At 70.5% G+C, this 57,671-nt stretch carries 47 protein-coding genes (2 of these 47 cut by a window edge); 16 read left to right on the top strand and 31 right to left on the bottom strand.

What is annotated here, in order from left to right; genetic code table 11:
• Together AQJ67_RS14000 and AQJ67_RS13995 are read right to left on the bottom strand one after the other, a co-directional pair.
• A protein-coding gene (locus AQJ67_RS14000) for an ABC transporter ATP-binding protein (RefSeq protein ID WP_062719029.1) crosses the window boundary here: on the bottom strand, positions 1-134 show its beginning. The gene continues 841 nt to the left of window position 1, outside the view; the window shows 134 of its 975 coding nt (coding positions 1-134); its start codon is at positions 132-134; its stop codon lies off the left edge, out of view.
• A 220-nt stretch (positions 135-354) separates the two neighbouring features.
• A complete protein-coding gene (locus AQJ67_RS13995) occupies positions 355-1,569 on the bottom strand; it encodes an NYN domain-containing protein (protein WP_062719028.1) in 1,215 nt (404 codons plus the stop codon).
• A gap of 244 nt (positions 1,570-1,813) precedes the next feature.
• On the opposite strand from AQJ67_RS13995, the gene AQJ67_RS48215 reads away from it, so the two are divergent.
• The gene (locus tag AQJ67_RS48215) at positions 1,814-1,978 is read left to right on the top strand and encodes a hypothetical protein (RefSeq protein WP_167366204.1); all 165 of its coding nucleotides are present in this window, start codon (positions 1,814-1,816) and stop codon (positions 1,976-1,978) included.
• 88 nt (positions 1,979-2,066) lie between these two features.
• Here the strand turns inward: AQJ67_RS48215 and dnaE are convergent, their stop codons facing one another.
• Positions 2,067-5,606, bottom strand: a complete 3,540-nt coding sequence (gene dnaE, locus AQJ67_RS13990; protein ID WP_062719027.1) for a DNA polymerase III subunit alpha — start codon at positions 5,604-5,606, stop codon at positions 2,067-2,069.
• A gap of 391 nt (positions 5,607-5,997) precedes the next feature.
• On the opposite strand from dnaE, the gene AQJ67_RS13985 reads away from it, so the two are divergent.
• The 4 genes from AQJ67_RS13985 to AQJ67_RS13970 all read left to right on the top strand — a co-directional run bounded on the left by AQJ67_RS13985 (position 5,998) and on the right by AQJ67_RS13970 (position 10,856).
• A complete protein-coding gene (locus AQJ67_RS13985) occupies positions 5,998-7,323 on the top strand; it encodes a DUF2252 domain-containing protein (RefSeq protein WP_062719026.1) in 1,326 nt (441 codons plus the stop codon).
• An 89-nt stretch (positions 7,324-7,412) separates the two neighbouring features.
• Positions 7,413-8,105 carry a hypothetical protein gene (locus AQJ67_RS13980; RefSeq protein ID WP_062719025.1) on the top strand — a complete coding sequence of 231 codons (693 nt, stop codon included), beginning with the start codon at positions 7,413-7,415 and terminating at the stop codon, positions 8,103-8,105.
• Positions 8,106-8,230: 125 nt separating this feature from the next.
• Positions 8,231-9,070, top strand: a complete 840-nt coding sequence (locus tag AQJ67_RS13975) for a thioredoxin domain-containing protein (protein ID WP_062719353.1) — start codon at positions 8,231-8,233, stop codon at positions 9,068-9,070.
• Between the two features lie 112 nt (positions 9,071-9,182).
• Positions 9,183-10,856 (top strand): alkaline phosphatase D family protein, encoded by a 1,674-nt coding sequence (locus tag AQJ67_RS13970; protein WP_062719024.1) that lies wholly within the window; start codon positions 9,183-9,185, stop codon positions 10,854-10,856.
• A 357-nt stretch (positions 10,857-11,213) separates the two neighbouring features.
• Here the strand turns inward: AQJ67_RS13970 and AQJ67_RS13965 are convergent, their stop codons facing one another.
• Positions 11,214-11,783: a dienelactone hydrolase family protein gene (locus AQJ67_RS13965; RefSeq protein ID WP_062719023.1), complete on the bottom strand. Its 570-nt coding sequence runs from the start codon at positions 11,781-11,783 to the stop codon at positions 11,214-11,216.
• Positions 11,784-11,878: 95 nt separating this feature from the next.
• On the opposite strand from AQJ67_RS13965, the gene AQJ67_RS13960 reads away from it, so the two are divergent.
• A complete protein-coding gene (locus AQJ67_RS13960; protein WP_062719352.1) occupies positions 11,879-13,009 on the top strand; it encodes a mechanosensitive ion channel family protein in 1,131 nt (376 codons plus the stop codon).
• Between the two features lie 94 nt (positions 13,010-13,103).
• Here the strand turns inward: AQJ67_RS13960 and AQJ67_RS13955 are convergent, their stop codons facing one another.
• The 6 genes from AQJ67_RS13955 to AQJ67_RS45035 all read right to left on the bottom strand — a co-directional run bounded on the left by AQJ67_RS13955 (position 13,104) and on the right by AQJ67_RS45035 (position 18,796).
• Positions 13,104-13,844, bottom strand: coding sequence for an SDR family NAD(P)-dependent oxidoreductase (locus tag AQJ67_RS13955; protein ID WP_062719351.1), 741 nt, complete (start codon positions 13,842-13,844; stop codon positions 13,104-13,106).
• A gap of 38 nt (positions 13,845-13,882) precedes the next feature.
• Positions 13,883-15,469 carry a Na+/H+ antiporter gene (locus AQJ67_RS13950; RefSeq protein ID WP_062719350.1) on the bottom strand — a complete coding sequence of 529 codons (1,587 nt, stop codon included), beginning with the start codon at positions 15,467-15,469 and terminating at the stop codon, positions 13,883-13,885.
• Between the two features lie 87 nt (positions 15,470-15,556).
• Positions 15,557-16,057, bottom strand: coding sequence for a GNAT family N-acetyltransferase (locus AQJ67_RS13945; protein WP_062719022.1), 501 nt, complete (start codon positions 16,055-16,057; stop codon positions 15,557-15,559).
• Positions 16,054-16,998: an RluA family pseudouridine synthase gene (locus AQJ67_RS13940; protein ID WP_062719021.1), complete on the bottom strand. Its 945-nt coding sequence runs from the start codon at positions 16,996-16,998 to the stop codon at positions 16,054-16,056. Before AQJ67_RS13940 ends, AQJ67_RS13945 begins: the two co-directional genes overlap by 4 nt.
• Before the next feature lie 66 nt (positions 16,999-17,064).
• Complete coding sequence (lspA, locus tag AQJ67_RS13935; RefSeq protein WP_062719020.1) at positions 17,065-17,661, bottom strand: signal peptidase II; 597 nt, start codon at positions 17,659-17,661, stop codon at positions 17,065-17,067.
• Between the two features lie 70 nt (positions 17,662-17,731).
• On the bottom strand, positions 17,732-18,796 hold the full coding sequence (locus tag AQJ67_RS45035; protein ID WP_244190466.1) for a TraR/DksA C4-type zinc finger protein: 1,065 nt from the start codon (positions 18,794-18,796) through the stop codon (positions 17,732-17,734).
• Between the two features lie 1,547 nt (positions 18,797-20,343).
• Here AQJ67_RS45035 and ileS point away from each other — a divergent pair.
• Positions 20,344-23,487, top strand: coding sequence for an isoleucine--tRNA ligase (gene ileS, locus AQJ67_RS13915; protein ID WP_062719017.1), 3,144 nt, complete (start codon positions 20,344-20,346; stop codon positions 23,485-23,487).
• 208 nt (positions 23,488-23,695) lie between these two features.
• Here ileS and AQJ67_RS13910 read toward each other — a convergent pair whose 3' ends face one another.
• The 16 genes from AQJ67_RS13910 to rsmH form a co-directional block, all read right to left on the bottom strand.
• Positions 23,696-24,853, bottom strand: coding sequence for a DivIVA domain-containing protein (locus AQJ67_RS13910; RefSeq protein ID WP_062719016.1), 1,158 nt, complete (start codon positions 24,851-24,853; stop codon positions 23,696-23,698).
• 55 nt (positions 24,854-24,908) lie between these two features.
• A complete protein-coding gene (locus AQJ67_RS13905; RefSeq protein ID WP_004001943.1) occupies positions 24,909-25,196 on the bottom strand; it encodes a YggT family protein in 288 nt (95 codons plus the stop codon).
• A gap of 59 nt (positions 25,197-25,255) precedes the next feature.
• A complete protein-coding gene (locus AQJ67_RS13900; protein ID WP_030049252.1) occupies positions 25,256-25,897 on the bottom strand; it encodes a cell division protein SepF in 642 nt (213 codons plus the stop codon).
• Positions 25,898-26,019: 122 nt separating this feature from the next.
• On the bottom strand, positions 26,020-26,739 hold the full coding sequence (locus tag AQJ67_RS13895; RefSeq protein WP_062719348.1) for a YggS family pyridoxal phosphate-dependent enzyme: 720 nt from the start codon (positions 26,737-26,739) through the stop codon (positions 26,020-26,022).
• 6 nt (positions 26,740-26,745) lie between these two features.
• Entirely contained in the window at positions 26,746-27,474 is a 729-nt protein-coding gene (gene pgeF / locus AQJ67_RS13890; protein ID WP_062719015.1) for a peptidoglycan editing factor PgeF, read from the bottom strand.
• Between the two features lie 10 nt (positions 27,475-27,484).
• Positions 27,485-28,708: a cell division protein FtsZ gene (ftsZ, locus tag AQJ67_RS13885; protein ID WP_062719014.1), complete on the bottom strand. Its 1,224-nt coding sequence runs from the start codon at positions 28,706-28,708 to the stop codon at positions 27,485-27,487.
• Between the two features lie 284 nt (positions 28,709-28,992).
• Complete coding sequence (locus AQJ67_RS13880) at positions 28,993-29,790, bottom strand: cell division protein FtsQ/DivIB (RefSeq protein ID WP_062719013.1); 798 nt, start codon at positions 29,788-29,790, stop codon at positions 28,993-28,995.
• Positions 29,791-29,815: 25 nt separating this feature from the next.
• Positions 29,816-30,907, bottom strand: a complete 1,092-nt coding sequence (gene murG / locus AQJ67_RS13875; RefSeq protein WP_062719012.1) for an undecaprenyldiphospho-muramoylpentapeptide beta-N-acetylglucosaminyltransferase — start codon at positions 30,905-30,907, stop codon at positions 29,816-29,818.
• Between the two features lie 6 nt (positions 30,908-30,913).
• Positions 30,914-32,278 (bottom strand): putative lipid II flippase FtsW, encoded by a 1,365-nt coding sequence (gene ftsW, locus AQJ67_RS13870; protein WP_062719011.1) that lies wholly within the window; start codon positions 32,276-32,278, stop codon positions 30,914-30,916.
• Between the two features lie 103 nt (positions 32,279-32,381).
• A complete protein-coding gene (gene murD, locus AQJ67_RS13865) occupies positions 32,382-33,806 on the bottom strand; it encodes a UDP-N-acetylmuramoyl-L-alanine--D-glutamate ligase (RefSeq protein WP_062719010.1) in 1,425 nt (474 codons plus the stop codon).
• Positions 33,788-34,861 carry a phospho-N-acetylmuramoyl-pentapeptide-transferase gene (mraY, locus tag AQJ67_RS13860; protein WP_062719009.1) on the bottom strand — a complete coding sequence of 358 codons (1,074 nt, stop codon included), beginning with the start codon at positions 34,859-34,861 and terminating at the stop codon, positions 33,788-33,790. The genes murD and mraY overlap by 19 nt, the downstream gene beginning before the upstream one ends.
• On the bottom strand, positions 34,858-36,264 hold the full coding sequence (locus tag AQJ67_RS13855; protein ID WP_062719008.1) for a UDP-N-acetylmuramoyl-tripeptide--D-alanyl-D-alanine ligase: 1,407 nt from the start codon (positions 36,262-36,264) through the stop codon (positions 34,858-34,860). The genes mraY and AQJ67_RS13855 overlap by 4 nt, the downstream gene beginning before the upstream one ends.
• Positions 36,265-36,268: 4 nt before the next feature.
• On the bottom strand, positions 36,269-37,798 hold the full coding sequence (locus tag AQJ67_RS13850) for a UDP-N-acetylmuramoyl-L-alanyl-D-glutamate--2,6-diaminopimelate ligase (protein WP_062719007.1): 1,530 nt from the start codon (positions 37,796-37,798) through the stop codon (positions 36,269-36,271).
• 186 nt (positions 37,799-37,984) lie between these two features.
• Positions 37,985-39,943, bottom strand: a complete 1,959-nt coding sequence (locus AQJ67_RS13845) for a peptidoglycan D,D-transpeptidase FtsI family protein (protein ID WP_279616886.1) — start codon at positions 39,941-39,943, stop codon at positions 37,985-37,987.
• Positions 39,944-39,948: 5 nt separating this feature from the next.
• Positions 39,949-40,548, bottom strand: coding sequence for a cell division protein FtsL (ftsL, locus tag AQJ67_RS13840; RefSeq protein ID WP_062719005.1), 600 nt, complete (start codon positions 40,546-40,548; stop codon positions 39,949-39,951).
• Between the two features lie 78 nt (positions 40,549-40,626).
• Positions 40,627-41,583, bottom strand: a complete 957-nt coding sequence (gene rsmH, locus AQJ67_RS13835) for a 16S rRNA (cytosine(1402)-N(4))-methyltransferase RsmH (RefSeq protein ID WP_079055953.1) — start codon at positions 41,581-41,583, stop codon at positions 40,627-40,629.
• Between the two features lie 439 nt (positions 41,584-42,022).
• On the opposite strand from rsmH, the gene AQJ67_RS13830 reads away from it, so the two are divergent.
• The 4 genes from AQJ67_RS13830 (at position 42,023) to AQJ67_RS13815 (ending at position 47,595) form a co-directional block, all read left to right on the top strand.
• On the top strand, positions 42,023-42,568 hold the full coding sequence (locus tag AQJ67_RS13830; protein WP_062719003.1) for a beta-class carbonic anhydrase: 546 nt from the start codon (positions 42,023-42,025) through the stop codon (positions 42,566-42,568).
• A 232-nt stretch (positions 42,569-42,800) separates the two neighbouring features.
• Positions 42,801-43,844 (top strand): AAA family ATPase, encoded by a 1,044-nt coding sequence (locus AQJ67_RS13825; protein WP_062719002.1) that lies wholly within the window; start codon positions 42,801-42,803, stop codon positions 43,842-43,844.
• Positions 43,841-45,214, top strand: coding sequence for a DUF58 domain-containing protein (locus tag AQJ67_RS13820; protein ID WP_062719001.1), 1,374 nt, complete (start codon positions 43,841-43,843; stop codon positions 45,212-45,214). Before AQJ67_RS13825 ends, AQJ67_RS13820 begins: the two co-directional genes overlap by 4 nt.
• The gene (locus AQJ67_RS13815; protein ID WP_062719000.1) at positions 45,211-47,595 is read left to right on the top strand and encodes a transglutaminase TgpA family protein; all 2,385 of its coding nucleotides are present in this window, start codon (positions 45,211-45,213) and stop codon (positions 47,593-47,595) included. Before AQJ67_RS13820 ends, AQJ67_RS13815 begins: the two co-directional genes overlap by 4 nt.
• 220 nt (positions 47,596-47,815) lie before the next feature.
• Here the strand turns inward: AQJ67_RS13815 and AQJ67_RS13810 are convergent, their stop codons facing one another.
• The 3 genes from AQJ67_RS13810 to AQJ67_RS13800 form a co-directional block, all read right to left on the bottom strand.
• Positions 47,816-48,208 (bottom strand): DUF3040 domain-containing protein, encoded by a 393-nt coding sequence (locus tag AQJ67_RS13810; RefSeq protein ID WP_062718999.1) that lies wholly within the window; start codon positions 48,206-48,208, stop codon positions 47,816-47,818.
• Between the two features lie 301 nt (positions 48,209-48,509).
• Positions 48,510-49,280: a class I SAM-dependent methyltransferase gene (locus AQJ67_RS13805; RefSeq protein ID WP_062718998.1), complete on the bottom strand. Its 771-nt coding sequence runs from the start codon at positions 49,278-49,280 to the stop codon at positions 48,510-48,512.
• Between the two features lie 199 nt (positions 49,281-49,479).
• Positions 49,480-50,052 carry an SAV_6107 family HEPN domain-containing protein gene (locus AQJ67_RS13800; protein WP_062718997.1) on the bottom strand — a complete coding sequence of 191 codons (573 nt, stop codon included), beginning with the start codon at positions 50,050-50,052 and terminating at the stop codon, positions 49,480-49,482.
• Positions 50,053-50,217: 165 nt separating this feature from the next.
• Between AQJ67_RS13800 and AQJ67_RS13795 the strand changes: the two genes are divergently transcribed.
• The 5 genes from AQJ67_RS13795 to AQJ67_RS13775 all read left to right on the top strand — a co-directional run bounded on the left by AQJ67_RS13795 (position 50,218) and on the right by AQJ67_RS13775 (position 56,260).
• The gene (locus tag AQJ67_RS13795; RefSeq protein ID WP_062718996.1) at positions 50,218-50,982 is read left to right on the top strand and encodes an ATP-binding cassette domain-containing protein; all 765 of its coding nucleotides are present in this window, start codon (positions 50,218-50,220) and stop codon (positions 50,980-50,982) included.
• Entirely contained in the window at positions 50,954-53,038 is a 2,085-nt protein-coding gene (locus AQJ67_RS13790) for a YhgE/Pip domain-containing protein (RefSeq protein WP_062718995.1), read from the top strand. The genes AQJ67_RS13795 and AQJ67_RS13790 overlap by 29 nt, the downstream gene beginning before the upstream one ends.
• 23 nt (positions 53,039-53,061) lie before the next feature.
• Positions 53,062-53,691 (top strand): TetR/AcrR family transcriptional regulator, encoded by a 630-nt coding sequence (locus AQJ67_RS13785; RefSeq protein ID WP_062718994.1) that lies wholly within the window; start codon positions 53,062-53,064, stop codon positions 53,689-53,691.
• Positions 53,692-54,075: 384 nt separating this feature from the next.
• On the top strand, positions 54,076-54,690 hold the full coding sequence (locus tag AQJ67_RS13780) for a DUF4126 domain-containing protein (protein WP_062718993.1): 615 nt from the start codon (positions 54,076-54,078) through the stop codon (positions 54,688-54,690).
• A gap of 55 nt (positions 54,691-54,745) precedes the next feature.
• On the top strand, positions 54,746-56,260 hold the full coding sequence (locus AQJ67_RS13775) for a phytoene desaturase family protein (RefSeq protein WP_062718992.1): 1,515 nt from the start codon (positions 54,746-54,748) through the stop codon (positions 56,258-56,260).
• A gap of 85 nt (positions 56,261-56,345) precedes the next feature.
• On the opposite strand, the gene AQJ67_RS13770 is transcribed toward AQJ67_RS13775, so the two are convergent.
• Together AQJ67_RS13770 and metF are read right to left on the bottom strand one after the other, a co-directional pair.
• On the bottom strand, positions 56,346-57,323 hold the full coding sequence (locus tag AQJ67_RS13770; RefSeq protein WP_062718991.1) for an SCO2102 family sporulation regulator: 978 nt from the start codon (positions 57,321-57,323) through the stop codon (positions 56,346-56,348).
• Between the two features lie 57 nt (positions 57,324-57,380).
• Positions 57,381-57,671: the end of a methylenetetrahydrofolate reductase [NAD(P)H] gene (gene metF / locus AQJ67_RS13765; protein WP_062718990.1), read on the bottom strand. It continues 633 nt past the right edge of the window; the window shows 291 of its 924 coding nt (coding positions 634-924); its start codon lies off the right edge, out of view — the gene reads right to left on this strand; the stop codon is at positions 57,381-57,383.

Raw genomic sequence — 57,671 nt, 5'->3', positions numbered from 1 at the left:
AGCAGCCCGAAGATCTCGCCGCGCCGGATGTCCAGCCGTACGTCGTCGGTGGCCCGTACCTCGGGTGTGCCGGGTGTGCCGCGGCGCCCGCGGACGGCCGGGTAGGTCTTGGTCAGCCCGCGCACCGCGCACACGACATCGCCGCTGTGCCGAAGTGCCTGTGCCGCGCGCGTACTCACAAGGGACGAGCCTAAGGGGTCCGTGAGCCTGATCTACCCTCGGGTCGGCCAGTCGCCACAAACCGCCAGCTCGCCGCCCGAAATCCACCGGGCCCCACAAATCAGCCGCAACGGCGCTCAACGCCGGCGGCGATGCGGGGCCCGACGGTGCCGGCCCCGCCGTCACCCGTCCGGCTCACTCCCCGGCGGGCGCGTGCTCCGCGGCCGTCCGGACGTCGATCTCGCGCCAGAACCCGGCCCGGATCGCGTACCGGTCGTGCTCGTCGATCTGGTCGTCCTTGTGCGCGAGCAGCCCGAAGCGGGCCGCGTACCTGAGCAGCTCCCCGTCGATGCGGTGCGGGATCCGCGGATACATCCCGGACAGCTTCTGCAGCTGCCCCTGCTCCCCGAGCCGGGCCATCCAGCGCCGTGCGAAGACCTGCCCGACCTCGTACGGGTCGCCGCCGACCGTGGTGATGTCCTCCTCCCGGTCGGCCCAGCGCTGCTCCGCCGTGGTCAGCTGCGCGAGGGTCGGCATCGAGGCGACGTCGGGCGACTCGGCCGCGACGCCGGGCCGGTCGACCCACCCCTTGTCGGAGGACCAGCGCAGCGTCGCGCTCGTCGGGTGCTGGGCGGGCGGCACACCGGGTGCGCGCAGGGCGGCGAGGTCCTTCGGCGTGGGCACGCCCTTGGGGGCCGGCACCCGCTCCTGGGTGCCGTTCTCCGAGGCGGCCGGGGCGTGCTCGCTCTCCTCGACGGTCCGCTCGGCCCGCGCGCCGAGCGCGGAGTCGGGCAGCGGCGCGGACAGGATCGCGGCGATCTCGGGCCGGGGCGCGGGCTGTGGGGCGCACACCCCGGTGAGCTCCTTGGCGCGTACGGCCTTGGTGATCCACGTACGGTCGAGGACGCGCCGCTCGTCGGCCTCGGCGACCAGGTCCTCGGACTGGTTGTAGTCGCCGTCGGCGGCCTGGACGGCCCACAGGTGTACGGCGACCCCGTGCTCCTTGGCGGCCATCATGCCCGGCAGCAGATCGCCGTCACCGGTCACCAGCACGACGTCGGAACAGGCGCGGTTGCGGGCCAGTTCGGTCAGTTCGGCGTGCATCGCGGCGTCGACGCCCTTCTGTGCCCAGCGGCCGTCGCTGCGGGTCAGGGCGCCGAGCCGGACGGTGACCCGGGGCATCACGCGCAGCCTGCGGTGCTCGGGTTGGGGGACGCGGTCGGGGGCGCCGTCGAACCAGTAGATGCGCAGCAGGGGCTGTTGGGTGTCGGACTCCGCGCGTTCGCGCAACCCCTGGATGAGGGCCGCGTGGTCGACGGTGATCCGGGACCGGGAGGGTTCCCCGGCGAGGAGGCTCGCGGCGGCCCCCAGCAGATACCCGGCGTCCACCAGGACGATGCAGCGGTCCACGCGTCTCACCCTCTTCCCGGGAGGTTTGCTTTGGGCTTCCTTCGAGTCTGCCCGACCACGCGGGGGTTAACGGGGCGAACTCGATCTTCGGCGTGGCGTTTCGGGGCATCGCCTCCTCGACGCGCCATGCCTCACGCCCCGACAACCGCTGTTACACACGGTAATTATCCGAAATGCGTTCTTTATAAGCCTATGTGAATCTGGTCCCGGCCCTGGCCCCTAGATCCCCACAGGAGGCATCACCATGGCCAAGAACAAGAAGCAGGACCGTAAGCAGCCGCAGTCCGAGCGTGGTCAGCAGCAGGTTGAGCAGCCGTCGATGGAGACGCAGACCGAGCAGCGCATCGCGCAGGTGACGCCGGGCGACATGGCCCGCAAGGGGCGGCAGAAGCGCTTCGGTCACAACTGACATCCGCATAACGGGTTGTTGAGACCCAGGCACATGGAAGAGGGGCGCACCCCGCACGGGGTGCGCCCCTCTCGCGCGTACGGCGCGGTCAGCCCGCGAGACAGGACGGTCCGAGCAGCACCTTCAGGTCGCCGAAGAGCGCCGGGTCGGGCTTCACGCGGTGCCGGTCCAGCCGGAGCACCGTCGTCTTGGTCGGTCCCTGGAGCTTGATGCGGACCTCGCTGTCGCCCTTGTGATGGGTGAGGATCTCGCCGAGGCGGTTGATCATCGGCGGGGTGACCCTGGTGGCCGGAATGGTGAGGATCACCGGCGCGTTGGTGCCCGCGTTCGACAGGTCGGGGACCTGGAGCTCCATCGCGACCAGCCGCGGCACGTCCTCGCGCTTGTCGAGACGGCCCTTGACGAACACGACCGCGTCCTCGACGAGTTGGGTCGAGACGAGCTGGTACGTCGCCGGGAAGAACATGCACTCGATGGAACCGGCGAGGTCCTCGACGGTGGCGATGGCCCAGGCGTTGCCCTGCTTGGTCATCTTGCGCTGGAGGCCCGAGATGATGCCGCCGATGGTCACCACGGCACCGTCGGCGTGCTCGCCGCCCGTCAGCTGGGCGATGCCCGCGTCGGCCTTGTCGGACAGCACGTGCTCCAGGCCGAAGAGCGGGTGGTCGGAGACGTACAGACCGAGCATCTCCCGCTCCTGGGCGAGCAGATAGGTCTTGTCCCACTCCTCGTCGGTGAAGACGACGTCGAGTCCGAAGCCGGGCTCGTCGCTCTGCTCCTCGCCCATGCCGCCGAAGAGGTCGAACTGGCCCTCGGCCTCCTTGCGCTTGACCGCGACCACGTTGTCGATCATCGGCTCGAAGTGCGCGGTGAGGCCCTTGCGGGTGTGTCCCATGGTGTCGAACGCGCCCGCCTTGATCAGCGACTCCGTGGTGCGCTTGTTGCAGGCGGTCGCGTCGACCTTGTCGAGGTAGTCAGGGAAGGAGGCGTACTTGCCCTTGGCCTTGCGGCTCTTGATGATCGACTCGACCACGTTCGTGCCGACGTTGCGCACGGCTTCGAGGCCGAAGAGGATCACGTCGTCGCCCTGGGCGGCGAAGTTGTGCACCGACTCGTTGACGTTCGGCGGGAGCACCTTGATGCCCATGCGGCGGCACTCGTTGAGGTAGACCGCGGACTTGTCCTTGTCGTCCTTGACGGACGTCAGCAGCGCGGCCATGTACTCGGCGGGGTGGTTCGCCTTGAGGTAGGCGGTCCAGTACGACACCAGGCCGTACGCGGCCGAGTGTGCCTTGTTGAACGCGTAGCCGGCGAACGGGACCAGCACATCCCACAGGGCCTGGATGGCCTCGTCGCTGTAGCCCTTCTTGCGGGCGCCGTCCTGGAAGAGGACGAAGTTCTTCGCCAGTTCCTCGGGCTTCTTCTTGCCCATCACGCGGCGGAGGATGTCGGCCTCGCCGAGCGAGTAGCCGGCGATGATCTGGGCGGCCTTCTGCACCTGCTCCTGGTAGACGATCAGGCCGTAGGTGACGGCCAGGACCTCTTCGAGGGGCTCCTCCAGCTCCTTGTGGATCGGGGTGATCTCCTGGAGCTTGTTCTTGCGCAGCGCGTAGTTGGTGTGCGAGTCCATGCCCATCGGGCCCGGACGGTACAGGGCCGAGACGGCGGAGATGTCTTCGAAGTTGTCGGGCTTCATCAGGCGCAGCAGCGAGCGCATGGGGCCGCCGTCGAACTGGAAGACACCGAGGGTCTCACCGCGCTGGAGCAGTTCGAAGGTCGTCGGGTCGTCCAGCGGGAGGCTCAGCAGCTCCAGGTCGATGCCCTTGTTGGACTTCACCATCTTGACGGCGTCGTCCATGATCGTCAGGTTGCGCAGGCCGAGGAAGTCCATCTTCAGCAGGCCGAGCGACTCACAGCTCGGGTAGTCCCACTGCGTGATGGTCACGCCGTCGGTGTGCCGCACCCAGACGGGCACGTGCTCGGTGATGGTCTCGCTGGACATGATCACGCCGGCGGCGTGCACGCCCATCTGCCGGACCAGGCCCTCGACGCCCTTCGCGGTGTCGATGACCTTCTTCACGTCCGGCTCGTTCTCGTACATCGCCCGGATCTCGCCCGCCTCCGAGTAACGGGGGTGCGAGGGGTCGGTGATGCCGTTGAGGTCGATGCCCTTGCCCAGGACGTCGGCGGGCATGGCCTTGGTGAGTCGGTCGCCCATGGCGTACGGGTAGCCCAGCACGCGCGCGGAGTCCTTGATCGCGTTCTTCGCCTTGATCTTGCCGTAGGTGCCGATCATGGCGACCTTGTCGGCGCCGTACTTCTCCGTCACGTACCTGATCACCTCGACGCGCCGGCGCTCGTCGAAGTCGATGTCGACATCGGGCATCGAGATGCGCTCGGGGTTGAGGAACCGCTCGAAGATCAGGCCGTGCGGGATCGGGTCGAGGTCGGTGATGCCCATGGCGTAGGCGACGATCGAGCCGGCCGCGGAGCCTCGGCCGGGGCCGACCGCGATGCCGTTGTTCTTGGCCCACATGATGAAGTCGGCGACGACGAGGAAGTAGCCGGGAAAGCCCATCGAGATGATGACGTCCATCTCGTAGTCGGCCTGCTTCTGGCGGTCCTCGGGGATGCCGCCGGGGAAGCGGCGCTCCATGCCCCGGCGGACCTCCTCCTTGAACCAGGTGACCTCGGTGTAGCCCTCGGGGATGTCGAACTTCGGCATCAGGTTCCGCGACTCGAACATGCCGGTGGTGTCGACCATCTCGGCCACGAGGAGGGTGTTGGCGCAGCCCTCCTGCCAGGCGTCCGAGGAGTCGATGGCGTACATCTCGTCCGTGGACTTCAGGTAGTAGCCCGTGCCGTCGAACTTGAAGCGGTCCGGGTCGGAGAGGTTCTTGCCGGTCTGGATGCACAGCAGGGCGTCGTGGGCGCCCGCCTCGTGCGCGTACGTGTAGTGCGAGTCGTTGGTGACCAGCGGGGGGATGCCGAGCTTCCTGCCGATCTCCAGCAGGCCGTCGCGGACCCGGTGCTCGATGTCGATGCCGTGGTCCATCAGCTCCAGGAAGTAACGGTCCTTGCCGAAGATGTCCTGGTAGTCGGCGGCGGCCTTCAGGGCCTCCTCCTCCTGCCCGAGCCGCAGCCGGGTCTGGACCTCGCCGGAGGGGCAGCCGGTGGAGGCGACGATCCCCTCGGACCACTGGGAGATCGTCTCCTTGTCCATCCGGGGCCACTTCTGGAGCCAGCCCTCGGCGTAGGCGTCGGAGGAGAGCCGGAAGATGTTGTGCAGGCCCGTCTTGTTCACGGCCCACATCGTCTTGTGGGTGTAACCACCCGAACCGGAGACGTCGTCCCGCTTCTGATGCGGCTGGCCCCACTGGATCTTGCGCTTGTTGCGCCGGGACTCGGGGGCGACATACGCCTCGATCCCGATGATCGGGGTGATTCCGGCCTTCTTCGCGGTGTGGAAGAAGTCGTACGCCCCGTGGAGGTTGCCGTGGTCGGACATGGCGATGTGCGTCATGCCCATCTCGTTGCAGGCGTTGAACATGTCCTTCAGCCGCGCGGCACCGTCCAGCAGCGAGTACTGGGTGTGGACGTGCAGGTGCGTGAACGGCGGCTTTGACACGGCTTGGCCTCCATGGAAAACACTCGGTGACAGGCGGACGGACACTTCCGGGGACAGCGTCGAAGTCTATGCCTCGGGACTGACACTGGCGGGGCTCCCCCGCGTACCTTCACAGCGAGGGCCTGTCGTTCGGATCAGGCCGGCTGTGAGGTGCGGTGCCTCGTGGCCGACCCGAGCGGGATCTGGTGCGTGCAGCTGCAAGGCGGAGGAGGGAGTCGACGCGGAGCGTCGGCGACCGACGACAACGCGGCAGATGCGCGTGCCAGATCCCGCGACGCCGGGATGATCCGAACGACAGGCCCTCGGGCCGCGGGCACTTTCCCGGCGGCCCGTCCGTTGGAGACGACAGAAACGCTGTCGTACACATGCACCAACCAGGAGGCACCCAGCGATGTCGGTCCCCCAGCTCAACGACGAGCAGCGCGGCGACGAGATCCTCGCCGTCTTCGAGACCGCCTTCGGCGAGCTCCTGGCCGCCGATCCGGCCGCGTTCCGCGTGAAGTTCCGGAAGATGGCGGCCTCGGCCTTCGCGTTCTACCGCGGCACGGCGTGCCTCTTCTACCACGATCTTGACGCCGAGAAGCGGGGCGGCCCGTTCCTCGACGAGCGCACCTCGCGCGTGTGGATCCACGGCGACCTGCACGCGGAGAACTTCGGCACGTACATGGACGCCAACGGCCGGCTGATCTTCAACGTCAACGACTTCGACGAGGCCTACGTCGGCCCCTTCACCTGGGACCTCAAGCGCTTCGCCGCCTCCATCGCCCTCATCGGGTACGCGAAGGCCCTCGGCGACGAGCAGATCACCGAGCTGGTGCGGATCTACGCGGCCGCCTACCGCGAGCGCGTGCACGCCCTGGCGACCGGCGCCAAGAGCGACGAGGTGCCGCCGTTCACGCTGGACACCGCGCAGGGCCCGCTGCTGGACGCGCTGCGTGACGCCCGCGCGCTGACCCGTTTCGGGCTGCTGGAGTCGATGACCGAGATCCGGGACTTCGAGCGCCGCTTCGCCGGGGGCGGCGGCGCCATCGAGCTGGACGCGGCCACGCGCTACAAGGTGCTCGCCGCCTTCGACGGCTACCTGGAGACCCTGCCGGACGCCTCGCTGGCCCGCCCGGACTCGTACCGGGTGAAGGACGTGGTCGGCCGCCGCGGCATCGGCATCGGCTCGGCCGGCCTGCCGTCGTACAACATCCTGCTGGAGGGCCACACCGACGCCCTCGAGAACGACGTGGTGATCTACATCAAGCAGGCCCAGACCCCGGCCGTCTCCCGGCACATCACGGACCAGGCGCTGCACGACTACTTCCAGCACGAGGGCCACCGCACGGTGATCTCGCAGCGCGCCCTCCAGGCCAACGCCGACCCGTGGCTCGGCTGGACCGAGCTCGACGGCGCGGGCCAGCTGGTCGCCGAGGTCTCGCCGTACGCGGTGGACCTGGACTGGGGCGACATCGACGACCCGGAGGAGATCGCGGCGGTCGTCGCCGACCTCGGCCGGGCCACGGCCACCATGCACGCGGCCGCGGACGACACCTCCGGCGAGTCGCTGGTGCCCTTCTCCACCGAGCGGGCCATCGACGCGGCCATCGCGGCCGACGAGGACGGCTTCGCGGAACTCCTGGTCTCCTTCGCCCACGACTACGGCGCACGCGCGCGTACCGACCACCAGATCTTCGTGGACCTGTTCCGCAACGGCCGGATTCCGGGTCTGTGACGGAAAGGTCGCTCACCGCCGTTCCCCAGCCGCTCACAGGCATCCTTTAGGGGTCTCTTACAGGACCACGTGACACACTCTCCTCCGCTATGGACATATCCGGGACCCAGCTACGAGCCGTACGCGCGGCGCTGTTCACGTCACTCGTCGTGACGCTCAGCACCGCGTCGCACGTGCTGCTGTCGCGGGCACCCCTGCCGTTGAACACGGTGGCCCTGCTCGCGGCCGCCGTGTTCGTCCTGGCGTACGCCCTGGCCGGCCGCGAGCGGAGCTTCGGGCGGATCGCCGCCCTGCTGATCCCGCTGGAGCTGGCCGCCGACACGATCCTCACCACCGGCCAGCACGTCTGTTACGGCAAAGTGGGCGGACCGGTCGCCGGCCCGCTGGCCTCGGTCGGCTGGGACGTGCTGTGCGGCGACGGCACCCGGGTCGGCACCCCGCTGGCCCAGGTCACCGGCACCGACCCCGACAAACTCGGCGGTCTCCTCGCGCACGCCGCCCCGGCCACCGCCTGGCTGCTGCTCGGCGCGCACATCGGCGTCGGCCTCGTCGCCGCCGCCTGGCTGCGGCGCGGCGAGCGGGCCCTGGAGCAGTTGGTGCGGGCCGTGGCCGCGACGACGTTCCGCCCGCTGCTGTTGGCGGTCGCCGCGGTGACGGTCCGCCGGACCGCGCCGGCCCGCCGGCTGCCGCGCCTCGCCCGCCGTACGGCCGGCGCCCGCGGCCTGCTCCTCGCGCACTCCCTGGGACGGCGTGGCCCCCCGTGCTCACCCGCCCTCGTGTGAACCGACTGCACCGTTGAACCGACTGCACCGTCACTGATCACACGCGCACGGCATTTCGAGCACCACCACGTCCCGATACGTATCCCGCACACACAGGTGTGCGTGTCCCCATGGAGATCACCAAGATGAGCAAGCGGAACAGCCAGGCGGCGAAGTCGGCGGCCCGGGAGCGGCTGCGCGCCGAGCGTGAGCGCGAGGCCAAGCGGGCCAAGGTCAGGCGGCAGATCATCGTCGCCTGCTCGGTCGTCGGCGTCCTGGCGGCGGCCGGTGGCATCGGCTACGCGGTCGTCCAGGCCAACAAGCCCAGCCACTGGGAGTCGATGACGGACGCCAAGGTCGTCGCGCCGGCCAACACCTCCGGCACCAACGGCACGACCGTCGTCATCGGCAAGGACAGCGCCAAGAAGACCCTCAAGATCTACGAGGACCCGCGCTGTCCCGTCTGCGCCTCGTTCGAGCAGGCCGCCGGCTCGGTCGTCGACAAGGACGTCGAGGCCGGCAAGTACAAGATCCAGTTCGTCGGCGGCACGTTCCTCGACGGCGACCAGATGAAGGACAACGAGATCGGAGCCCGCGGCGAGGGCTCCAAGAACGCGATGAGCGCCATGGGTGCCGCGCTGAACGTGAGCCCGGAGGCGTTCCTCGAGTACAAGACCGCGCTGTACTCGGCGAAGTACCACCCGGAGGAGTCCGACGACAAGTTCAAGGACGACGACTACCTGATCGAGGTCGCGGACTCCGTCCCCGCCCTGAAGAACAACACCAAGTTCCAGAACGCGGTGAAGAAGGGCACGTACGACGCCTGGGCGCTGGCCATGTCGAAGACGTTCGACACCAACAAGGACAGCGTGACGGGCACTCCGAGCTTCGTCATGGACGGCAAGAAGCTCGAGACCTCCAACCCCAACACGGGCTGGACGGCGGAGGAGTTCACCAAGGCGGTGGACGCGGCCCTCAAGGGCTGACGCCGGCCGTAGGTCAGCCGGAGGGCCCGGAAGGCGGCCTTCGCGCGAAGAGCGGGCGAATTTTCACCGGTTCGCCCGCTCTCGTTCATACCGATCAGTAACCTGATCGCTCGTGACCAATCGACGCAGATCTTCCGAGCGACTCAACGAGCGCCTCAACTCCCTTGCCCCGCGCCGCCGTACGGTCGTCAAGGCCGCGGCGGCGACGGCTGTCCTGGCCGGCCCGCTCGCGGCCGCGCTGCCCGCCGGCGCCGCCGACGCGGCCCCCGCCTTCCTGCACGGCGTCGCCTCCGGCGACCCGCTGCCCGACGGCGTCCTGCTGTGGACCCGGGTGACGCCGACGCCCGAGGCGACTCCCGGCTCCGGGCTCGGTCCGGACACCGAGGTCAGCTGGATCGTCGCCAAGGACAAGGCGCTGACGAACATCGTCACCAAAGGCTCGACCACCGCGACCGCCGCCTCCGACCACACCGTCAAGGCGGACATACGCGGCCTGGAACCGGCCACCGACTACTGGTTCCGCTTCTCGGCCGGCGCCGCGGACTCCCCGGCGGCGCGTACCCGCACCGCGCCGGCGGCGACCGCGTCCGTCACGGGCCTGCGCTTCGGTGTCGTCTCCTGCGCCAACTGGGAGGGCGGCTACTTCTCCTCGTACCGCCATCTCGCGGCTCGCGGCGACCTGGACGCCTGGCTGCATCTCGGTGACTACATCTACGAGTACGGCAGCGGCGAGTACGGCACCCGCGGCACCGTCGTACGGCAGACCGAGCCCACCCACGAGATCCTCACCCTGGCCGACTACCGCGTCCGGCACGGCAAGTACAAGACGGACCCGGACCTTCAGGCCCTGCACACCAAGGCTCCCGTCATCGCGATCTGGGACGACCACGAGATCGCCAACGACGCCTGGTCGGGCGGCGCCGAGAACCACACCGAGGGCGCCGAGGGCAGCTGGGCCGCGCGCCGGGCCGCCGCCAAGCAGGCCTACTTCGAGTGGATGCCGGTGCGCCCGGCCATCGCCGGCACCACCTATCGCCGGCTGCGTTTCGGCAAGCTCGCCGACCTCTCCCTGCTGGACCTGCGCTCCTTCCGCTCTCAGCAGGTCTCGGTCGGCAACGGCGACGTCGACGACCCGGACCGTACGCTCACCGGGCGGGCCCAACTGGACTGGCTGAAGGCGGGGCTGAAGTCCTCCGACACCACCTGGCGGCTGGTCGGCAACTCGGTGATGATCTCCCCGTTCGCGATCGGCTCCCTCACCGCGGACCTGCTCAAGCCCCTCGCCAAGCTGATGGGCCTGCCGCAGGAGGGCCTCGCCCTCAACCCCGACCAGTGGGACGGCTACACGGACGACCGCCGCGAACTCCTCGCCCACCTGCGTTCGAACGCGATCCGCAACACCGTGTTCCTGACCGGCGACATCCACATGGCGTGGGCCAACGACGTGCCCGTGGACGCCGGCACCTACCCGCTGTCCGCCTCCGCCGCCACGGAGTTCGTCGTCACCTCGGTGACCTCCGACAACCTCGACGACATCGTGAAGGTTCCCGAGGGCACCGTCTCCGCCATCGCCTCGCCGATCATCCGGGCCGCCAACCGGCACGTCCACTGGGTCGACACCGACCGCCACGGCTACGGCATCCTCGACATCACGGCCGAGCGCGCGCAGATGGACTACTACGTCCTGTCCGACAAGGCGAAGCAGAACGCGACCGCCTCCTGGGCCCGTTCGTACCGCACGCGCAGCGGCACGCAGAAGGTCGAGCGGACGTACGACCCGGTGTAACAGGGGCCGGTGCGGAGGCCGTTACCAAGAACGGTGTAAAGACCACGCTCCGAGGCAACCGCGAAGATCAATCCGACCTCGAACGTGTTGTCGGGCCGCTGTCCTGGCGGCCCGACAGTCGTGTTCACGACTGGAGTCACATGGCCACCCCCTAGCCCACCTCCTCGTCGACGAGGTACCGCTCGGAGCCGCGGGGCACGACCCTGCGGATCGCCTGCTCGACCACCGCCACCCCGTCGGGGAACCTCTGGTACCGGATCTACGACTCCCAGCCGGTGGCCTGGGTGTGGTCCGGGCACTTCCCCTCGCTGGTGCACCCGCCGAAGAAGTGCTGACGACCTGCTCCGGGGACCTGAGCTAGAGGGTCTCGAGGAAGCCGAGCGCCACCCGCCAGGTGGCCTCGGCGGCCTCCTCGTCGTAGTCCGGCAGGTCGGGGTCGGTGTAGAGGTGGCCGGCTCCTGCGTATCTGTACACCTCGACGTCGGCGCCCGCTCTGCCCATCTGGAGATACCAGGCGCTCAGCCAGTCGTCCGTCTCGAACGGGTCCGGCTCGGCGACATGCAGCTGCACCGGCAGCTCGTCCACCGTGGCGGTCGCCGCGATGTCCGACGTGCCGTGCAGAAGCAGTAGCCCGCGTGCCTTCTCGTCGCCGAGGGCGAGGGTCTGGGCGATGGAGGCGCCGAGCGAGAACCCGGCGTACACAAGCCCTCGCTCCGAGTAGGGCGCCGCGGCCAGCACGGCCCGCTTCAGCAGCTCGTCCTTGCCGATTCCGTCGTTGAACTCCATGCCCTCCTCGACCGTCTCGAACGTACGTCCCTCGAAGAGGTCCGGCGTCCACACCTCGTGTCCGGCGGCGCGCAGCCGGTCCGCGGCCCGGCGCACGGCGGGCCTGAGGCCATAGGTCGAGTGAAAGAGCACGATGTTCATGAGGCCATGGTGCCAGCCGGGTACGACAACGCCGTGACCACCGCCTCACCGGCGCACATGTTCATGACCGCCCTCGGGTGGTTACCTTCGACGGCATGGAGAACATACTCCGCCCGCTGATCGTGGTCGGCGGCTCGGTTCTGCTCACCCTGGTCATCGGGTGGGCAACCGACCGTCTGATGCGCAAGGCCGACGAACGGCACAGTGAGACCCCGCTGTGGGGTCAGCTGCGCCGCGCCCGCGTCCCGTACCAGCTCGTCCTGTGCGCCGCCCTGCTCAGAGGGTCGTACGACGAGTCGAAGCTGCTGGAGGAGCACAAGGTCGCCGTCGGCCGGGTGCTGACGCTGGTGCTGATCGGGGCGGCGGCCTGGCTGGCGATCCGGATCGCGGCGGCGGTCGTGGAGACCACGTACAGCCGCTACGCCCGGGCGCACCGCGATCCGGCCCGGGTCCGGCGGGTGCGCACCCAGGTGACGTTGATCATGCGCGTGGTCTCGGCGATCGTAGGTGTGGTGGCCGTCGCGGCGATGCTGCTGACGTTCCCCGCGATGCGCGCGGCCGGTGCCTCGCTGCTGGCCTCGGCCGGCATCCTCGGCATCGTCGCCGGTGTCGCCGCCCAGTCCACGCTGAGCAACATGTTCGCCGGGTTCCAGATCGCCTTCGGCGACATGGTGCGCCTCGGGGACACGGTGGTCGTGGACGGTGAGTGGGGCACCGTCGAGGAGATCACGCTGACCTTCCTGACGGTGCGGACCTGGGACGAGCGCCGGATCACGATGCCGGTGTCGTACTTCACCTCGAAGGCCTTCGAGAACTGGTCGCGCGGCGGCGCCCAGATGACCGGCACCGTCTTCCTGCACGTCGACCACTCCGCGCCGATGGAGAAGATGCGCGAGAAACTGCGTGACGTCCTGCGCGCGTGCCCGGCGTGGGACGGCCGTGACTACGGCCTGGTCGTCACGGACTCGACGCCGAGCACCATGGAGGTGCGGGCCCTGGTGACGGCCAAGGACGCGGACGACCTGTGGACGGTACGGGTCGCCGTGCGCGAACAGCTGATCCGCTGGCTGGCCGACGAGCACCCGTACGCGCTGCCCCGCGTCAACGCCACGGACGCGGCCCTGCCGCCCGGCTACCCCGTACCCGGCGGCCCGCCCGGCCGCATCCCGGCCCGCCGCGCCCACCAACACGACCACCTACCACCACAACGCCCCGACCGCCTCTGACGGGGGCGCGGGGAACTGCGCGCCCAGCCACAACGGCGCAGCAGACGCACGACGACAAACCACGGCACAACCCCCCGGCACAACCGCAGAGCGCTCAGTGGCCGCGCTCCGCCCCGCCGTTGACCTGGATGATCTGCGAGGTGACGTGCCCGGCGGCGTGGGACGCCAGCCAGTGCAGGGTGGCGGCCACGTCCCCGGGCGTACCGGCCCGGCCGGTCGAGGTCTCCGCGACCAGCCGGGCGCGCCGCTCCTCGTCCATGCCGTCGCCGAAGAACTCGGTGTCCTCGATGTACCCGGGCGCAACCACGTTCACGGTGATCCCGCGCGGCCCCAACTGCCGGGCCAGATCATGGGCGTACGGATGCAGCGCGGCCTTGGAGGCGGCATACGCCCCGCTGCCGGAGCCGCGGAAGCCGGCGATGGAGCCGATGAACAGCACCCGCCCGCCGGGGTCGGCGAGCCGGTCCTTCAGGGCCTCGGTGAGCAGGGCCGCGGTCAGGGTGTTGAGGCCGAAGTTGAGGGTCCAGTTGTGCAGGACCACGTCGAGCGGCTCGTCGCTGTCCACCTTGGGCTCCAGGTATCCGGAACCGCCGGCGCCGTGGATCAGCACGTCCACGGTGCCGAACTCCCGCGCCACGAACCGCTCCACGCCGCGCACGCCGCTCGGCCTGCTCAGGTCCGCCGCGTAGGTGAGGGCGCCGGGCACACCCGCCTGCTCCAGCACCTCGGGGCGTCTGCCGAGCAGCAGCACCCGGTCCCCGTCCGCCGCGAACAGCTGTGCCGCCGCGAGCCCGATCCCCGTACCGCCTCCACTGATGACAACGTTGCGAGCCATGATCAGATCATACGAAAGGACGTCCGCCGGCGACCGAATCACCGCAGACTGCGCACGTCCAAATGCCGCAGCACCCGGTCCACCACCTCCGGATCGGCCCCCGGCTCGCTGCGGGCCGCCAGCACCTCGTGCCGCGCCGCGCTCAGCAGCTCGTTCTGGATCCGCCGCACCCGCTTCAGCCGGCGCACCCGCTGCTGATGCGCCTCCCGGCGCTCCTCCTCGCCCATGTCCGGGCTGATCCGCACCCCGATCTCGAACGCCCGCCGCAGCATCTGCTCGGACAGTTCCTCGGGCAGGTCCTCGACGGCCTCGATCTCCTTCAGCCGCCGCTTCGCCGCCCGCGCCGCGCGCACCGCCAGCTGCTTCTCGAACTCCTTCTCACGCGCGCTGTCGGCCCGCACCCCGAGCCGCTTCACCAGCCATGGCAGCGTCAGCCCCTGAAGCACCAGCGTCGCCATGATCACGCCGAACGCGATGAAGATGATCTCGTCCCGGTCGGGGAACGGGCCCCCCGACTCGGTCTCCAGCGGAACCGCCAGCGCCAGCGCCACCGAGGCCACGCCGCGCATCCCCGACCACCACATCACGACCGTCTCGCGCCAGCTCATCGGGATCTCCTCGTCGATGTCCCGCTTGGCGTGCATCCGCTTGGTCAGCCAGGTCGCCGGCAGCAGGTACAGCAGCCTCACGAGGACGACGACGCAGACGATCGCGGCCGCCCAGCCGAGCATCTCGTTCCACCGCCCGGACGCCGTGCGCACCGCGTTGTGCAGTTCGAGCCCGATCAGGCCGAAGGCGACCCCGGTGACCAGCGTGTCGACGATGTCCCAGAAGGTGTGCCCGGCCAGCCGCGTCATCACGTCGTCGGCGTCGGTGGCGTACTCGGCGAGGAACAGGGCGGTGATGAGGACGGCGAGCACGCCGGAGCCGTGGAGTTCCTCGGCCATCACGTACGAGGCGTACGGCACCAGCAGCGAGAGCCCGATCTGAAGGGTCGGGTCCCCGAGCAGATCCATCAGTTTGTTGGCGCCCCAGCCGAGCGCGAGCCCGACGGCCAGCGCCACCACGGCGGAGAGCACCAGGTCGAGTCCGGCCTCCCAGGGGGAGAAGGTGCCGCTCACGGCGGCGGCGATGGCCACGTGGTAGAGCACGATGGCCGTCACGTCGTTGAAGAGCCCCTCGCCCTCCAGGATGGACACCAGGCGCCGCGGCAGTCCGAGTTGGCCGGCCACGGCGGTCGCCGCGACCGGATCGGGCGGCGCGACGAGCGCGCCGAGAGCCACGGCGGCGGCGATCGGCAGCCCCGGCACGATCGCGTGGGCGGTCGCGGCCACGCACAGCGTCGTGACGAAGACCAGCGCCACGGCCAGCAGGAAGATGGGCCGCACGTTCGCCGCGAACTGCCGCCAGGAGGTCCGTCGTACGGCGGCATAGAGCAGGGGCGGCAGCAGCAGCGGAAGGATCAGGTCCGGCGGAACCTCGACGTTCGGCACGAACTCGAGCAGCGCGAGCACGATCCCGAGCAGCGTCATCAGCACCGGCGCCGGCAGCCCCAGCCGGTCCCCCACCGGGACACTCACCACGGCCCCGAGCAACAGCACGAACAACAGGGCCAACTGATCCACGGTCAGCGCTCCGGGAAGGTCGACATCCACACAACAGGTCTCCAGCCTGCCACGCCGACTTTCCCACCAGCGCTTACGGGCCCTCGGCTACAGAGCGCGCCGCATCGCCCGGTGCGGTATCCCCGCGTCGGGGAACTCCGGACCGTACGCCACGTATCCCAGCCGCTCGTAGAACCCGAGGGCGTGGGTCTGCGCGTGCAGGTCCACGGCCGCGAGGCCACGCGCGCGGGCCGCGTCCTCGACGGCCCGCACGAGGGCCGCGCCGACGCCGAGGCCACGCGCCGCCTGCGTCACGGCGAGCCGCCCCAGCGAGCCCACCGACGCATCGCCGTCGACCTTCGCCGCGGCCGCCTCGCCGTACAGCAGGCGCCCGGTCCCGAGCGGCAGCCCGTCCTCCCGGACGGCCAGCACATGCACGGCACCGGCGTCGTAGGCGTCGTACTCGATCTCCTGCGGGACGCCCTGCTCGACGACGAAGACCTCCTTGCGCACCGCGAAGCAGGCCTCGCGGTCGGCGGGGTCCTCGGCGACGCGCACCGCGTACGACGTGGACGGCGACGGCGACGGCGACGGCGACGGCGAACTCACGCGTACGTCTCCTCGCGGACCTGGTCCAGGGCCTTCTGGAGGTCGGCCGGGTAGTCGCTCTCGAACTCGGCCCACTGCCCGTCCCCCGGGTGCTCGAAGCCGAGCCGCACGGCGTGCAGCCACTGGCGGGTCAGCCGGAGCCGCTTGGCGAGCGTCGGGTCGGCGCCGTAGGTCAGGTCGCCGACGCAGGGGTGCCGGTGGGCGGACATGTGGACGCGGATCTGGTGGGTACGGCCGGTCTCCAGCTTCACATCGAGCAGCGAGGCCGCGCGGAACGCCTCGATCAGGTCGTAGTGCGTGATCGAGGGCTTGCCCTCGGCGGTGACCGCCCACTTGTAGTCGTGGTTCGGGTGGCGGCCGATGGGGGCGTCGATGGTGCCGCTGGTCGGGTCGGGGTGGCCCTGGACGAGGGTGTGGTACCGCTTGTCGACCGTGCGCTCCTTGAACTGGCGCTTGAGCGACGTGTACGCGTACTCGGACTTGGCGACGACCATCAGACCGGACGTGCCCACGTCGAGCCGGTGGACGATGCCCTGGCGCTCGGCGGCACCGGAGGTCGAGATCCGGTACCCGGCGGCGGCGAGCCCGCCGATGACGGTCGGCCCGGACCAGCCCGGAGACGGATGGGCGGCGACCCCGACAGGCTTGACGATCACGACCACGTCGTCGTCGTCGTGCACGATCTCCATGCCCTCGACCGGTTCGGCGACGATCTGCACCGGCGCGGGCGCGCCAGGCATCTCCACTTCCAGCCAGGCCCCGCCGCGGACCCGCTCGGACTTGCCGACCACGGCGCCGTCGACCTGCACCTTGCCCGCCCCGGCCAGCTCGGCCGCCTTGGTCCTGGAGAAGCCGAACATGCGGGAGATGGCGGCGTCGACGCGCTCGCCCTCCAGGCCGTCGGGCACGGGCAGGGTACGGATCTCGGGAATCGTGCTCACCCGTCGAGTATGCCGGACGGGTCGGACAGCCCCGTACGGAGCCTGTGGACAACCCTCTCCGGGGCCTCAGTCCTTGTGGACGGTCCCGTCGGGGTCCAGCCCCTTGAACGACAGCAGCACGATCAGGATGCCGCCGCACACGATCGCCGAGTCGGCCAGGTTGAACACGGCGAAGTGCTTGGGCGCGATGAAGTCCACGACCGCGCCCTCGAAGACGCCCGGCGAACGGAAGATCCGGTCGGTGAGGTTGCCGAGGGCGCCGCCGAGCAGCAGACCGAGCGCGATGGCCCAGGGCAGGCTGTAGAGCTTGCGGGCGAGCCGGGCGATCACCACGATCACGGCCGCCGCGATCACCGTGAAGATCACGGTGAAGGCCTCGCCGAAGCCGAAGGCCGCGCCCGCGTTACGGATGGCCTCGAACTGCAGCCAGTCACCGATGATCTCGATCGGCGGTTGGTGCTCCAGCTTGGCGACCACGAGCATCTTGCTGATCAGGTCGAGGGCGTACGCGAACACGGCGACGCCGAACAGCACGGCGATCCGGCGCCTGCCCCGGGGCCGCTCGGCCGCGGTGTCGTTCGCGTGCCCGGCGGCCTGCTCCGGCTCGGCTCCCGCCGCCTCTGGGGTATCCGGCGTACCGATGATGCGCTCCGCCTCTGCCACGTGAGTCCCTCAACCTAGGTACCTGACTGAGGACGAGAGTACGACACGTCCGGGGGCACCCGCCTACCGGTCAGTACCGGCGTTCTTGCTTCTGTTTGCACTCGACGCACAGGGTCGCGCGCGGGAAGGCCTGCATCCGTGCCTTGCCGATCGGGTTGCCGCAGTTCTCGCAGAGGCCGTAGGTCCCCGCGTCGAGCCGCTCCAGGGCGCGTTCGGTCTGGATGAGCATCTCGCGCGCGTTGGCGGCGAGCGCCAGTTCGTGCTCGCGCGTGATGTTCTTGGCACCGGTGTCCGCCTGGTCGTCGCCGGCGCCGTCCCCTGAGTCCCGCATCAGGCCGACGAGGGACTGCTCGGACGAGGTGATCTCCTCGCGCAGCCGCGTCTCCTCGGCCTGCAGCTCGGCGCGCGCCTCCTCGACCTCCTCCGGGGTCCAGGGGTCCTCACCGGGGCGCACCGCGAGTTCGCCGGGCTCCACCGCGACGAGGCGTGCCTTGGGAACGGCGGTCTTGGCCGCCGTGGCCGTGCCAGGAGTCTTCTTCGCAACCACCGTCGTGGCTCCCGTCTGCTCCGCGGCCTGCGCCGCGCCCACCTTCTTGGCCCTGCCCTCGGCGACCCCACGCACTCCAGCCGCCCGCACCCCGCGCCCCGCCGCGCCCTTCACTGCCCCTTCCGCAGCGGAGCTCTTCTTGGCCGCCCCCTTCCCCACGGCACCCTTCTTCGCCGAGCCCTTCCCCACACCGCTCACCTCGGCCCCGCTCATCTCAGCCAAGCCCTTGTCCACGGCGCTCACCTCGGCCGCGTCCTTCCCAGCCGAGCCCTTCTCCACGCCCCTCACCTCGGCCGCACTCTCCGCCACGGAACCCTTCCCGGCGGCGCTCACCTTGGCCGCGCTCCCCGTTGCCGAACCCCTCCCCGTGCCGCTCAGTCCGGCCCCGCTCTCCCCCGCTGAGCCGCTCTCCACACCGCTCACCTCAGCCGCCCCCTTCGCCACCGAGCCCTTCCCCGCAGCGCTCACCTTGGCCGCGCTCACCTTGGCCGAACCCTTCCCCGCCGCGCTCCCCTTTGCCGAACCCTTCCCCGCCGAGCTCTCCTCGACCGCGCCCTTCCCTTGACGGCCCTTCTCCGAGCCACTCACCGCGGCCACGTTCTGCGTTGTCGCGCCCTTCCCGGTCGCGCTCACCTTGGCGGAGCTCTGCCCCGCCGAGCCGTGCTTCGCCGCGCTCACCTTGGCGGAGCCCTTGCCGGCCGCCCCGTTCTCGACCGCACCCTCCTCGACCGCCGCCGCCCGACCATCGGCCCCCTTCTTCCGAGAAGCCTTCCGACCTGCGACTTCCTTCCCCGCAACCGCCTTCGCGGTCGCCTTCTTGGCAGCACTCCCCTTGGATGTGCCCTTCTTGGCGGCACCGTCCTCGGCCGCTGCCTTCTTTGCCGTCGCCGCTTCCTTTGCCGTGGCCCTCTTGGCCGCTGCCTCCACGCCCTTCTCGTCGGTGCCCTTCCCAACGACAGCCGTGTCCGCACTTCCCTTGGCCGCCGCCCTCCTCGCCGGAGTCTTCTCGTCGCCGCCCTTCTTGGTGGCGGCCCTCGATACGGCCGCTCTCCCACCGCCCGCCTCGTGAGCGGTCGCCGTCCCGCCCGCCGTGGAAGCGCCCGTCTCGCCACCCGCCGCCTTGTCAGCCCCCCGCACCGCCTTCACCGACTTCCCGTCCCGCGCCCCCGTCGCACCCCCCTGCGCGCTCGTCTTCCCGCCCACACCCTTGGCCGCGCCACCGGAAGCCCCCGCACCACCCGAGGCCCCCGCACCTCCACCACCAGAGACCCCGGCACCCACCGGCACACCCGCACCACCTGAAACTCTGGCCCCCACCGACACACCGCCACCCCGGGAACCACGGGATCCACGGGATCCACGGGCACCACCAGCCACACCCGCGCCGCCAGAAGTCACAGCACCGCCCGACGCCCCCACTCCCACCCCGCCGGAGGCCCCCGCCCCCGCCCCCACTCCCACCCCGCCGGCGGCCTCCGCATGGATGGATCTGCCCGACGCCGACTGCTGTACGGCGGTCTTCTTCGCCACCATGCCGCGGCCCCTTCACATATTGTGATCTTGCTCGCGAATCGTGCTGGGACGATAAATCGACTTGAGTCCCGCGGCAACGGGGCACACCGCCCGATTCGCCCGCCTCGCGCATGCAGCGCGGGAGACCTGCAACCGTTGTGCCCAGCTCCCCGCCGGGTATGCAATCGAGCCGGACGTCCCAGAATCCGAACACGCGTACCGCTCCATTCGGGTCACCACCGGCCGGCCCGACACGGCCACCGAGGCCGCCGGAAAACCGGTCGGCCGCTGTCCCCGGGGCGCCGTACACTGGGCGGAGCGAAAAGCGTGGATGGGGACGAGTAGCGACGTACGCAGCCCAGAGCGACCCGGGGACGGTGGAAGCCCGGGGGCGAGCGCGACGTGAAGATCACCCCGGAGCCGCCGGAAGAAAGCCGCAGCCGAACAGCAGCGGCCAGTAGAACCGGCTCGCGACCCCAATGAGGGGGCTCGCCGACGCACACCCCGCGTCGGAGGGCCAAGGAGGGTGGTACCGCGGGAGCGCGCCGACACCGGCGTACGGAAAGACACGGCTCTCGTCCCTCCGGACGGAAGGCAGCAAGTCCGCCGGAGGAAGCCCGCTGATGACAACGCCGACGTACCGCCAGGTACCCGCCCAGGTCGACCTGCCCGCCCTCGAGCACGCCGTGCTCGACTTCTGGCGCGAGCAGAAGATCTTCGCCAAGAGCCTGGAGCAGTCCGAGGGCCGCCCCGAGTGGGTGTTCTACGAGGGCCCGCCCACCGCCAACGGCATGCCCGGCGCCCACCACATCGAGGCCCGCGTCTTCAAGGACGTCTTCCCCCGCTTCCGCACCATGCGCGGCTACCACGTGGCCCGCAAGGCCGGCTGGGACTGCCACGGCCTCCCGGTCGAGCTGACCGTCGAGAAGGAGCTCGGCTTCAGCGGCAAGAAGGACATCGAGGCGTTCGGCATCGCCGAGTTCAACGCCAGGTGCCGCGAGTCCGTACTGCGCCACACCGACGCCTTCGAAGAGCTCACGACCCGCATGGGCTACTGGGTCGACCTCAACGACGCCTACGTCACGATGGACCCCGAGTACATCGAGTCGGTCTGGTGGTCGCTCAAGGAGATCTTCAACAAGGGCCTGCTGGTCCAGGACCACCGCGTCGCCCCCTGGTGCCCCCGCTGCGGCACCGGCCTGTCCGACCACGAGCTGGCCCAGGGCTACGAGACGGTCGTGGACCCGTCCGTGTACGTCCGCTTCCCGCTCACCTCCGGGCCGCTCGCCGGCGAGGCCGCGCTCCTGGTGTGGACGACCACGCCCTGGACCCTGGTGTCCAACACGGCCGTGGCCGCCCACCCCGACGTCACCTACGTCGTCGCGACGAACGGCGAGGAGCAGCTCGTCGTCGCCGAGCCGCTGGTCGCCAAGGCCCTCGGCGAGGGCTGGGAGACCACCGGCCGGTCCTTCACCGGCGCCGAGATGGAGCGCTGGACGTATGAGCGCCCGTTCGAGCTGGTCGAGTTCCCGGCACCCGCCCACTACGTGGTGAACGCCGAGTACGTCACGACCGAGGACGGCACGGGTCTGGTCCACCAGTCCCCCGCCTTCGGTGAGGACGACCTCAAGGTCTGCCGCGCGTACGACCTGCCCGTCGTGAACCCGGTCCGCCCCGACGGCACCTTCGAGGAGGACGTCCCGCTGGTCGGCGGCGTCTTCTTCAAGAAGGCCGACGAAAAGCTCACCGAGGACCTCCAGCAGCGCGGCCGGCTCTTCAAGCACATCGCGTACGAGCACAGCTACCCGCACTGCTGGCGCTGCCACACCGCGCTGCTCTACTACGCGCAGCCGTCCTGGTACATCCGCACCACGGCAGTCAAGGACCGCCTCCTTGAGGAGAACGAGAACACCAACTGGTTCCCGGGCTCGGTCAAGCACGGCCGCTTCGGCGACTGGCTGAACAACAACATCGACTGGGCGCTGTCCCGCAACCGCTACTGGGGCACCCCGCTGCCGATCTGGCGCTGCGAGGACGACCACCTCACGGTCGTCGGCTCCCGCGCGGAGCTCACCGAGCTGACCGGCACCGACCAGACGAACCTCGACCCGCACCGCCCGTACATCGACGACGTCACCTTCGCCTGCCCGAAGGACGGCTGCGGCAAGACGGCCACGCGCGTACCGGAGGTCATCGACGCCTGGTACGACTCGGGCTCGATGCCGTTCGCGCAGTGGGGCTACCCGTACAAGAACAAGGAGCTCTTCGAGAGCCGCTACCCGGCGCAGTTCATCAGTGAGGCGATCGACCAGACGCGCGGCTGGTTCTACACGCTGATGGCCGTCGGCACCCTGGTCTTCGACAAGTCGTCGTACGAGAACGTCGTCTGCCTCGGCCACATCCTCGCCGAGGACGGCCGCAAGATGTCCAAGCACCTGGGCAACATCCTCCAGCCGATCCCGCTGATGGACCAGCACGGCGCCGACGCGGTGCGCTGGTTCATGGCGGCCGGCGGCTCCCCGTGGGCGGCACGCCGCGTGGGCCACGGCACGATCCAGGAGGTGGTGCGCAAGACCCTCCTGACGTACTGGAACACGGTCGCCTTCCAGGCCCTGTACGCCCGTACGTCGAACTGGGCGCCCTCCGCCGCCGACCCGGCCCCGGCCGACCGCCCGGTCCTGGACCGCTGGCTGCTGTCCGAGCTGCACGCGCTGACCGACCAGGTGACCCAGTCCCTGGAGGCGTACGACACCCAGCGCGCCGGCAAGCTGCTCTCGGCGTTCGTCGACGACCTGTCCAACTGGTACGTCCGCCGCTCGCGCCGCCGCTTCTGGCAGGGCGACAAGGCGGCCCTGCGCACCCTGCACGAGGTCGTCGAGACGGTCACCAAGCTGATGGCCCCGCTGACCCCGTTCATCACCGAGCGGGTCTGGCAGGACCTGATCGTCCCGGTGTCCCCGGACGCGCCGGAGTCGGTGCACCTGGCGTCCTGGCCGGAGGCGGACCTGTCGGCGATCGACCCGGAGCTGTCCAGGCAGATGGTCCTGGTCCGCCGACTGGTCGAGCTGGGCCGTGCCACGCGCGCGGAGTCGGGCGTGAAGACGCGTCAGCCGCTGTGCCGTGCCCTGGTGGCGGCGACGGGCTTCGAGTCCCTCGACCGCGAACTGCACACGCAGATCACGGAAGAGCTGAACGTCTCCTCCCTGGCGTCCCTCTCCGAGGTCGGCGGCAGCCTGGTGGACACCACCGCCAAGGCCAACTTCCGCGCCCTGGGCAAGCGCTTCGGCAAGCGCGTCCAGGATGTGGCGAAGGCCGTCGCGGGCGCGGACGCCGCTGCCCTGTCCCTGGCCCTGCGCGAGGGCACGGCGTCGGTGGAGGTCGACGGTGAGACGGTCACCCTCGCTCCGGACGAGGTGATCATCACGGAGACCCCGCGCGAGGGCTGGTCGGTGGCGTCCGACTCGGGCGCGACGGTCGCTCTGGACCTGGAGATCACGGAGGAGCTGCGCCGCGCGGGCCTGGCCCGTGACGCGATCCGTCTGATCCAGGAGGCCCGCAAGAACAGCGGCCTCGACGTGGCCGACCGCATCGCCCTGCGCTGGACGGCGACCGACCCGGAGACCGTCGCGGCGCTGGCCGAGCACGCCGAGCTCATCGCCGACGAGGTCCTCGCCACGGACTTCGCCCAGGGCGAGGCGGACGACAGCTACGGCTCCCCGTTCGAGGACGAGGGTCTGACCCTGACGTTCCGCCTGCGCAAGGCGTAGTCACACACCCCGCGCACATCGAAGGCCCGGGCCGCCAAAAATCTTGGTCGGCCCGGGCCTTCGGCGTTGCGTACGTCGGACACCGCATCCGATCCCCGAACAAACAGCGCAAACTCCATGAACACGCGTAGCACAAGGGCGGGGCCCCGGATCGAAATCCGGGGCCCCGCCCTGAACGCTGCCGACGCCTACGGCGTACTACCAACCGTCAGTTGTCGTCCTCGTCGATGAGGAACCCGCGCATCGGCGACGGAGCCTGGCCCATCGGGCCCGGACCCTGCGGCCGGACCGGCGCCATGGGCTGGGTCATCGCCGGGGACATCTGCTGCTGACCCCCGTAGGACGGAGCAGCCGGAGACGGGGCGCCGCCCATCGTCTGGTTGCCACCGTACGACGGGGCACTCGCGCCGGCCGGTGCCATGGAAGGCGCCGGGGACGGCGGGAGGGACGCCGTGGCCGGGGTCCGCGGCGGGGCGAGCGAGTCGTCCGCCTGGGTCTCCAGCTGGCGCAGCTGCGACTCGAGGTAGGACTTCAGCCGCGTGCGGTACTCGCGCTCGAAGCCGCGCAGGTCCTCGACCTTGCGCTCCAGCGTGGCGCGGGCGGACTCCAGGGAGCCCATTGCGACACGGTGCTTCTCCTGCGCGTCCCGCTCCAGGGCGTCAGCCTTGGCACGGGCGTCACGCTCAAGACCCTCGGCACGCGAACGCGCCTCGCCGACGATCTTGTTGGCCTCGGAACGAGCCTCGGCGATGGCCTGGTCAGCGGTCTGCTGGGCCAGCGAGAGGACACGGGCGGCGCTGTCGCCACCGGGGCCACCCTGACCGGGGCCGCCCATGGGGCCACCCTGACCAGGACCGCCCATGGGGCCACCCATCGGACCGCCCATGGGGCCGCCCATCTGCTGCTGCATCGGGGACTGGCCCATCGGCCCCGGACCCTGGCCCATCGGACCGGGGCCCTGCGGGCCACCCTGACCGCCGGGACCGGCGGGCAGCTGCGGAGCACCGCTGGGCAGCTGGGGCGGGCCTCCCATGGGGCCACCCATCTGCTGCTGCGGCGGGCCCGATATGCCGGCGGGTACCGGAGCGCCGGGACCGCGCATGCCCTGCTGAGGCATGCCGCCCTGCTGCTGGTCCTGCGGGCCGCCGGGACCCTCCGGGGGCTTGCGCATGTTCTGTTGGTTCTGCGCGGCGGCACGGGTGGCCGCGGCCAGTTTGGCGCGCAGGTCCTCGTTCTCGCGGAGCAGTCGCGTCAGTTCGGCTTCGACCTCATCGAGGAAGGCATCGACCTCGTCCTCGTCATAGCCTTCTCGGAGGCGGACGGTCGTGAACTGCTTGTTCCGCACGTCCTCGGGGGTCAACGGCATCTCTTCACCTCAACGTTGTCGTCGGCAGTCGGCAAGACCGTATCTGTCACATCGCTCACATCGCGCTCCGCACGAGCGTGATCAGGATGTAGACGATGATCATCAGTACGAAGAAGGACAGGTCGAGCGCCACGCCCCCGAGACGCAGCGGCGGGATGACCCGCCGCAGAAGCTTGAGCGGTGGATCAGTGACAGTGTAGGTGGCCTCCAGAACGACCACCATCGCCTTGCCGGGTTGCCACGAGCGGGCGAACTGGAAGACGTAGTCCATGACCAACCGGAAGATAAGCACGATGAGGAAGACCATCAGCGCGATGTAGAGAACCTGCAAGACCACGCTCATGACTGGTGCTTCCCTCTCCCCTGTTCCCTGATCCGTGCGGTTGTTTCCGGTGGTGCGTCTCAGCTCTGGTTGAAGAACCCGCCCTCTGCGATACGGGCCTTGTCCTCCGCCGTGACATCGACGTTAGCAGGCGACAACAGGAACACCTTCTGCGTCACCCGCTCGATGCTGCCGTGAAGACCAAACACCAAACCAGCCGCAAAGTCGACAAGTCGCTTCGCGTCTGTGTCATCCATCTCAGTCAGATTCATGATCACCGGGGTGCCTTCACGGAAGTGTTCCCCGATGGTACGGGCCTCGTTGTAGGTCCGCGGGTGAAGTGTGGTGATCCGGTACGGCTCTCGTTCCGACACGACCTTGGGCATGATCACCGGTGCGTTCTTCTCCAGGCTTGCGCGTTCTTGTGTGATGGACGCCACGGGCGCGATGCGCGCCGGGCGGCCGGATTCCGCGGGTAGCGAAGTCGATCGGGCCACGGGTTCACGCGGCGCGGGCGGCTGTACGATTCGTACCTCTTCGTCCCTTTGGGACTGGTGTGCACTGTGCGACTGATGTGACGGCTCGTGCCGTCGATGGTCCCGCTCGGGCTCCGGGTCCAGTTCGGGCTCGAAGTCGTCATCGGGGTCGAACCCCCGGCCGTCGTACCCATCGTCCTCCACGAGGCCGAGGTAGACCGCCATCTTGCGCATCGCGCCGGCCATTCTCTGAGTCCTCCGCTCTGTGGTGGATCGACTGCCAAGTGCCCGCGATCCACGCGGTCGTTACGCCCGCCTTCCGGCGATATTGACCATATTTTCTACTGTGGTCCGACTTCCTGGCGACGTTACCCGAGCCTGGGGCGGACTCCGAGTACCGCAGTGCCGACGCGCACATGTGTCGCACCGGCCGCCACGGCCTCTTCGAGGTCTGCACTCATCCCTGCCGAGACCATGTTCGCAGCCGGATGAGCTCGGCGCAGGTCCGTCGACAAATCCATCAACCGCTCGAACGCCGCCTGTTGGCGCCCCGCGTACTCCCCGCTGAGCGGGGCGACGGTCATGAGCCCGGCGAGCCGGAGCCCGGGGGCCTTCGCGACCAGGTCGGCCAACTCCTCGATCCCGCCCGGCGCCACACCACCCCTCTCACCCCTCTCACTGTCGCCCGCGTCCAGCGCCACCTGGATCAGGCAGCCGACCTCACGCTCCTGCCGTACGGCCTCCTTCGACAGGGCCGTCACCAGCTTGGAACGATCGACGGACTGCACGAGATCCGCGTAACCGACCACAGATCGCACTTTGTTGGTCTGCAACTGCCCGACAAAATGCCACATAAGGGGCAGATCAGAGCATTCGGCAGCCTTCGGTGCCGCGTCCTGATCGCGGTTCTCGGCGACATGGCGCACACCGAGTTCCGACAGCATCCGCACATCGCTCGCGGGATAGGTCTTGGTGACCACGATCAGGGTCACCTCCTCGCGGGCGCGCCCGGCCGCCGCGCACGCCGCGGCGATGCGGTCCTCCACCTTCGCCAGGTTCGCGGCGAGTTCGTCCTTACGGTCCGTCATGTCCATTCAGTCCAGCCATACATAGCTCGCGAGCCGACCGGTGGTGCGGTCGCGGCGGTACGAGAAGTGGTCGCGCGACTCCAGCGTGCAGACCGGCGACTGCTCCCGATCGCGCACCCCGAGGCGCCCGAGCTGGGCGTGCACTCCGGCGGCCACGTCCACCGCGGGCGTGCGCCAACTCGTCTCGGCGTACGCCGCCGGCTCCACGGCGGCCACTTCGGCGCGCATCGCCTCGGGCACCTCGTAGCACCGTCCGCAGACGGCGGGGCCGGTGCGGGCGACGATCCGGGCGGGGTCGGCGCCCAGTTCCGTCATCGCGCGTAGCGTGGCCGGGACGACCCCGGCGATCATGCCGGGCCGCCCCGCGTGCGCCGCGCCGACGATCCCGGCGACCGGGTCGGCCAGCAGGACCGGCACGCAGTCGGCGGTGAGCACGGCGAGGGCGAGACCCCGCTGCGCGGTGACGATCGCGTCGACGTCGGGCACCGGGCGATCACGCCATGGCCCGTCGACCACGACGACGTCCGCCCCGTGCACCTGGTTCATCCAGACGACCTCGCCCGGGCCGAGCCCCAGGGACTTGGCGGCGAGTTCGCGGTTGGTCAGTACGGCCTCGCTGTCGTCGCCGACCGCTCCGCCGAGGTTGAGCTCCTCATACGGAGCGGCGCTCACCCCGCCCCACCGGTCGGTGAAGGCGAAGTGCGCGCCGCTCACGTTGTCGCGCTGTCCTATCACGTCTGAAGGATCACTTAAGGAAGTCCGGAACGTCCAGCTCCTCCGCCGCGCTGTCGGCGTAGGTCCGCGACGGCGGGACCGGCGGGGCGATCGGGATGTCGTTCACCGGCTCCGGGGCGGACTCGGGCTCCTCCTTCGGCGTGACGCTGCCGAGCGAGCCGAAGGACGGCCGGCTCTCGGCCGGCCGTGCCGGAGTGGGCTCCTCACGGCGGGCCGGGGTCGAGGAAGGAGAAGAGGAGGAGGACGACGAGGTCGAACCGAGGACGTTGTCCCGGCGGGCCGGCGGCTGGCCCCCGTCGAAGCCGGCCGCGATCACGGTGACCCGGACCTCGTCGCCGAGGGCGTCGTCGATGACCGCGCCGAAGATGATGTTGGCCTCGGGGTGGGCGGCCTCGCTGACCAGCTGGGCGGCCTCGTTGATCTCGAACAGGCCGAGGTCGGAGCCGCCGGAGATGGAGAGCAGCACGCCGCGGGCGCCGTCGATGGAGGCTTCCAGCAGCGGCGAGGAGATCGCCATCTCGGCCGCGGCCACGGCGCGGTCGTCGCCGCGGGCCGAGCCGATGCCCATCAGGGCCGAACCGGCCTCGGACATGACCGACTTGACGTCGGCGAAGTCGAGGTTGATGAGGCCGGGGGTGGTGATGAGGTCGGTGATGCCCTGGACACCGGAGAGCAGGACCTGGTCGGCCGACTTGAAGGCGTCGAGCACCGAGACCTGGCGGTCCGAGATGGACAGCAGCCGGTCGTTCGGGATGACGATGAGGGTGTCGACCTCTTCGCGGAGCTCGGCGATGCCGTCCTCGGCCTGGTTGGCACGGCGCCGTCCCTCGAAGGTGAACGGGCGCGTGACCACACCGATGGTGAGGGCACCCAGGGAACGGGCGATATTGGCCACGACGGGCGCGCCGCCGGTCCCGGTGCCGCCGCCTTCACCGGCCGTCACGAAGACCATGTCGGCCCCCTTGAGGACCTCTTCGATCTCCTCGCGGTGGTCCTCGGCGGCCTTGCGGCCGACGGCCGGGTTGGCTCCGGCGCCGAGTCCGCGGGTGAGTTCACGGCCGACGTCGAGCTTGACGTCGGCGTCGCTCATCAACAGAGCTTGCGCGTCGGTGTTGATGGCGATGAACTCGACGCCCTTGAGACCGACCTCGATCATCCGGTTGATGGCATTGACACCACCGCCGCCGACACCGATGACTTTGATGACTGCGAGGTAGTTCTGCGGTGCTGCCACGTCGAAGGCCTCTCGCCTCGAGTTACGGGTCGTCGGATCACGAGAGGCTGTGCTTCGTGAACCGCGACTGATGCCGAATGGGACGGTCCGTAGCGCCGACCCGAACCCTAACCCTGAAGTTTAGGGTTACCAGTGTGTCTGTTCCTTGAAGTCTTCTGAACAGGACACTAAGTCGACAAGTGGCGCACGTTCAACGAACACGCCGAACCTCCCGTTTTTCTTTTCACCCTATGTGATCAGCCGTGTCGCTGCCCAACCAGGGTGCTGGCCTGCGCGGATGTGCGTCAACTCCCGGCTGACGCAGGCGCGGTGGGAACGCTGACGTCGAAGTACCGCGCATCCGGCGAGGCTTTCATGAGAGCGGTGAGTGCGCGGGCCTTCGCGGCCCCCTTCTCGCCACTCCCCCAGGCGACGGTCGTCCCGCCGGTCAGAGCCAGTGAGATGTCGTCGTAGGAACGGACCTTGACCACCTGGGTGTCGCGTGCGACGGCGTCCGGAAGGGCCCGGGCGACGCGCACCGCCTCCCGCACCAGACGGCTCTCCCCGAAGCGGCGCAGGCTCGCGGCGGCGGAGCTCGACCGGGACACCACCAATTCGAGCGCGGGAACGCCTTTCGGGGGCTGAGAAACCGTGGCGAAACGGACGCCTTCCTTGTCCACTTCGACGAACTTTCCGTCCTTTTGGACAATCAGAACCGGAGTACGCTCCGCCACTTTAAGGCTGATTCCATGCGGCCAGGAGCGAACCACGTCAACCACGTCAATTCGGGGCAATTCCTGGCGCAGCCGTTCCTCAATCGCGTCAGTGTCGACGGAAATCAGCGGCGCGCCCACGGGGACGTCGGCCACCTCCTGGACCTGTTCGGGCGTCAGAACCCGGGTCCCGGAGACGGATACACGCTCGACGCGCAGCCACTTGGAGCCGTACAGCAGCCAAACGGAGCCCGCGCCAAGGAGGACGAGCACCACAAGAAGGATGATGATCGTACGAAGTCGCGGCGTCGGCCTCAATCGCCGGGCGAGGGGCGGGTCGGACGACTCCTGCTGGCGTTCACCGCGCTCTGCGGTCGTCGGTCCGGCCACGCTCCCTGCCCTCCGTCATACGTTCCTAGCGGCGATGCGAGGCAATCGCCTCGTACACCATGCCGACGAGCAGGTCGTCGGCGTCCCGGCGGCCGAACTCGCTTGCGGCGCGGGACATCTCGTACAGCCGGTGCGGGTCGGCGAGCACGGGCAGGACGTTCTGCTGCACCCACTCGGGCGTGAGCTCCGCGTCGTCGACCAGCAGTCCGCCGCCGGCCTTGACCACCGGCTGGGCGTTGAGCCGCTGTTCCCCGTTGCCGATGGGCAGCGGGACATAGGCGGCCGGGAGTCCGACGGCGGAGAGTTCGGCGACGGTCATCGCGCCCGCGCGGCAGAGCATCATGTCGGCCGCGGCGTACGCGAGGTCCATCCGGTCCACGTACGGTACCGGGATGTACGGGGGCATCCCCGGCATCTGGTGCACCTGCGGCAGTTCGTTCTTCGGACCGACCGCGTGCAGGATCTGGATTCCGGCCTGCTGGAGCCAGGGCGCGACCTGCTGGACGACCTCGTTGAGGCGGCGTGCGCCCTGGGAGCCGCCGGAGACCAGCAGCGTGGGCAGGTTCGGGTCGAGGCCGAACGCGGCGCGGGCCTCGGGGCGGACGGCGGCCCGGTCGAGGGTGGCGATGGTCCGGCGCAGCGGGATGCCGATGTAACGCGAGTTGCGGAGCTTGCTGTCCGGGGTGGAGACGGCGACCTGGGCGGCGTACCGCGAACCGATCTTGTTGGCGAGGCCGGGGCGGGCGTTGGCCTCGTGGATGATGATCGGCACGCCGAGGCGCTTGGCGGCGAGGTAGCCGGGCAGGGCGACATAGCCGCCGAAGCCGACGACGGCGTCCGCCTTGGTGCGCTCCAGGATCTGCTCGGTCGCCTTGATCGTGCCGCGCAGCCGACCCGGGACGGTGATCAGCTCGGGCGTGGGCTTGCGGGGCAGCGGCACGGCGGGGATCAGCGCGAGCTCGTAGCCCCGCTGCGGGACGAGCGTGGTCTCCAGGCCGCGCTCCGTGCCCAGGGCCGTGATCCCCACGGTCGGGTCCTGCCTGCGCAGGGCGTCCGCGAGGGCGAGCGCGGGCTCGATGTGGCCGGCGGTCCCCCCACCGGCGAGTACGACATGCACCGAAATTCACCGCTCTCCGGACGAGCGCGCCGCCGAGGCACGCCGTCGCATCGTGTTCCATCTCCGAGGCGCCCGGCCGGAACCGGCACCTCCCGCACGCTTTCTACCAAAGCGGGGTTGCCGCACGGAAAGCGCTGCCCGCGCAGCGGGCTCCTCGCGCGCGAACGCGATCAGCAGCCCGATGGCGAACATGGTCGGCAGCAGGGCGGATCCTCCGTAGGAGAACAGCGGGAGGGGGACTCCGGCGATCGGCAGCAGACCGAGCACCGCACCGATGTTGATCACGGCTTGCGCGGTGATCCAGGTGGTCACACCTCCCGCGGCATACCTGACGAAGCGGTCCTCCGTACGTCCGGCCACGCGGATACCCGCATAGCCTAGAGCCGCGAACAGGGCGAGCACCGACAGCGTCCCCGCCAGGCCCAGTTCCTCACCGGTGACGGCGAAGATGAAGTCGGTGTGGGCTTCGGGTAGTTGGCCCCATTTCTCCACACTCGCACCGAGCCCGGAGCCGAAGATTCCGCCCGAGGCGAGCGCATAGATGCCGTGCACGGCCTGCCAGCAGTCGACGGCCCCGCTGCGTGGCTCGGTGGCACCCAGGCACTGCAGGCGGGCCATGCGGTTCTGGCTGGTCTTGATCAGGAGCAGACCGATCAGGCCGGCCACCGACAGGACCCCCACGAACAGCCGGGTCGGCGCCCCGGCCAGCCACAGCAGGCCGAACAGGATCGCCGACAGGATGATCGCCGTACCCATGTCGCCGCCGAGCATGATCAGCCCGAGCAGCATGAAGGCGACCGGCACCAGCGGCACCAGCATGTGCTTCCACTGCGTCAGCAGCTTCCGGTCCTCTTTGCGGGCGATCAGGTCCGCGCCCCACAGCACCAGCGCGAGCTTGCCGAACTCGCTGGGCTGGATCTGGAAGGAGCCGCCGAGGGCGATCCAGTTCTGGTTGCCGTTGACCGCCACTCCTATCCCGGGGACCTGCACCAGCGCCATCAGGAAGACGGCGCCCGCGAGGATCGGGTAGGCCAGCGCCCGGTGCAGTTTCACCGGCATCCGCGAGGCCGCGAACAGCAGGCCGGCGCCGATCACCGCGGCCAGCAGCTGCTTGCGGAAGAAGTACGACCCGGGCAGCGACATCTGCAGGGCGGTGATCTGGGAGGCCGAGTAGACCATCACCAGACCGAGCACGGTGATCAGCAGGCTGCCGCCGAGGATCAGGTAGTACGCGGTCAGCGGCCGGTCCCACGCCCGGTTCAGCCGGATGTAGAGCCGCCGTACGGCGTTGTCGTGCGACGACGGCCGGGGGGCGACGGGGCGCCGAACGGCGCGCTGGACGGGGGGTCGTCCCGTACGGCTACCGGGCATCGGCGCCCACCGCCCCGCCGTGGGAGTACGTACCGTCCGGCCACATCCGAGTCACGCGTCCCTCCAAGGGTCCCGAAGCACCCGCAGTGGCCGAGACCCGGCGTCAGGCGCCCGCGCCGAGTTCGCGAACCGCCTCCGCGAACACGTCACCGCGCTGGTTGTAGTTGACGAACATGTCCATCGAGGCACAGGCCGGGGCAAGCAGCACCGTGTCACCGGGCTGGGCGAGCCGCCTCGCTTCCTGGACCGCCGCGAGCATCGCCCCAGTGTCGGTCCGGTCGAGGTCGACGACGGGTACTTCCGGCGCGTGTCGCGCGAGGGCTTCACGGATCAGGCCGCGATCGGCGCCGATCAGTACGACCGCGCGCAGCCGCTCGGCCGACTTGGCGACCAGTTCCTCGAAGACGGCGCCCTTGGCGAGGCCGCCCGCGATCCACACGATGGACTCGTACGCCGCCAACGACGCTTCCGCCGCGTGGGTGTTGGTGGCCTTGGAGTCGTCGACGTACGCGACCCCGTCCAGGTCCGCCACATGCGCGATGCGGTGAGCGTCCGGGGTGAAGGCCCGCAGGCCGTCCCGTACGGCCTTGGCGGGCACGCCGTAGGCCCGGGCGAGGGCCGCCGCCGCAAGGGCGTTGGCGACGTTGTGCGGGGCCGGCGGGTTGACGTCGGCGACCTCGGCGAGCTCCTGGGCGTTCTTCTGCCGGTTCTCGACGAAGGCGCGGTCGACCAGGATGCCCTCCACGACGCCGAGTTGGGAGGGGCCGGGGGTGCCGAGGGTGAAGCCGACGGCCCGGCAGCCCTCCTCGACGTCAGCGGCCCGTACCAGGTCCTCGGTGGCCTTGTCGGCGACGTTGTAGACGCAGGCGACGCGATTGCCCTCGTAGATACGGCCCTTGTCGGCGGCGTACGCCTCCATGGAGCCGTGCCAGTCGAGGTGGTCGGGGGCCAGGTTCAGCACGGCCGCCGAGTGCGCCCGCAGCGAGGGCGCCCAGTGCAGCTGGTAGCTGGACAACTCCACGGCGAGGACGTCGTACTGCTCCTCGCCGAGCACCGCGTCGAGCAGGGAGACGCCGATGTTGCCCACGGCCGCCGTGCGCAGGCCCGCCGCCTTGAGGATGGAGGCGAGCATCTGGACGGTCGTGGTCTTGCCGTTGGTGCCGGTGACGGCGAGCCAGGGCGCGGCGTCCGGGCCGCGCAGCCGCCAGGCCAGCTCGACGTCGCCCCAGACCGGGACGCCCGCCTCACGAGCCGCCGTGAACAGCGGCTTGTCCGGCTTCCAGCCGGGTGCGGTGACGATGAGTTCGGTGCCTTCGGGCAGGGTCGCCCCGTCGCCGAGGCGGACGGTGATGCCGAGCGCCTCCAGTTCGGCGGCCTGGGCACGCGCGCGTGCGTCGTCGCCGTCGTTGACGACCGTGACGTGCGCCCCGCGCGCGTGCAGCACCTTGGCCGCCGGGATCCCGGAGACGCCGAGTCCCGCGACGGTGACGTTCTTCCCCTGCCAGTCGGTCACTTGTCCGCTGCCCATCCCGCGTAGAAGAGGCCGAGTCCGACAATCACGCAGATGCCCTGGATGATCCAGAAGCGGACCACCACAAGGACTTCGGACCAGCCCTTGAGTTCGAAGTGGTGCTGGAGTGGCGCCATCCGGAAGACGCGCTTGCCGGTGAGGCGGAAGGAGCCGACCTGGATGACGACCGACATGGTGATCAGCACGAACAGGCCGCCCAGGATGGCGAGCAGCAGCTCGGTGCGCGAGCAGATGGCGAGACCGGCGAGCGCGCCGCCGAGGGCCAGCGAACCGGTGTCACCCATGAAGATCTTGGCCGGCGACGTGTTCCACCACAGGAAGCCGAGGCAGGCACCCATCAGCGCCGAGGAGACGACGGCGAGGTCGAGTGGATCGCGTACCTCGTAACAGGCGCCCGGGTTGGTGAGGGTCTGCGCGTTGGCGCAGGACTCCTGGAACTGCCACACGCCGATGAACGTGTAGGCGCCGAAGACCAGTACGGAGGCGCCGGTGGCGAGGCCGTCCAGACCGTCCGTCAGGTTCACGCCGTTCGACATGGCGAGGATCATGAACAGCGCCCAGACGACGAACAGCACCGGGCCGATGGACCAGCCGAAGTCCTGCACGAAGGACAGCTTGGTGGAGGCCGGGGTGTTGCCCCGGTTGTCCGCGAACTGGAGCGAGAGCACCGCGAAGGCGATACCGCCGAGCAGCTGGCCGGCCATCTTGGCCTTGGCCCGCAGCCCCAGCGAGCGGCGCTTGACGATCTTGATGTAGTCGTCCAGGAAGCCGACCAGACCCATGCCGCCCATCAGGCCGAGCACCAGCAGGCCCGAGTAGGTCACGGGCTTTCCGGTGATCACCTTCGACAGGAAGTACGCCACGATCGTGGCGAGGATGAAGGCGATGCCACCCATGGTCGGCGTACCGCGCTTGCTGGCGTGCTCGCGCGGGCCGTCGTCGCGGATGTACTGGCCGTAGCCCTTGCGGGCGAGAAGCTTGATCAGCAGTGGTGTGCCGATCATTGTCAGGAAGAGCCCGATGACACCCGCGAACAGGATCTGATTCATCATCGGGCGTCGACCTCACCCTCGGTGCCGCCCGCGAGCAGCGCCTCGGCGACGCTCTCCAGACCGACCGAACGGGACGCCTTCACGAGCACGACGTCCCCCGGGCGCAACTCGCTGCGCAACAGGTCGACCGCCGCCTGTGCGTCGGACACGTGCACCGACTCCTCACCCCACGAACCCTCGTTATATGCGCCCAGTTGCAGCCAGGACGCTTCCCTGCCCCCGACCGCGACGAGCTTGCTGACGTTGAGCCGGACGGCGAGCCGTCCGACCGCGTCGTGCTCGGCGAGCTCCTCGTCCCCGAGCTCGGCCATCTTGCCGAGCACCGCCCACGTACGCCGCCCCCTGCCCATCGCCACGAGCGCACGCAGAGCGGCTCGCATGGACTCGGGGTTCGCGTTGTAGGCGTCGTTGACGACCGTCACGCCGTCCGGGCGCTCGGTGACCTCCATCCGCCAGCGGGAGAGGGAGCCCGCCTCGGAGAGCGCGGTGGCGATCTCTTCCGCGGACATGCCCAGCTCATGGGCGACGGCGGCCGCGGCGAGCGCGTTCGACACGTGGTGCTCACCGTACAGGCGCATGGTCACATCGCTGCACCCGGAGGGTGTGTGAAGCATGAAGGAAGGCTGTCCGCTGTCCGTGAGTCGCACGTTCTCGGCGCGTACGTCCGCTTCGCCGGACTCTCCGAAAAGGATCACCTTCGCCTTCGTACGGGACGCCATGGCCCGTACGAGGGGATCGTCGGCGTTGAGGATCGCCGCGCCGTCCTCCGGAAGGCTCTCCACCAGTTCGCCCTTGGCCTGCGCGATCTGCTCGCGGCCGCCGAACTCGCCGATGTGGGCGGTGCCGACGTTGAGCACCAGGCCGACCTTCGGCGGCGTCAGACCGGCGAGGTAGCGGATGTGGCCGATGCCGCGGGCGCCCATCTCCAGCACGAGGAACTTCGTCTCCTCGGTGGCGCTGAGCGCGGTCAGCGGCAGCCCGATCTCGTTGTTGAGCGAGCCCGGCGTGAACACGGTCGGCGCCTTGCTGCGGAGCACCTGGGCGATCAGGTCCTTGGTGCTGGTCTTGCCCGCCGAGCCGGTCAGGGCGACGAGGGTCGCGCCGAGCCGGCGTACGACATGCCGGGCGAGGGCGCCGAGGGCCGTCTGGACGTCGGCCACGACGATCGCGGGAACGCCGACGGGACGCGACGCCAGTACGGCGACCGCGCCCGCTTCGACGACCTTCTCTGCGAAGTCGTGGCCGTCCACGCGCTCGCCGACGAAGGCGGCGAAGAGGGTGCCGGGCTCCACTTCACGGGAGTCCCGGACGACCGGACCGGTGACCTGGACGGACGGATCCGGTATGTCGTACGTCTGCCCGCCGACGACTTCTGCGATCTCGGCGAGAGAGAGGGCGATCACAAGTTCATCCCTGGGTCTTCTGGATAGCTTCGCGCAGGACCTGGCGGTCGTCGAAGGGACGGACCACTCCGGCGATGTCCTGGCCCTGCTCATGGCCCTTGCCGGCGACCAGCACGGTGTCACCGGGCTGTGCGCGGGCGACGGCCGCGGCGATGGCGGCGGCCCGGTCCTCGAAGACCTGGACCTCGCCACGCTCGTGTGCCGGTACGGACGCCGCGCCCTGGAGCATGGTCGCGAGGATCGCGAGGGGGTCCTCGGAGCGGGGGTTGTCGGAGGTCAGTACGGCGGTGTCGGCGAGCCGGGCCGCGGCCGCGCCCATCGGCTCGCGCTTGGTCATGTCCCGGTCGCCGCCGCAGCCGAGGACGACGTGCAGGCTGCCCTCGGTGACCTTGCGGAGCGCCTTGAGCACCGACTCGACGGCGTCGGTCTTGTGGGCGTAGTCCACGACCGCGAGATACGGCTGCCCGGCGTCCACCCGCTCAAGGCGGCCCGGCACGCCGGGCACCGCGGCGATGCCGTCGGCGGCGGCCTGCACGTCGAGGCCGGCGGCGGCCAGGGCGGTGATGGCGGCGAGGGTGTTCGCCACGTTGAAGGGGCCGGCGATCGGCGACCTGGCGGCGATCCGCTCGCCCTTGGGCCCGATCACGGTGAACGTCGAGTCCATCGGGCCGATGGTCACGTCCTCGGCGCGCCAGTCGGCGTCGGGGTGGCCCTCGGCGGAGTAGGTGATGACCGGGACGCCGGCCTCCTTGACCAGCCTGCGACCGTACTCGTCGTCGAGGTTGACGACGCCGAGTTTGCTGCGTTTCGGGGTGAACAGCTGCGCCTTGGCCTGGAAGTAGTCCTCCATGTCGGAGTGGAACTCCATGTGTTCCGGGCTCAGGTTGGTGAACACGGCGATGTCGAAGACGCAGGCGTCGACCCGGCCGAGGACCAGCGCGTGGCTGGAGACCTCCATGGCGACGGCTTCCACTCCGCGTTCGCGCATGACGGCGAACAGGGCCTGGAGGTCGGTGGCTTCGGGTGTGGTGCGCTCGGACTTGATGCGCTCGTCGCCGATGCGCATCTCGACCGTGCCGATCAAGCCGGTCGACCGGGCGGTCTTGAGAGCACCTTCGACGAGGTACGCGGTGGTGGTCTTGCCGGAGGTGCCGGTGATGCCGATCTGGAGGAGATCGTGTCCGGGGTGGCCGTAGATCGTGGCCGCCAGTTCACCCATCTGCCCGCGCGGGTCCTCGACGACCAGGACCGGCAGGCCGGTCGCGGCGGCGCGCTCGGCGCCGGTCGGGTCGGTCAGCACGGCGACCGCGCCGAGGCCGGCGGCCTGTGTGACGAAGTCGGCGCCGTGCAGGCGGGCGCCCGGGAGGGCGGCGTACAGATCGCCGGGGCGGACGGCGCGCGAGTCATGGGTGATGCCCGTGACCTCCGCTGCGGCGTCGGCGCTGTCCGGCGCGGTGGCACCCAGCTGATCGGCGAGTTCCGCGAGGGGTGTGGCGGAGACCTGTACCGGCCTGGGCGGCCCGGGATATGTCACGGGATGCCCCTTCTGGGTGGTTTGGGACTGATCAGCGTGTGGCACGGCGGTGAGCGTACCGGGCGCACCCGCCCGGGAGCGAAGTGAGGGGCGGGGGGCGTCCTGGTTCCCGGAGTCGGGAGTGATCGTTGTCACGAGGTGGTTCCTGGCTGCTCGGTGCTGATCAGGGTGGTCGGTCGTCAGTGGTCAGTTGAAGGCGACCGGGAGCTTGGCGGCCTTGGCCCCGGTCGGCGGGACCTGGAGGGTCTTCAGGGCGAACTCCATCACCTTCTTGTAGATGGGTCCGCAGATCTGGCCGCCGAAGTAGTTGCCCTGGGTGGCGTTCTGGATGGCGCAGTAGACCGTGACACGGGGCTTGTCCGCGGGTGCGAAGCCGGCGAACGACGACGTGTAGCCGCGGTACTTGCCGGTGGCCGGATCCACTCGGTTCGCCGTACCCGTCTTGCCCGCGACCCGGTAGCCGGGGATACGCGCCTTGGTGCCGGTGCCCTCCCGGTCGTCCACGACCGACTCCAGCATCTGGGCGAGGGACTTCGCCGTCTTGGCGCTGATGACCCGGGTCTTCTTGGGCTTCGGGGCCTCGGTGAACTTTCCGTCGGGTCCCTCGGTGCCGCGTACGAGCGTGGGTTCGACGCGGACGCCGCCGTTGGCGATCGTCGAGTAGATCGAGGCCGCCTGCATCGCGTTGAGGGACAGACCCTGGCCGAAAGGAATCGTGTACTGCTGCGACGTCGACCACTTGTCCGGTGTCGCGAGGATGCCCGGGGTCTCGCCGGGGAAGCCGAGGCCGGTGTAGCTGCCGAGGCCGAACTTGCGCAGGTAGCTGTAGAGGACCTTGTTGGCCTCCCGCTGGGTCTTGCCGAGCTGGCCGGTGGCCAGGATGGTGCCGATGTTGCTGGACTTGGCGAGCACGCCGTTGAGCGTGAGGAACCAGGTGTCGTGGTCGATGTCGTCCTTGAACAGCCGGTCGCCGCGGTGCAGCCGGTTGGGCACGATGACATGCGTGCCGGGCGTGGCCACGCCCTCCTCCAGTACGGCCGCCATGGACATGATCTTGGCGGTGGAGCCGGGCTCGAAGGCGTCCTGGACGGCCGCGTTGCCCATGTTGGCGCTGCTGGCCGCGGAGAGGTCGTTCGGGTCGAAGCCGGGCGAGTTGGCCATGGCGAGGATCTCGCCGGTGCGGGTGTCCTGGACGATCACATAGCCGCGGTCCGCCCGGGACTCCTCGACCTGCTTGGTGATGGCGCTCTGCGCGGCCCACTGGATGTCGCGGTCGATGGTGAGCTCTACGTCGCTGCCGGGCACGGCGGGCGTCTCGGTGGAGCCCACCGTGGGGACCTGGCGGCCGCCTGACTGGGCGTAGCGGATCTCGCCGTCCTTGCCGGACAGCTGCTTGTTCAGCTGCTGCTCGATACCGCCGCCGCCCTTGCCGTCGGCGTTGACCCAGCCCAGTATCCCGGCGGCGAGGTCGCCGTTCGGGTACACGCGCTTGCTGCTGGCGACCGACAGGACGCCCGCGAGGACGTTGGCCGTGCTCTTGTCGCTCTCGGCCTTGGTGGCCAGCGCGCTCTTCAGATCCTTGATCTGCTTCCAGACCTGCGGGGTCTGGCGGCTGGCCAGCAGGGTGTAGCGCAGGTTCTTGTTCGCCGGCCGGAGCTTCCTGACGATCTTCTCCGGCTCCTGGCCGAGGATCGGCGCGAGGAGGGCCGCCGCCTGCTCGGGGCCGTCGTCGATCTTCAGCTGCTCACGGGAGAACAGGGTGGGGTCGGCGGTGATGTCGTACGCGTCCACACTGGCCGCGAGCGCCACGCCGTTGCGGTCGGTGATGCCGCCGCGCTCGGCGGCCAAGGTGTAGCCCACGTACCGGTTCTTCTCGGCCTTGGCGGCGTACGTGCTCGCGTCGACGCCCTGCACCTGGAGCAGTCGTACGACGAAGACGGCCAGGACGAGGGTCAGGGCCAGGCCGACCATGCGCAGCCGCGGGCGGGGGCTGCCGAGCCGGATCCTGCCGGTGGGCATGGGGCGGGGCCGGGTGGGCCGGCGGGCCGGGCGGGCGCCGGGGCCCGGGCGTCGCTGGGCGCCGGCGGAGCGGGCGGGCTTCGCGGGGCCGGGCACGCGGCGGCGGGGCGGTTCCCTGTCGGACACTTCCGTCACCTGCCGGAGGTCGGGTATGCGGAGGACTGCTGGACGGAGGGCGCGTACTGGGGCACGGCGTAGGTGGCCGCCGGCTGCGGCTCGGTGGGGGTGGCCGCGGAGGTCGGCGTCGTGGGCGTCGCCTCGGGGGCCGGCGTGGTGGGCGTCGCCTCGGTCGCCGGCGGCGGTCCTGGCTCGGTGTCCAGGGCCTCGGGGGCGAGGGCGAGCGGGTTGTACGCGGCGCCCTGGCCGCCGGGCGCGGGGCTGGGGGCGCCCCTGACCGAGCCGTCGGGGTTGAGGAAGGCGGGGTCGCCGCCGGGGACCATGCCGAGTTCGAGGGCGCGGCGCTGGAGGGCGTCGGGGGCGGAGTAGGAGTCGATGTCCCGCTGGAGCGACTGTTCCTCGTCGGTGAGGGACTTCGTCTCCTTCTGGAGGTCGTCGAGCCTGAACGCGCCTTCACTGAGGGCGGAGTTCAGTACGAGGAGGCCGATGAGGCCACCGCCGAGGAGGAGGACGACGAGGAGGACGAAGGGGGCACGGGCGGCCTGCCGGGCCCCGGAGGGGAAGAGCCGCGCGAGCCGGGCGGCCCGCCCCCTCAGTTCGGGTTTCCTACTCACTTGCCCTCCCCCGGGTCCGGTTTTCCAACTCGTGGGTTTGAATACTGGACCCGGACACCCGCCCCTGCCTCCCGGCCGTCATTCGATGGACTCCCTGATGCGTTCGGCGCCCCGCAGACGCGCCGGTGCGGCGCGGCGGTTCTCGGCGACCTCTTCCTCGGTGGGAAGTTCGGCACCACGCGTCAGCAGCTTGAGCCTGGGCTGGTACTGCTCGGGTACGACGGGCAGCCCGGGCGGCGCGGTGTTGGCGGCGCCGGCCGCGAACACCTGCTTGACCAGCCGGTCCTCCAGCGAGTGGTACGACAGCACCGCGATCCGGCCGCCCACGGCGAGGGCCTCCACGGCGGCAGGGATGGCCCGCTCCAGGACCGAGAGCTCGCCGTTGACCTCGATGCGCAGCGCCTGGAAGGTGCGCTTGGCCGGGTTGCCGCCGGTGCGCTTGGCGGCCTGCGGCAGCGCGTCGCGGATGAGCTCCACGAGCCGGGCGCTGTTGGCGAACGGCTCCTTGTCGCGCTCCCGCACGATCGCGGACACGATCCGCTTGGCCTGCTTCTCCTCGCCGTACGCCCGCAGGATCCGGACGAGTTCGCCGGGCGGGTAGGTGTTGAGGACCTCGGCGGCGCTCATGCCGGTCGTCTGGTCCATGCGCATGTCGAGGGGGGCGTCCTGGGCGTAGGCGAAGCCGCGGTCGGCCTCGTCGAGCTGCATGGAGGAGACGCCCAGGTCGAACAGGACGCCCTGCACGCGCGCGATGCCGAGCCTTTCCAGGACGTCCGGGAGCTCGTCGTAGACGGCGTGCACGAGGGTCGCGCGTTCGCCGTACGGGGCGAGGCGCTCGCCGGACAGGCGCAGGGCCTCCTTGTCCCGGTCGAGGGCGACGAGCCGGGCCTCGGGGAACTGCTGGAGCAGGGCCTCGCTGTGGCCGCCGAGCCCGAGGGTGCAGTCGACGACCACCGCGCCGGGCCGCTGGAGGGCGGGGGCCAACAGGTCCAGGCACCGCTGGAGCATCACCGGGACATGTCGACTCTGACTCAAGGGGCCCTCTCAGATCCGGCGGGTCCGTACACACCGCCGGGTCCCCGCCCCGCCCCGACAGAGTGGGGACCCCCAGTGAAGGGGAGGCCTGCCGGCGCCGGAAGCGTCAGCCGACCGGGAGCGGGAGGAGGCCGAGCCGTGCGTACGCGCCGCGCACGCGGGGAGACCTCCGGAAAATCGCCGGGGTCTCCGGGGAATTCAGTCCAGCAGGGAGTCTCGCCTCCCGCTTCGCGTCACTTTAGTCCACGGTGTCTCGCGGTCAATCAACCGGCCTGCGCGTCGCCACTTCGGGTTCCGGCCCAGCCGCCCCATGCGTGAAATCGCTCGTATGGGCGCACTCACGCCACCCCTGTGGGTTAGCTCACAACAAGACTCAATGGCGTTCTTTGTCCCCCCTCACAGCAGGACCATTTCGGACGTGACCAGTAACGTCATGGGTATGACGACTTCTGCATCGGTTCCCGCTGGTCCCGAGAGTGCGATAGTCCGCGGCACGGTCACCGACCGCCTGGTCGAGGCCAACGGACGCTACGCCTCCGCGTTCACCGACCCGGGCATGGACGCCCGCCCCGTGCTCCACGTCGCCGTCGTCGCCTGTATGGACGCCCGGCTCGACCTGCACGCCGCGCTCGGCCTGGAACTCGGCGACTGTCACACCATCCGCAACGCCGGCGGCGTCGTCACCGACGACGTGATCCGCTCGCTCACTATCAGCCAGCGCAAGCTCGGGACCCGCAGCGTCGTGCTGATCCACCACACCGGCTGCGGCCTGGAGTCCCTCACCGAGGACTTCCGCACCGAGCTTGAGCTGGAGGTCGGCCAGCGGCCCGCCTGGGCGGTGGAGTCCTTCCGGGACGTCGACCAGGACGTGCGGCAGTCGATGCAGCGCGTGCGCACCTCGCCGTTCCTGGAGCACACCGACGACGTCCGCGGCTTCGTCTTCGACGTGAAGACGGGCCTGCTGCGCGAGATCGACCCCGCGTAACCCTCCGCCTCAGCTGTCGTTTCGCTGTCAATTCCGGCTTCGGGGGGCGCAAAAGGCCCTAAGCCCTGACATATCGCGGACAGTTGTCCACAGTCGAGTGACACGAATCGGTAACGGCAGCAAGAATGCGAGTGTGACAGCACGCGGAACATTCCCCGCGTGGTGTCCGTGTTCCAGGGGTGGGCCGGTCCGCATCGCGTCGGCCCGGAAAGAACGGGCCGAGGAGGGCCGGGTGACGACCTATGACGATCGAGCGAGCCTCACTGATCTGACCGCCACTGTGGAGCGTGTCCGCAGTTCGGTGGAGGGTGTGATCGAGGGCAAGCCCGAGGTCGTACGGCTTTCGCTGACCGTACTGCTCGCCGAGGGACATCTTCTGATCGAGGATGTCCCCGGCGTGGGCAAGACGATGCTGGCCAAGACGCTGGCGCGGTCCATCGACTGTTCCGTCCGGCGTATCCAGTTCACGCCGGACCTGCTGCCGTCCGACATCACCGGTGTGTCCATCTGGGACCAGCAGCGCAAGGACTTCGAGTTCAAGCCCGGCGCGATCTTCGCCCAGATCGTGATCGGCGACGAGATCAACCGCGCCTCGCCGAAGACGCAGTCCGCGCTGCTGGAGTCCATGGAGGAGCGCCAGGTCACGATCGACGGCCAGACCTACGAGCTGCCGAGCCCCTTCATGGTGGTGGCCACCCAGAACCCGGTCGAGATGGAGGGCACCTATCCGCTGCCCGAGGCCCAGCGCGACCGCTTCATGGCCCGTGTCTCCGTCGGCTACCCCAGCGTGGAGGCCGAGCTGCAGATGCTGGACGTGCACGGCGGCGTCTCGCCGCTGGAGGACCTCCAGCCGGTGGCGCACGCGCACGACATCGTGAAGCTGATCGACGCCGTCCGCGGCGTCCACGTGGCCGAGCCGGTGCGCCGGTACGCGGTGGAGCTGGTCGCCGCCACGCGCACCCACCCGGACCTCAGACTCGGCGCCTCCCCGCGCGCGACGCTGCATCTGCTGCGCGCGGCGAAGGCGTCGGCGGCCCTGAGCAGCCGGGAGTACGCGCTGCCGGACGACGTGCAGGCCCTCGCCGTGGCCGTCCTGGCCCACCGTCTGCTGCCCACCGCGCAGGCCCAGCTGAACCGCCGTACCTCCGAGCAGGTCGTCCAGGAGATCCTCCAGCGCACCCCGGTGCCCGCCGCGCCTCAGCAGCAGAGCGGCTTCGGTGGCCTGGGACGCGGTACCGCGGTGTACGGACAGCAGCCGCCGCGGAGGCTCGGATGACCTCCGGTGGGACCGGGCAGGCGGAGGCGGACCGTGGCGAGAAGAGCGGGATGCGCACCGCACTGGCCGGTCTGACCACGCGTGGCCGTTCCTTCCTGGCCGCCGGCATCGCGGCCGCCGTCTGCGCCTACGTGCTCGGCCAGAGCGACCTGCTGCGCGTCGGCCTGCTGCTGGCGGTGCTCCCGCTGGTGTGCGCCACGGTGCTGTACCGCACCCGCTACCGGGTCGCGGGCAGCCGAAGGCTCTCCCCCGCGCGCGTGCCCGCCGGCAGCGAGGCCCGCGTGCACCTGCGGATGGACAACGTCTCCCGGCTGCCCACCGGCCTGCTGATGCTCCAGGACCGGGTGCCGTACGTCCTCGGGCCCCGCCCACGCTTCGTCCTGGACCGGGTGGAGGCGGGCGGCCGCCGCGAGGTGTCCTACCGGGTCCGCTCCGACCTGCGCGGCCGCTATCCGCTGGGCCCGTTGCAGCTGCGCCTGAGCGACCCGTTCGGCATGTGCGAACTGACCCGCTCCTTCTCCACGCACGACACCCTGACGGTCATCCCGCGCGTGGAGCCGCTCCCGCCGGTGCGCTTCAGCGGCGAGGCGAAGGGGTACGGCGACGGGCGGCAGCGCTCGCTGGCGCTGGCCGGCGATGACGACGTGATCCCGCGCGGGTACCGCTACGGCGACGACCTGCGCCGCGTGCACTGGCGCTCCACCGCGCGCTACGGCGAGCTGATGGTGCGCCGCGAGGAGCAGCCGCAGCGCTCCCGCTGCACGGTGCTGCTGGACACCCGGGGACTGGCCTTCCAGGGCGCGGGCCCGGACTCGGCCTTCGAGTGGGCCGTGTCGGGCACGGCGTCCGTGCTGGTCCACATGCTCGAACGGGGCTTCTCCGTCCGCCTGTTGACCGACACCGGCAGCTCGGTGCCCGGCGAGGGCGCCGACGGGTTCGCGGGTGCGAGCCAGGAGTCGGCGGACGCGGCCGGGCTGATGATGGACACCCTGGCGGTGATCGACCACTCGGACGGCACGGGTCTGTCGCGGGCGTACGACGTGCTGCGCGGCGGCAACGAGGGGCTGCTGGTCGCCTTCTTCGGTGACCTCGACGAGGAGCAGGCGGCGGTGGCCGCCAAGATGCGCCAGCGCAGCGGCGGCGCGGTGGCCTTCGTGCTGGACAGCGCGGCGTGGGTGCGGGAACCGACCGATGTGTCCGGCGCGTTGGACAGGAGCGGGGAGCGGCTGCGGATGCTGCGGGAGGCGGGCTGGACGGCCCTGAGCGTGCCGCGGGGCGCCTCGCTGGAAGAGCTGTGGCGTCAGGCGGACCGAGCTCGTACGGACGCGGTCGCGGCCGGTGGCGCGCGGGGCGAGGGGGGACGGCCATGAGCGGGCGGACGCGGATGGCGCTGTGCGCCGCGGTGGCCACACTGATGGCGTCCTGTGCCCTGCTGCCGCTGGTCTCCCCGGTCACCTGGCTGATCCAGGCGGTCTTCCTGCTGGCGATCCAGACGGGCGTGGGCATGGCGGCCCGGCGGGTACCGCTGGCCCGTCCCCTGACGGTGGCCGTGCAGGCCCTCGTCGCCCTGATGCTGCTGACCCTGGTCTTCGCCGACAAGCAGGCGATCATCGGTGTGATCCCCGGCCCGGAGGCCTTCCGTCACTTCGGCGAGCTGCTGCAGGCGGGCGCGGACGACGTCAGCCGGTACTCGATCCCGGCGCCGCTGTCGGACGGCATCCGGCTGATGCTCATCGGCGGTGTCCTGGTCATCGGCCTGGCGGTGGACACCCTCGCGGTGACGTTCCGCAGCGCCGCACCGGCCGGGCTGCCGCTGCTGGCGCTGTACTCGGTGGCCGCGGGGCTGGCCGACGGCGCCGGGGACTGGCTGTGGTTCCTGGTGGCCGCCGCGGGCTATCTCATGCTGCTCCTGGCCGAGGGCCGGGACCGGCTCTCGCAGTGGGGCCGGGTCTTCGGCGGGGCCCCGCGCGGAGCGGGCGGCGATCCGTCCGGCGCGCTGGCCCCGGTCCGCACGGGCCGGCGCATCGGCGCGGTCGCGCTGGGCATCGCCCTGGTGGTGCCGGCCGGACTGCCCGCGATGAACGGCGGCCTGCTGGACGCCGCGGGCGCCGGCGTGGGCTCCGGCAGCGGGAGCGGCGGCACGATCTCCGCGGTGAACCCGCTGGTCTCGCTGCGGGACAGTCTGAACGTGGAGGAGGACCGCGAGGTCCTGAGCCTGAGGACCGACACGGCCGACCTGTCGGACCTGTATCTGCGGATCGTGTCCCTGGACGACTTCGACGGCACCACCTGGCAGCCGGCCAAGCGCAACATCCAGGCCGTGCCCGATGAGTTCCCGACGCCCCTCGGCCTCGGCCCGGACGTCCGGCGCACCCAGGTCGAGACGACGATCTCGGCCGCGGACTGGTACGCCCAGAACTGGCTGCCGATGCCGTACCCCCCGAGCGGCGTGGACATCACCGGCAACTGGCGGTACGAACCGCTGGGCATGACGGTCGTCGGCGACCGCCGTCAGACCACGCGCGGGGCGACGTACACCGTGCGCAGCCTCGACGTACAGCCGACGGCGGAGCAGTTGGCGAACGCGCCGGAGCCGCCCTCCGCCCTGAAGCGCGAGTTCACCAAGCTCCCCGACTCGCTGCCCGCGGTGGTCGCCCGGACCGCGAGCGAGGTCACCGAGGGGTCGACCAGCCACTACGAGCAGGCCGTCAAGCTTCAGGAGTACTTCGCGATCACGGGCGGCTTCCAGTACGACACCAACGTCAAGGTCGGCAGCGGCCGGCAGGCGATAGCGCGCTTCCTGAAGGACAAGCAGGGCTTCTGTGTCCACTTCTCCTTCGCGATGGCGGCGATGGCCCGCTCGCTGGGCATACCGGCCCGGGTCGCGGTGGGCTTCGCGCCCGGTACCCCGCAGAGCGCCAGCTCGGTCTCGGTGGGGCTGAGGGACGCCCACGCGTGGCCTGAGCTGTACTTCGAGGGCGTGGGCTGGACCCGCTTCGAGCCGACGCCGACCCGGGGCTCGGTGCCGGCGTACACCCAGTCGGACACGCCCGGCTCCACGCTGCCGGACGTGGCTCGGCCCACGCAGTCCGCCAGTACGGGCCCCTCCGCCTCGCCCTCCGCGAGCGAGAGCTGCGCGGGGCGGAACCCGCAGCTGTGCGCGAGCGAGTCCCCGGCCGCCGCACCGGCCACGGATGACGACGGGCCCAAGTGGTACCTCGTCCTGGCGTGGTCGCTCGGTGGAGCCGCGGCGCTGCTGATCCCCTTGGCGCCGATGCTGTGGCGGCAGCGGACGAGGGCCAGACGGCTGGGAGCGCATGGCCGCACGCAGGCCGACGTGTCACTGCACGCGTTGGCGGTCTGGCAGGAACTGACGGACACGGCCTGGGACTTCGGCATTCCACCGGAGGACTCCCAGACCCCCCGCAAGACCGCCGCCCGTATCGTGCGGCTGGGCCACCTCGACCCGGCGGCCGCGGCCTCGGTGCACCGGGTGGCCGACGCGGTGGAACAAGTCCTCTACGCGCCCAGTCCCCGCCCGGTGGCCGGCCTGGCTGAGGATGTCCGTGGCGTCGTGTCCGAGCTCGGCTCCAAGGCCGACCGGACGACGAGGCTGCGCGCTCTGCTGGCCCCACGCTCCAGCGTGCGGGTGGTCTGGGAGCTGTCGGAGTGGTGGATCACCGTCAAGCAGCGGGCCGCCGCGGCCCGACCGACGCTGCGCAGGCCGTCCACTCCGGGTCAGCGGGGGTGACGGTGGGCTGAGGGGGCGGGGAGGGGCCTGGCCCCTCCCCGCCCCCGGAAGCCTTCACTGCTCCGGCCCAGCACCACGTCAGTGCAGGAACAGGTCAGCAGGAGTCAGGCGTACGTCCAGTCATTCGCCCAGGCATCCAGGCATTCGTCCAGGCATACGTCAGGGGGTGGCCACCCACCGGTGGTCACCCCCTGCGTCGGTATGGGAGCTGCTTGTCGAGCTAATGGCCGCCCTGTTCGTCGCGGCGGCGCTGCCAGCGCTCTTCGATGCGGTCCATCATGGAGCGCTTCTGGCGTGGCTGGCGGCGGGCCTGCTGACCGCCGGCGGGCTGTTCGCCCGGCTTGGGGGCCTTGCGCCAGCCGGTCACGGCGAGTACCGCACAGCCCAGCATGACGAGGAAGCCCACCACACTGAGCCAGACCTGCTTGGCGACCATTCCAGCCATGAGGAGCGCGATACCTACGAGGAAGCCCGCGACCGCCTGGTAGACCCGTCGCCGGGTGTACGTACGCAGCCCGCTTCCCTCAAGCGCTGTCGCGAACTTGGGATCTTCGGCGTACAGCGCTCGCTCCATCTGCTCGAGCATTCGCTGCTCGTGCTCCGAGAGCGGCACGGAGTCCTCCTCATCGTGCAGTCGCCGGGGCGACCCGGGGGGTCCCTTCAGGATAGGCAGGGAATCGCCCCCGTGAAACCCGCCCCTCTACGCCAATTGGCCAACCGGGCTCCGCCATGGACGTCCCGGCTCACTGAGATCTGCATTCCCCAGCGGCCGACCCGTCATGCCGGAACGGTCTCCCTCGATCATACGGCGCCCGGCGTCCGATCGGGGGGCCTGTGGCGTACTCCATGTGCAGCCAAGTCCCTGATCAACGGCGCGCTCCCGAGGTCCGCCGACGGACGGCACGGCGGGCGGCTCAGGCCCCGGCGGTCTCCCCCGTCTCGCCGAGCACGTGCAGCTGGGTGGCCACCGAGTGGAAGGCGGGCAGCTCGGCGGCCGCCTCCTCCAGCTTCAGCAGCGCCTCCAGGGCGCCGGGCTCGGTGTCCACCAGGACCCCGGGCACGAGGTCGGCGAAGACGCGGACACCGTGCACGGCGCCGACGGCGAGGCCGGCGCCCTCGACCAGTGCCGTGAGCTGCTCGGCGGTGAACCGGCGCGGCACCGGGTCGCCCTGGCCCCAGCGGCCGTCCGGGTCCTGGAGGGCCTGCTTGGCCTCCTTGAAGTGACCGGCGAGGGCCCGCGCCAGCACCGCTCCCCCGAGACCGGCGGCGAGCAGACTGAGGACGCCCTCGGCGCGCAGGGCGGCCACCGCGTTGCGGACACCCTCGGCGGGGTCGTCGACGTACTCCAGGACGCCGTGGCACAGCACGACGTCGTACCCGCCGCGCTCGACCACGTCGAAGAGGCCGTGCGCGTCGCCCTGGACGCCCTTCACCCGGTCGGCGACTTCGGCCTCGGCGGCGCGCCGCTCCAGGGCGAAGAGCGCGTTCGGGCTGGGGTCCACCACGGTGACGCGGTGGCCGAGGCGGGCGAGGGGCACCGCGAAGTTGCCGCTGCCGCCGCCGGTGTCGAGGACGTCGAGCGCCTGGCGACCCGTGGCCTTCACACGGCGGTCCAGGGCGTCCTGGAGGACCTCCCAGACCACGGCGGTACGGAGGGCGGCGCGGGGCCGCATAGGGTCCGACACGGCAGTTGACTCCTCGGCGCGGCACCGCCACTTGCACGGCGGAGCGAACGGGCTGCCTCCCCGGCCAGGGTCACGCGGGGTGGGAAGGCTTCAGGCGCCCTCCACCCTATTGCCTGCGGCGGCGCGACCGGCCATCGCGGTGCCGCGCGACGCCGCCCGTCCCCTCCGACGGACCGGCCCCGGTCCGGCTGTTTCGCCGTCAGCCGGCGTCCGGCATGTCGTCGCGCGCGTGACGCGAGCCCACGCCCTCCTCCCCGTCCGCGTCCGTTCGTGGCTGGGGCAGGACCGGCTGGAGCACCAGCATCCGCTCGACGAGGCGCAGGAACATCGCCACGTCGCGTATCAGGTCGTCTGCGTCCCGGCGGCTGGCCGCGCCCTGGATGCCCGCCTCGGCCCGGGCGCGGCGCCGGGCCCCGGAGGCGAACAGCGCGCTCCACTCGGCGAGTTCGGGCGCGATCTCGGGGAGCACTTCCCACGCGCTCCTGATCCGGGCCCGGCGCTTGGACGTGGGTTCCGGGCGCCCCCGTGCGGCGAGTACGGCGGCGGCTGTGCGCAGGGCGGAGAGATGAGCTGTGGCATAGCGCTCGTTCGGAGTTTCCAGAACGGCGGCCTCGTCCAGTCCGGCACGGGCCTGGGCGAGCAGGTCGAGGGCGGCGGGCGGGGCCGTGGCCCGGCGGAGCACGGGGTGCACATCGCTCGCCGGGCCGGTCAGTGAGGGGGCAGGGCCGGCGGCGCCGCGCCGACGGGCGGCTGCCGCGTGATAGCTGGCCATGACGAACCTCCTGTCGTCTGTGTGACGGCATGCCCGCTACGGGATGCCGTATGTGCCCATCGTGGGGTATGGCACTGACAATCCGTTCTGACCTGCGCTTTTGCATCGATCGAGCATTCGGGCTAGTTTTTGCACTGACCAGTCAGTTCAAATAAGGGGGCAGGGATGGGGGGAACCGTGGCCGCATCCGGCGTCACGGCCCACGGCCTCGGGCTCGAAGGGCCACGCGGATGGGCGTTCCGCGGGGTCTCCTTCGAGGCGGAGGCCGGTTCGCTGATCACGATCGAGGGGCCGTCCGGTACGGGCCGTACGTGTCTGCTGCTCGCGCTCACGGGACGCATGAAGCCCACGGAGGGCTCCGCCGCCGTCGGCGACGCGGGGCTGCCCAGGCGCATGGCGGCGGTGCGGCGGGTGAGCGCCCTGGCCCACGTTCCGGGTGTGACCGACCTGGATCCGGCCCTGACCGTCGCCGAGCACCTCCACGAACGTGCGCTGCTTCAGCGGCGGTTCGGCGACTCGGTGCGCGGGCTGCTGCGCCGGCGGGGCGAGCGCGGTGGCGAGGAGCGGCGGCGGATCGACGCGGCGCTGAGGACGGCGGGCCTGGACCTGGAGTCCCTGCCCAAGAGCTCCCGTACGGCTGTACGGGATCTGGAGCGGCTGGAGGCGCTGCGGCTGTCGATCGCGCTGGCCCTGATCGCGAACCCGCGCGTGCTCGGCGTCGACGACACCGACCTCAAGCTCTCGGACGCCGAACGGGCCGAGGCCTGGGCGCTGTTGAAGTCGATCGCCGAGGCCGGGACGACGGTCGTGGCGGTGTGCAGCGAGGCACCCGACGGCGCCGTCAAGGTGTCCACCGCCCCGAAGACCGCCGCCCCGCAATCCGATGGAAAGGAGGCCGCCGATGCGCTCGCCGAGGCTGGCCGCGCTTGAACTGAGGCGCTTCGGCCGGGGGAAGCTGCCGCGCGCCGCCCTGGTCGCGCTGCTGGTGCTGCCCCTGCTGTACGGCGCCCTGTACCTGTGGTCGTTCTGGGACCCGTACGGCCGTCTCGACCGCATCCCCGTGGCCCTCGTGAACGACGACAAGGGGGCGAAGGCCGGCGACAAGGAACTCACCGCCGGCGACGACATCACCAAGGGGCTGCGCGAGAGCGACGTCTTCGACTGGCGGGAGGTGAGTGCCGCCGAGGCCGAGAAGGGCGTCGAGGACGGCACTTACTACCTGTCGCTGACCATGCCGGCCGACTTCAGCGAGCGGATCGCGTCGAGCGCGGGCGACTCGCCGGAGACGGGCGCCCTTCAGGTGCGTACGAACGACGCGAACAACTACATCGTCGGGCAGATCTCGCGGACGGTCTTCAGTGAGGTGCGCGAGGCCGCGTCCACGAAGGCGTCGCGGTCGTTCCTGGACCGGATCTTCGTCTCGTTCTCCGACATCCACGGCGCGACGGTCAAGGCCGCGTCCGGTGCCGACCGGCTCGAAGGCGGCATCGGGAAGGCGGAGAAGGGCTCCAAGGACCTCGCCGACGGGCTGAAGGAGGCCAAGAAGGGCAGCGGCAAGCTGTCCACGGGTCTGAAGAAGCTCAACAAGGGCGCGGGCGACCTGGAGACCGGCTCCCGGCAGGTGGCCGAGGGGACACAGACGCTCGCCGACCGGGTCAACGGGGTCGACAACAAGATCGGCCCGTTCTTCCAGGACAACGAGAAGACCATCGGGGACACCGCGAAGCTGGTCGCCGACACCTCCGGGGCGATCCGCGACAACCTCGACGACCTGGTGGAGCACGCCCCGGGCGCCGCCAAGGGCGCCCACGCGGCCTCCGCCGTGCTGAACGGCGTCTACGAGGCGCGTTGCGAGAAGGCGGTCCTGCCCGACCCGGCCTGCGCCGACCTGAAGAAGGCCAAGAGCTCGGCCGCGGACGTCGCGACGATCGCCGACGACCTCAACACCCTGATCGCCGACCACGACGGCGACCTGAAGAAGCTCGACAAGAACCTCGCCACCCTCCAGAAGCAGTCGCAGGCACTCGCCGACCGGGCGCCGCGCCTCTCCGAGGACCTCGACGACGCCGTCACCCGGATCAACAAGCTGAACCAGGGCGCAGCCAAGGTCGCCGCGGGCGCCAAGAAGCTGCACTCCGGCCTCGGCGGGGCCAAGTCCGGCGCGGCGGACCTGGACACCGGCGTGGGCGAGCTCAAGACCGGCGCGGTCGACCTCAACGGCGGCATCTACAAGCTCGTCGACGGCTCCGGGAAGCTCTCGGACGGGCTGCACGACGGCGCCGAACAGATTCCCGACTACGACAAGAAGGCCCGCGAGCAGCGCACCGAGGTCATGTCCGACCCGGTCCAGCTCGTCTCCCGGGACATGCACAAGGCGGCCAACTACGGCACCGGGTTCGCCCCGTACTTCATCCCGCTGTCCCTGTGGGTGGGCGCGATGGTGGCGTACATGCTGATCTCCCCGATGAACCGGCGCGCGCTCGCCGCGGGCGCCTCCGCCTGGCGGATCGCGCTGGCCGGCTGGCTGCCCGTGGTGGCGATCGGGATCCTCCAGACCGTGGCGCTGATGTCTGTGCTGCACTGGGCCATCGGCCTTCAGATGGCACGAGCGGCCGGCACGGTGGGCTTCCTGTTCCTGGTGACGGCCTGCTTCTCGGCGATCGTGCAGTGGCTGAACGCCCGCTTCGGCGCGGCGGGCCGGATCCTCGTCCTGGCCCTGCTGATGCTCCAGTTGACGTCCGCGGGCGGCACGTACCCCGTACAGACCAGCCCGGGCTTCTTCAACGCGCTCCACCCCTTCCTGCCGATGAGCTACGTCGTGGAGGCACTCAGGAGGCTCATCACGGGCGGCGGTCTCGAACCGGTGTGGCACGCGTGCGTGGTGCTCGCCGCCTTCACCGCGGGCGCCGTCGCGCTGACCGCGCTGTCGGCCCGGCGCCGGCAGGTGTGGACGCTCGACCGGCTGCACCCGGAGCTGACCCTGTGAGCGCGCGCGGGACAATCAGGGCCATGGAAAGCAGCAACGCCGCGTCGGGCGGCAGCACGCGCCGTGAGGCCACCCGGCAGAAGCTCTACGAGGCAGCCGTCACCCTCATCGCCGAACAGGGCTTCTCCGCCACCACCGTTGACGAGATCGCCGAGCGGGCCGGGGTGGCGAAGGGCACGGTCTACTACAACTTCGCGAGCAAGTCGGTCCTCTTCGAGGAGCTGTTGCGTCACGGAGTGGGCCTTCTCACCGCCTCCCTCCGGGAGGCGGCCGAGCGGACCGCCCGGGACGGCGGCACCAAGGTCGACGCCCTGGACGCGATGGTCCGCGCGGGCCTCGTCTTCATCGACCGCTACCCGTCCTTCACTCAGCTCTACGTCGCCGAGCTGTGGCGGACGAACCGGACCTGGCAGTCCACGCTGATGGTGGTCCGCCAGCAGGCCGTGGCGGTCGTCGAGGGCGTACTGCGCGAGGGCGTGGAGAACGGCGAGTTCAGCGAGGAGATCGACGTCGCGCTGACCGCCTCCGCACTGGTCGGCATGGTCCTGGTGGCCGCGCTCGACTGGAAGTCGTTCCAGCCGGAGCGCTCCTTGGACGACGTGCACTCGGCGTTGTCCCGGCTGTTGCAGGGCCGGGTGAGCGGGCGCCGCTGAGCAGACGAAAGCGCCGGTCCGAAGTGGCCGCGTCCCCCGCGGGCCACTGTCGAACCGGCGCCTTCTCGTGCTCCCCCGTACCCCGTTTCCCCCGTACTCCCCCGTGATCCCCCCGCCGGGCCCCCGTTCGGTGTTCCCCCGGGTCCCCCGGTCTCGCTCCCGCCGACGCCTGGCCGGCGGAAGGAGCGGATCCGGGGTAGCTCCGTTCCGGCGCCCCGTGTCGCCGGTGCCGGAGCCGAACCCCTTCTCCGTGCCTCCACTCTCTCGTTCACGCAGGTCGGCCCCCATCCGCGCGCGTACTCATCTCACCGGCTAGGTACGCGTACTCAGGCCTGCGCACTCATCCCCAGGACCGTCCGTCGCCCACTGGTTACGATCGCGTCCGTGTCCATACTTCCCTTGATCTTCACCAGCGCCTGGGCCAGCGGCATCAACTCCTACGCCGTGGTCCTGCTGCTCGGCGTGTTCGGCGCGACCGGGCTGAGCGACGAGGTGCCCGAGGCGCTGCAACGGCCCGACGTACTGATCGCGGCTGGTGTGCTCTTCCTGTGCGAGGCCGTCGCCGACAAGATCCCGTACGTGGACTCGGCGTGGGACTCGGTGCACACGGTGGTCCGGCCGGTGGCCGGCGCGGTCGTCGCGGCACTGCTCGCCGGGCAGAGCGGGTCGCTGCCGGAGCTGGTGGCGGGCGCGGTCGGCGGTTCCACGGCGCTGGTCAGCCACCTGGTCAAGGCCGGGACACGGATGGCGGTCAACACCTCGCCGGAGCCGTTCAGCAACATCGTGGTGAGCATCGCCGAGGATCTCGGGGTCGGCGCCCTCATCACCCTCGCGATCTTCTACCCCGTCGCCGCCGCGGTCATCGCGGGCACCCTGCTGCTCGCCGGCCTGCTGCTGCTTCTCTTCCTCGTCTCGCGGATCCGTCGCTTCCTGCGCCGCAGGGCCGAACGGCGGGCCGAGAAACGGCTCGGGCAGACGGTGACCCAGCGGTCCGGCTGAGCCGTCCTTCGAGGTCAGTGGGCCATTGTCAGTGGCGGCCGATAAAGTCCCACGCATGGCACGGATTGCGGTGATCGGCGCCGGGATGGGCGCGATGGCGGCCGCTGCCCGGCTGGCCGTCGCGGGCCACCGGGTGGCGGTGTACGAGCGTACGGAGACGTACGGCGGAGCGGTGCGCCGCTTCGAGCGCGACGGCTTCGGGTTCGACACGGGCCCCGGGCTGCTCCCGCTCCCGGCCGTCTACCGCGACCTGTTCATCAAGACCGGCAAGGAGCCGCTGGAGGCGTGCGTCGAGCTGGTCCAGGTCGACCCGTCCGCGCGGCACGTCTTCGCGGACGGCACCGAGCTCTCCGTGCCGAACGCCTCGCGCGCGGGCGTCGTGGCCGCCCTCGACGAGGCCCTGGGCGCCGGAACCGGCGGCCGCTGGGGCGACTTCCTGGTCCGTGCCCGCGAGGCGTGGGACCGCACGCGCAGACCTCTGCTGGAGGAGCCCCTGTGGCCGAACTGGCAGGTGCTGGCCGACCGCGAGCCCTATCCGGCGGTCCCCCACAAGCGACTCCTGCGCACCCGCCGGGCCGGCACCCTCGCCGAGGTCGGCGCCTGGGAGCTGCGCGACCCCCGGCTCGTCGCCCTGCTGGAGAGCCACGCGCTCGCGTACGGCCTGGATCCGCGCGCGACCCCGGCGAGCGCGGCTGTGCTGCCGTACCTGGAGCACGCGTTCGGGACCTGGTATGTGCGGGGCGGCATACGGGAGTTGGCGCGTGCCGTGTACGAGCGGTGCGTGGCCCGTAAGGTCGAGTTCCATTTCGGTGCCGAGGTCGTCGGGGTCCTGGAGAAGGACGGCCGGGCGGCCGGGCTGGAGCTGGGCGACGGGTCGACGGCGGAGGCGGACTTCGTGGTCGCCGGGGTCACTCCCGGGGTGCTGGACCGCCTCGTCCGGGAGTCGGCGGTCCGGGGCGCCGACGAGGTCGCACCCCAGCGCGGGGCGGCGAGCCGTCTGACGGTGCTGCTGGCGCTGCGCGGCGCCCGGCCGGAAGCCACGGCGCACCGCACGGTGGTGCATGCGACGGATCGCGAGACCGAGTTGGGCACCCTGTTCGGCGCCGCTCCGGGCGTGGCCGCGCGACCCACGGTCGCGGTGCTGCGGCCCGACGATCCCGAACTGGTTCCGGACCTCGGTCATGAGGCGATCACGCTCAGCTCGGTGGTGCCTGCGCGGCCCACTGGGGACTGGGCGGAGCGGGAGGTCCTCGACCTGCACGCCGAGCAGCTGATCGCCGTCGCCGAGCGTGCCGTGCCTGGCCTGCGCGACCGCCTGCTCTGGCATGAGGTGTGCACTCCGGCCGACATCGCGGAGGCGACCGGCGCGGAGGGCGGAGCGGTTCCGGCGCCCGCGCTCGCCGCAGGTGACGGACGTCTGCTGCACCCGTCCAACAGCACTGCCATGCAGGGCCTGCTCAGAGTCGGCGGCTGGTCCCACCCCGGCGGCGGTCTCCCCCACGCCGGTATGTCGGGCGCGCTGGTGGCCGGGCTGATCGTGGAGGGGCCGGAGTTCCGGGGGTCGCAGTGAGCCGCGCGTAGGGCGTCTCGCGTAGGGCGTCTCGCGCAGGGCGTCTCGCGCAGGGCGTCTCGCGCAGGGCGCGCCCCGTGGGCCGTCAGAAGCGGTACTGCTCGTCGTACCCGTTCCCGTGGCCCTGGCCCTGGCCCTGCTGTTGGCCGTCGCCCTGGTACGGGTACTGCTGCTCCGGCGGGAGTTCGCCGCCGTACGTCTCGTCGGTGCGCTGCTGCGGGACCCAGACGCCGCCGGGTGGGGTCTCGCCGTAGGTGCCGGTGCCGGTGGCGTACTGGTCCTGGGCGTAGCCCTGCTGGCCGTACTGCTGCTGGCCGTAGGCGTCGTAGGAGCCGTCGCCGTAGGTCTGGGTGCCGATGTACGGGTCGGAGTAGGCGGCGTACTGCTGCTGGCCGGTGGCGTCGTAGCCGTACTGCTGCTGGTCGTAGCCGGAGTAGCCGGCGTCGTACCCGTAGCCCTGGTCGGCCGTCGCGTACTGGTCCCGGGGCTGGCCGGCGGCCGCGTAGTTCTGGTCGGCGGCGGCGTGGGCCGGGTCGCTGTATATGCCGTACGAGCCGGTGTCCTCGGGGAGGGGCTGCGGCTCGTAGACGGAGGTCGTCTCCGCGGCTGCGGGTCGGTCCGGGCGGGAGGGGGTGAAGACGTCGTCGCGGTCGTAGTCGTCCTGGCCGTAACCGGCGTCGCCTCGACCGTAGTTGGCGTCGTCGCCCGCGAAACCGCCGGTCGCCTCGAGGTCGGAGACCTCCAGGGTCGGATCCTGGCGGTCCGGTTCGCCGCGGCGGCGCTTGGCGGCGGCCAGGGGGCCGAGGGCCGGTGCGGAGACGGCCCAGCCGGCCGAGAAGCCGCGGCGGAACGACAGCGTGACGTAGGTCTGGCCGACCGCGAACGCCGCCGCGCCCAGACCGATGACGATGACGGACGGGATCAGTACCCCGACCACGACGCCGAGGAAGCCGACGAAGGCGAGCAGCCGCCAGCGCAGCCGCGCCTTGTACTGCAACAGCACTTCGCCCAGCAGCCACAGCGCGACGACGCCGAACGCGATGTAGAGGACCGTCCAGCCCATGTACGCCCCTCTCCCAGTGGCCGCCTGCGCAGTGTGACGTATATCAGGACGGCCGGTCTAGGCCTGCGGTGGATGGTGCAGGCCCAGGTTCTCGTAGATTTCCAGCGTCGCCGTGGAGTTGTTGAGCGTGATGAAGTGCAGTCCGGGCACTCCCTCGGCCAGCAGCCGTGCGCAGAACTCCGTGGCGAACTCGATGCCAATGGAGCGTACAGCCGCCGGATCGTCCTTTGCTGTGAGGATCCGCTCTTTCAGGGCGGCCGGGAAGGAGGCGTTGGTGAGGGACGGGATGCGCTCAAGCGTCCTTAGGCTGGCGATCGGCATGATCTCCGGAATGATCGGGGTGTCGCA

This window comes from Streptomyces caeruleatus (genome assembly GCF_001514235.1).
Lineage (GTDB): Bacteria > Actinomycetota > Actinomycetes > Streptomycetales > Streptomycetaceae > Streptomyces > Streptomyces caeruleatus.
Note: the sequence above shows the minus strand (reverse complement) of the source record. Positions and strands in the feature narration are given on the sequence as shown.

Coding starts and splice junctions, on each gene's coding strand:
- AQJ67_RS48215 (WP_167366204.1), top strand. CDS start 1,814: ATGGCCAAGAACAAGAAGCAGGACCGTAAGCAGCCGCAGTCCGAGCGT.
- AQJ67_RS13985 (WP_062719026.1), top strand. CDS start 5,998: ATGTCGGTCCCCCAGCTCAACGACGAGCAGCGCGGCGACGAGATCCTC.
- AQJ67_RS13980 (WP_062719025.1), top strand. CDS start 7,413: ATGGACATATCCGGGACCCAGCTACGAGCCGTACGCGCGGCGCTGTTC.
- AQJ67_RS13975 (WP_062719353.1), top strand. CDS start 8,231: ATGAGCAAGCGGAACAGCCAGGCGGCGAAGTCGGCGGCCCGGGAGCGG.
- AQJ67_RS13965 (WP_062719023.1), bottom strand. CDS start 11,783: ATGAACATCGTGCTCTTTCACTCGACCTATGGCCTCAGGCCCGCCGTG.
- AQJ67_RS13960 (WP_062719352.1), top strand. CDS start 11,879: ATGGAGAACATACTCCGCCCGCTGATCGTGGTCGGCGGCTCGGTTCTG.
- AQJ67_RS13955 (WP_062719351.1), bottom strand. CDS start 13,844: ATGGCTCGCAACGTTGTCATCAGTGGAGGCGGTACGGGGATCGGGCTC.
- ileS (WP_062719017.1), top strand. CDS start 20,344: ATGACAACGCCGACGTACCGCCAGGTACCCGCCCAGGTCGACCTGCCC.
- AQJ67_RS13910 (WP_062719016.1), bottom strand. CDS start 24,853: ATGCCGTTGACCCCCGAGGACGTGCGGAACAAGCAGTTCACGACCGTC.
- AQJ67_RS13905 (WP_004001943.1), bottom strand. CDS start 25,196: ATGAGCGTGGTCTTGCAGGTTCTCTACATCGCGCTGATGGTCTTCCTC.
- AQJ67_RS13900 (WP_030049252.1), bottom strand. CDS start 25,897: ATGGCCGGCGCGATGCGCAAGATGGCGGTCTACCTCGGCCTCGTGGAG.
- AQJ67_RS13895 (WP_062719348.1), bottom strand. CDS start 26,739: ATGACGGACCGTAAGGACGAACTCGCCGCGAACCTGGCGAAGGTGGAG.
- ftsW (WP_062719011.1), bottom strand. CDS start 32,278: ATGCCCGGTAGCCGTACGGGACGACCCCCCGTCCAGCGCGCCGTTCGG.
- murD (WP_062719010.1), bottom strand. CDS start 33,806: ATGGGCAGCGGACAAGTGACCGACTGGCAGGGGAAGAACGTCACCGTC.
- mraY (WP_062719009.1), bottom strand. CDS start 34,861: ATGATGAATCAGATCCTGTTCGCGGGTGTCATCGGGCTCTTCCTGACA.
- AQJ67_RS13830 (WP_062719003.1), top strand. CDS start 42,023: ATGACGACTTCTGCATCGGTTCCCGCTGGTCCCGAGAGTGCGATAGTC.
- AQJ67_RS13820 (WP_062719001.1), top strand. CDS start 43,841: ATGACCTCCGGTGGGACCGGGCAGGCGGAGGCGGACCGTGGCGAGAAG.
- AQJ67_RS13815 (WP_062719000.1), top strand. CDS start 45,211: ATGAGCGGGCGGACGCGGATGGCGCTGTGCGCCGCGGTGGCCACACTG.
- AQJ67_RS13800 (WP_062718997.1), bottom strand. CDS start 50,052: ATGGCCAGCTATCACGCGGCAGCCGCCCGTCGGCGCGGCGCCGCCGGC.
- AQJ67_RS13795 (WP_062718996.1), top strand. CDS start 50,218: ATGGGGGGAACCGTGGCCGCATCCGGCGTCACGGCCCACGGCCTCGGG.
- AQJ67_RS13790 (WP_062718995.1), top strand. CDS start 50,954: ATGCGCTCGCCGAGGCTGGCCGCGCTTGAACTGAGGCGCTTCGGCCGG.
- AQJ67_RS13785 (WP_062718994.1), top strand. CDS start 53,062: ATGGAAAGCAGCAACGCCGCGTCGGGCGGCAGCACGCGCCGTGAGGCC.
- AQJ67_RS13775 (WP_062718992.1), top strand. CDS start 54,746: ATGGCACGGATTGCGGTGATCGGCGCCGGGATGGGCGCGATGGCGGCC.
- AQJ67_RS13770 (WP_062718991.1), bottom strand. CDS start 57,323: ATGGGCTGGACGGTCCTCTACATCGCGTTCGGCGTCGTCGCGCTGTGG.